The organism is Scytonema sp. PCC 10023 (assembly GCF_963920835.1).
GTDB lineage: Bacteria > Cyanobacteriota > Cyanobacteriia > Cyanobacteriales > Nostocaceae > Kalymmatonema.
Genome location: NZ_CAWUDP010000078.1, coordinates 1 through 46,856 on the forward strand (window position 1 = coordinate 1; position 46,856 = coordinate 46,856).

Below are 46,856 nucleotides of genomic sequence, written 5' to 3' on the forward strand. Positions count from 1 at the left end.
GCTGTCAGTAGATGACTAAGCTTGTCTAGGTTATCGGCTACTTAGGACAAGCTCTCATCTTTGCCCAAACAATTATAAAGAATTCCTGCTCACTGTTTCACCTGATTCCGGTGTGGGAGTCAGCCATTGGGCAAATTCTGTGGCAAATCGATCTTCTAATATTGCCTCTCGTATCCTTTGAGTAAAGCGAATGAGTTCGGTGATGTTGTGAATGCTTAACAAAGTGTAAGCCAAAATTTCTTGCGATCGCACCAAATGAGACAAATATGCACGGCTAAAATTTTGACAAGTATAGCAAGGACAAGTTTCATCTAAAGGCGTAAAATCTTCACGAAACTGTGCATTCTTTAAGTTCCACCGTTCGCCTTGTACCATCGCCGTACCATGTCTCGCCCAGCGGGTGGGTATCACGCAGTCAAATAAATCGACACCTGAAGCGATCGCGATCGCCATCTCTCGATAAGTCCCTACACCCATCAAGTAACGTGGCTTTTCTGGTGGTAGTAGCGGTGCTGTCGCTTCCACAATTTTTGCAATCAGTTCTGGCGGTTCGCCCACACTCACACCACCAATAGCATATCCGGGCAGATCCAACTGTGCTAAAGCAACAGCCGCAGAGGAGCGCAAATCGAGATGCACACCTCCCTGTACAATACCAAACAATGCCTGGTCACTGCGGTTATGTGCCGCGATACAACGTTCTAACCAACGGTAAGTCCTCAGCGTTGCTGCTTCCACATCTTCTCGACTCGCTGGGTATGGCGGACACTCATCAAACGCCATGATGACATCCGCCCCTAAAATATTCTGAATCTCAATCGAGCGTTCTGGTGTTAAATTAATAATTTGACCATCATGGGGTGAGCGAAACGTGACACCCTCTTCACTGATTTTTCGCATTTCGCTTAAGCTGAAGACCTGAAACCCACCAGAGTCAGTAAGAATCGGACCATTCCAGCCCATAAATTTGTGCAGTCCTCCACCTCCAGCCACAATTCCTTCACCTGGTTGGAGGTGCAAATGATAAGTATTGCACAATATCATTTGTGCTTGTGTATCGCGCAGTTGCGCAGGAGTGAGAGTTTTGACATTTGCTAGCGTCCCCACCGGCATAAATCGTGGGGTTTCCACCGGACCATGAGGGGTAAAAAAAATCCCGGCTCTAGCTTTCGTTTGGCTACAGCTGGTCAGACGTTGAAAAGAAAATTTTGCTTTCAAGAGACAATTAACCTTTATCAAACATTCAGCAACGCTCCTCGCCTCAAAGGCGAACCCGCCCAGGCGAAAAGCTCCTCAACGTCAGCTTTTTAGCTAACTGGTTATCCTAATTTAGCTGTATAAAGAGGTTTTTTACTAAAGAATGCTCAAAAAGCTGATAAATGAAATGCTGATAGCTGATGGAGCTTTAGAGTAAATCGGAATTATCGTCGTCAAATTCTGCATCCCATTTTGCTGATAGTACCTGCTCCATCATCACTTCTATATCGTTGACATTCAAGCAACGTTGTTGTCGCTCTTGCAAGGGAGTTGACAGAGGAATCAGTCGCAGACACACGCCTTCTTGCACTAGGTCAAAGTAAGTTTGTTTTTCTGAAGACTGTTTCAGTTCCAAGTAATCAAAACTGTGAACATTCAGGTAAAGAGCATGATTTGCGACTAGGGTAGAACGTTGTGGATTGGCAAATACTTCCATAACATCCCCTTCACCCTCGCTCTGCAACTTACCTGCGTAAGTGTAGATGTAGCGTACACGACCTAAATCCGTCAGCAATCGCCGCATATCAAGCTTATTTACAACCACACCTGTACTGATAATGCACGGGGCTGGTATCTTTGCGTGAGGTAGATGATGGCTCATAATTAAACAACTTCAAGAGGGTAGGTGAGATATAACACAGTAAAGCAGTCAAAACAACAGCTTTTTTGTCCCCTACATTTTAATCAAATATCAACTCTGTAGAGCGAATAACTCAAAAGCTGTCATAACTGGTTTTTAAGAAACAGCACTGCTAAACTGCCAGTGAACTAAATTTTGACTGCCTAACCCCAGCATAAAAGTGTTAATCCTATACAAACTTTTTAACTTTTTATACTGAGATAAGAATAACAAAATTTTTCAGATAAGTTTCTCATAAATGGAAATCTTATTTAAAGCTTTAAAAATTAATGCCTCTGTATATCGCTCAATTGTCAGTGTTATTCCTTAATTGGCAAAGACAGGGAATTGTTAATTTATTTAAAGAAGAACTCAGAACGCAGAACGCAGAACTCAGAATGCAATCAGTGGGGGATTGGGATCGGCTACTCATTGTTGACCACCAAATTCAAGATTTGGTGGGGCTTGTACCGTCCTACTTCGCACTTCATATCCACAGAACTCATGTTGAATCCTGATATCTAAACTTTTTTATCCTTCTGAGTTCTGGCAACTGAGTTGTGCGTCGTCTCTTGGTCAAAAATATGACTTATCGCTTTCACTGGTGGAAACAACTGCTGTTAGATATAGCAGCATCTCTTATATTCTATACTAGCATTCCCCTACCTTATGTAAACGGGTTAGACTTCAGGAAAGTGGCGCGGTTTGCCCCGCAAATAGGGTTAATCATTGGAGGAATTTTAGGGTTTTTTGATATCAGTATGAATTATTTTGGTGTGCCAACGCTAACCCGTAGCGTTTTGGTGGTGTGTCTTTGGATTGCCATTACTGGTGGGCTACACTTAGATGGAGCAATGGATACTGCGGATGGTTTGGCAGTGGGTGATCCAAAGCGACGACTAGAGGTGATGGCAGATAGTGCTACAGGTGCGTTTGGAGCAATGGCAGCAATTGCCTTAGTATTAATGAAAACAGCGGCTTTGACGGATTTAGAGAAATACCGTTGGTTGGTTTTGATGGTTGCTTGTGGGTGGGGACGTTGGGGTCAACAAGTGGCGATCGCCCAATACCAATACCTAAAACCAACAGGCAAAGGCGCACTTCACAAACAAGCGATTCGTTCCTACAAAGATTTGCTACCAGGGCTGTTATTGATGATGAGTTTGAGTGGTTTACAAATACTGCTAGACAAAAGTTTGTTTTTCGCCTTGGGAATGATACTCGCTGGAAGTGCGATCGCCACTCTAACTGGTGCTTGGTTTAACCATAAATTAGGTGGACATACAGGAGATACCTATGGCGCAGTCGTTGAGTGGACTGAAGCTTTATTGCTTTGTGTACTAACTGCTTTGGAAAATCTGTAAATCATAAAAAAATTTCTTAAGAAGAACGCAGAACACAGTTGGGTATCCCCATAAATAAATGCGCTTTTTACTATTCTGACGACTGAGTTCTGAATCCTGAGTTCTTTTTTAGAATTCATAATTTTATTTAACTGCCTGTAGCCGTGTCACCTTAAGTTTAAAAGCTCCAACGCCAGTTTCTCCAAAAGACCGGACGCGAATGACGTAATTACCTGTTTCCGTGATTCGGGTAAAAAGTAGGGAATTGCTGGTACCATCAGGACCATCGTCATTTTCCGCCAATGTTGTTCCATTGGGTCCCAGCAGTGTGATGATACAGTCAAAACTGTCAGATACCAGATCAACCGCCAGATTATCGCCCTTATTCAACTTCACCATGTAATCACGGGCAAATCCGCCTTGACCTGTGGGAATGTCTTTGTCAGAGAGTGTATCAGTAATTTCATTACCGACAGGTATAGAAAGTGGATTATAAAATTTATTGGCTTGAGCGAATGCTGCTGTTGTACCTATACCAATTGCTAGTAACGTGGCAGGAATGATTGTGACTTGTTTCAATCCCACCGCCAAACCCTTATTTATCATTCCAAAGCCTATTCCCACAAAAACAGAGTCATCTGGTTAATTATAGTTTTCTTAAGCAGAATTTGCCTATGCAGGGACACCGTAGGGGGTAATAATTCACGCGGCATTCAAAAAAATAATACCTACATAGTAACTTACTTATCACGATAGGGCTTTGCGCTCCTACACCTTTAAGGACTCGCGCAAAAATAACTTACCTGATAAATTGACAAAGTAAGGTAAGTGTGCAGTGAGATGTCAAGTATGCAACGGGGAAAAAAGTAAGTGATTCTGAGCTAGAAAATATCAACCTGGAAAAGCTTGATTTTCATGGCGAATGGAATTATAGGATTATACCCCAAAATGCTTGAAATGCTCCTTTAGTAGCTGGAAATAGGTAACTTATTTCTGCGCTACTCCTAAGGTAATAGCAGATGCTGCTAACCCTACAACTTTCATTCCAGCTTGATTGAGTGTTTGCATAGCAGACATAGCAGTCGCACCCGTTGTGTAAATGTCATCGACCAAAAGCACCGGAACTTCTGGAGGGCGACGAAAATCTTTGCCTATTCCAAAAGCTTCAGTTAAATTTTTGGCTCGCTCTCTTGCTGATAAAGAATATTGCGCTTCAGTCGCTCGCACTCTTGTCAAACCATTTTGTTTCAATTTTAATCCAGTTGTTTCGCAAAAACTTTGCGCTATCAATCCAGCTTGGTTATATCCCCGGTCTTTTTGCTTATTAGGGTGGAGTGGGATAGGAACAACCACAATCTTCTGCTCGTCAACGGGCGAATGCAATAGCCATGCTTCTCCTAAGCATTGACCCAAAGGACGAGCAAGTTGGGGCTGGTTTTCGTATTTCATTGCAGCGATCGCCCGTTTAAGGATACCGCCATATCTCCCCCAAGCAAATACTGGTAGGGGGTCTTTCCACAGAGATCTTGGGTCTTTTAGGTGACATTTTTGCAACTGTCTGGCACAGTTTTGACACAAGTCCTGGGACGTCGGACGTTGGCAAAGGGGGCAGTTGGATTGTAGAAAAAGGTTGAGTAAGCCTTTAAAATTTTGAGTCCAGTTTTTCATTTAAAGTCAATGACTACCTTCTACTTTACCGATACTTTGTATAAAAGTGGACAATTGTAAAAATTGTATAAAATAATTTATATTTTGCGTAAAATCGCTGAAGAAACCTGAAAAATAACTGAAGCCATATTTTATTTCGTATGGCTTCAATTAGATTCTAGAAACCCTGTTTAAAGCAGCACAGATTGTTGCAACAGACTTCTAGCATAAATTGACTCAAATTTTGGCAAAAAACCAGAAAAACAGAAAAACAAATGAGCCATGCTAGAAAAAGTAGCTATAGCGGCTTGCCTGAGTTAGAGGAGTCGAAAGACACCGAAAAGGCAACTAGGAAAAGCGATCATTCTGCTTTCCCGTTTATGTATGTGCTATCAAGGCTTTTACAAAGAATACAAATGATTGCCATTTGGGCAATGGGGATACTAAAAGGACTGACCCACTTAGTATCCAATTTGTTTAAAAGCAAACAAATAAAAAGGAGCACGACAATTGCTGCACTAGTGATGGCTGCAATCTTAGCCGGACATAGTGTATCAGCGCAGGTTAATGGACCACCTGCGCTCTCGAACATAGAGGTTCCAAAACCAAAGAATTTAGGAGATTTCGTAAAGGACGAAAAGGCTGCGATCGCCTTAGGAAAGTCTCTTTTCTGGGATATGCAGCTTGGCAGCGATGGCATCCAGTCTTGTGCCAGTTGTCACTTTCATGCTGGAGCAGACAGCAGATCCAAGAACCAAATCAGCCCAGGTTTCATTGATAAGACTTTCACCCCGGGAAAAGGTCCGAACTACCAGCTGACGGCAGCAGATTACCCATTTCATCAGCTGACAAACTCAGATGACAGATCCTCGCTTGTTGTCTCTGACAATAATGATGTTGCTGGTTCGCAGGGGGTCTTCAGGGCAAAATTTGTTGACGTCAATCCTGGCAGTGACAAGGACAAAGTGACGCCTTTGAAGGATGAAGTCTTCAATGTGAATGGCACGAACGTACGTCAGGTGACGGCTCGCAATTCACCGACGGTGATCAACGCAGTGTTCAACTTTCGCAACTTCTGGGACGGACTGGCTCAAAATACCTTCAACGGGGTAAATCCCTTGGGGTTGAGAGACCCTAATGCTTATGTTTTGAAAGCAACTAACCGGAAGCGGCTGGAAGATGTGCCAGTCAGGCTCAATAATTCCTCACTGGCTTCACAGGCGGTGGGACCACCGGAGAGTTCCTTGGAGACGGCAGCTGAAGTGACCAATGTCACCACGCCGTTGAGAATTGAGTTATCTGGAACAAACGATACTACTGTTAAGGTGTTCAACACCCAAGGTCAGACTGTTAACAATACCGTTGATGCGGAGGTCTTGGAAAACACTACCAACAGCGATGAGGACGCAAAGCGACTATCTCCTGGGTCAAATAATAAGCGTTTCAGAAGGGTGGGTAGGAAGCTCGGTAAGAAGTTTCTTGCCTTGACGCCTCTTGCCAAGCAGATTGTAGCTTATGATGACAGTGTTTTAGGTTCTTTAAGCAACTCCAGCGCCTATTCGTCTAAACCAGGTCTGAAAAAGTCCTACGAGGCGTTGATCCAAGATGCCTTCAAGCCGGAGTGGTGGGATTCAGATATCATTATCAAAATCAACCCACAAACCGGTAGGCGAACCTTCTCGCGCAAGAGAGGCAAGTTGAACACCAACGAATTCACGCTAGCGGAGTACAACTTCTCGCTGTTCTTTGGGCTGGCAGTTCAGGCCTACGAGTCAACATTGGTTTCTGCTGATACACCATTTGACCAGTTCTTAGCCGACAAGCCAAGCGCCCTGACTGATCAGCAAAAGAAGGGGTGGAACATTTTCCAAAACAAGGGTCTGTGCATTGGCTGCCACGCAGGATCGGAATTGACCGCCGCTTCAGTAAGTACCGTAACTCAAAGGGGACGAATCTCACGTGCGCCTGTGCGGGCTGGTGGGCGTCCTGAAGACACTGGCTTCTTCAGCATCGGCGTCAGACCTGCCAGCGAAGACCCCGGTTTGGGTGGTAATGACGGTTTGGATGGTAATGGTCAAGGCAATCCCCTGTCGGAAGTCCGGCTAGCCCAGCAGGGGAAATTTAAGCAGCTCCTCGGCGAAGACCCCCCTACGCTCAATCCCCCGCTTGATCCCAATGAAACGGTGGTTGCAGACGGAGCGTTTAAAACACCCGGACTCCGCAATGTCGAACTCACTGCCCCCTACTTCCATAACGGTGGTCAGGCGACGCTGGAACAAGTGGTTGATTTTTACAATCGGGGCGGGGACTTTGGAGGTTTGCCAGTGTTGAAGCTGACAGCCGACGAAAAACAGGATCTAGTTGCCTTTTTGAAAGCGCTGACTGATGAGCGAGTCCGCAATCAAAAAGCGCCCTTCGACCACCCGCAACTGTTCGTTCCTAACGGACATCCAGGAAACCAAAACTCCGTCACCAACGACCCTAGTGTCCAAACACAAGACGGTGTCACGCAAGCGACGGATGCTCTGTTGGAAATTCCTGCTGTCGGTCGTAACGGTGGCAATCCTCTGCCGAACTTCCTAGCAACTTCTTAAATGACAGGGATCAATCCCACCCCTTATATTGACCTTGTATTGTGCTAACTCATGAAAAGCCTGGTTTCCCAGGCTTTTTTAATAGATTTCTTGCAAAAGTATGTTCAATGGATATTTAGAACCACAGATGGACACGAGATTTACACTAGTTAATTATCTGTGTCCATCTGTGTTAATCTGTGGTTTGATTTTCTCCTTTCTTTGACTTGTGCAAGTCTAGTAGAGAACTTTGACATACACTCTATCGCAACGAGCGGTTTCTACACCTGTTGCCCTTTGATACCCGTTGCTTTCATACAGCTTGACTGCTTCGGTCAAAACACTGGCGGTTTCAATCCAAATTTGCTGAAAACCACGAGCTACAATCGCTGCTTCTAACTGTTGTAGCAAATATTTCCCTAGCCCTAAACCCCTAACGCTGGGTAAAAGATACATTTTGCGTATTTCTACGGCTTTTTGCCCTCCTGTGATCGGGTAATATGCCCCAGTACCCACAAGTTGGTTTTGGTATTCGATTACCCAAAACTCTCCCCCAGTTGCTAAGTAGTATTCTTCCACTTGCAGGACATCTCGGTCTGCTCCTTCTGGCTCCCAACTCAGACCGTATTCTGATAGTACAGACCGGATAATTTCAGCCACTGGAGCGCGATCGCCGTAAGGCGTGGCACCTGTGCAATCGCTCTGTTCCCAGTCACGAATCAATTGTAGAAAAAGGTTGAGTAAGCCTTTAAAATTTTGAGTCCAGTTTTTCATCTAGGGTGAACAACTCCCTTCTACTGTAAGTGATACTTGAATCAAAATTTATAAGTGTAAATTTTTGTAATAAATAATTTATACTTTGCGTAAATTTTCTACCTGAACCAGAAAAATAAGTAGAGCCATAGTTTGTTTCCTATGGCTTGATAATGGTTCTAGAAACCCTGTTTAAAGCAGCACAGATTGTTGCAACAGACTTCTAGCATAAATTGACTCAAATTTTGGCAAAAAACCAGAAAAACAGAAAAACAAATGAGCCATGCTAGAAAAAATAGCCATAGCGGCTTGCCTGAGTTAGAGGAGTCGAAAGACACCCAAAAGGCAACTAGGAGAAGGGATCATTCTGCTTTCCCTTTTATCCATCTGCTATCAAGGCTGTTAGAAGTAATACAAATGATCGCTATCTGGACAGCAGGGATGTTAAGAGGACTGACCCACCTGGCATCCAAATTGTCTAAGAGCACACAAATCAAAAAGGGCACGACAATTGCTGCACTAGTGATGGCTGCAATTTTAGCCGGACATAGTGTATCGGCGCAGGTCAGTAGTCCACCACCTCCGCTCTCGCAGATAGAGGTTCCAAAACCAAAGAATTTAGGAGATTTCGTAAAGGACGAAAAGGCTGCGATCGCCCTAGGAAAATCTCTTTTCTGGGATATGCAGCTTGGCAGCGATGGCATCCAGTCCTGTGCCAGCTGTCACTTTCATGCCGGAGCTGACAACAGATCCAAGAACCAGATCAGCCCAGGTCTTTTGGAAACAACTTTCACTACAGGAGGCGGTCCGAACTACCAGCTAACGGCAGCAGATTACCCATTCCATAAGCTGGCAGACCCGAATAACAGATTATCAACTGTTGTGTCCGACAGTAATGACGTCACCGGCTCGCAGGGAGTGTTTAGGTCAGAATTCGTTGACGTTGTTCCTGGAAGTGACAAGGACAAAGTGACGCCTTTGAAGGATGAAGTCTTCAATGTCAATGGCACAAACGTACGTCGCGTGACGCCCCGAAATTCCCCGACGGTGATCAACGCAGTGTTTAACTTTCGTAACTTCTGGGACGGACTGGCTCAGAACACCTTCAACGGGGTGAATCCCTTAGGGTTGAGAGACCCCAATGCTTTTGTTTTGAAAGCAACCAGCCCGAGGCGGCTGGAAGATGTGCAAGTTAGTCTCAATAATTCCTCTCTAGCTTCACAGGCGGTAGGACCGCCGCTTAATGCCTTCGAGACGGCATTTGAAAACACCACTATCATCTCACCGTTTCGGGTTGAGGAGTCCGAAGCAAACGATACGGTTAGCGTGACCAACGCCCAAGGTCAGACGGTTGAGAATAACCCTGATTCGCAGGCGTCCCAAAACAGTCAAAGCACTACCGACAGCGCTAGCTCCTCAACGCAACAACCTTCGCCATCAAGTCCCACGCCTTTGAAAAGGTTTGGTAGAAAACTCGGTAAGAAGCTACTTGCCCTGCAGCCGCTTGCTAAGCAGATTGTGGCTTATGATGATAGCGTTTTAGGTCCTTTAAGCAGATCGTCGCGTAATTCGCCAAGACTTGGTCTGAGAAAGTCCTACGAGGCGTTGATCCAAGACGCCTTCCAACCGGAGTGGTGGCGATCAAATGTGGTCATCCGAGTTGATCCACAAACCGGCGAGCGAACCTTCCTCCGTAAGCCGAAGCGCCGCTTGAGCACTATCGAATACACGCAGATGGAGTACAACTTCTCGCTGTTCTTTGGGTTGGCAATTCAGGCATACGAATCAACATTGGTGTCTGCTGATACACCATTTGACCAGTTCTTAGCCGGCAACACTAGCGCCTTGACTGATCAGCAAAAGAAGGGATGGGACATTTTCCAGGATCGGAACAAGGGTGGGTGTATTGGCTGCCACGCAGGATCGGAATTGACCGCCGCTTCAGTAAGTACCCTAACTCAAAGGGGACGAATCTCACGTGCGCCTGTGCAAGCTGGTGGGCTCGCCGAAGACACTGGCTTCTTCAGCATTGGTGTCAGACCCTCCAGCGAAGACCCCGGTTTGGGTAATCTTGATAGGAATGATAAAGATGAGTCAGGAAATCCGTTGGGCAATCCGCTCTCCGAGGTGCGGCTAGCTCAGCAGGGGAAATTTAAGCAGCTCCTAGGCGAAGACCCCCCTACGCTCAATCCGCCGCTGACTTCTAGTGAAACGGTGGTTGCAGACGGAGCGTTCAAGACACCGGGACTCCGCAATGTGGAACTCACTGCCCCCTACTTCCACAATGGAGGTCAGGCGACTCTGGAGCAAGTGGTTGATTTTTACAGCAGGGGCGGGGACTTTGGCGGTTTGCGAGTGTTGAACCTGTCATCACAGGATAAACAGGATCTCGTTGCCTTTTTGAAAGCGCTGACTGATGAGCGAGTCCGCAATCAAAGAGCGCCCTTCGACCACCCGCAACTGTTCGTTCCTAACGGACATCCAGGAAACCAGAACTCCGTCACCATCGACCCCAGTGTTCAAACACAGAACGGTGTCACGCAAGCCACGGATGTTCTGTTGGAAATTCCCGCTGTTGGTCGTAACGGTGGCAATCCTCTACCGAACTTCCTGGCAAGTTCTTAAATAACAGGGATCAATCCCACGCCTTAGATTGACCTTGAATCGTGTTGACTGATGAAAAGCCTGGGAAACCAGGCTTTTTTAATAGATTTCTTGCAAAAGCTTGCAAAAGTGTGATCAATCGATATTTAGAACCACAGATACACACGAGATTTACACTAGTTAATTATCTGTGTGCATCTGTGTAGCCTACGGCACGGCTTACGCCTACATCTGTGGTTTCATTTTCTCCTTTCTTTGACTAGTGCAAGTCTAATAGAGAACTTTGACATACACTCTATCGCAACGAGCGGTTTCTACACCTGTTGCTTTTTGATACCCGTTGCTTTCATACAGCTTGACTGCTTCGGTCAAAACACTGGCGGTTTCAATCCAAATTTGCTGAAAACCACGGGATGCGTTCGCCTCTGGCGCTGCGCTATTAAATAAGCTATAAAAGGCAATCGCTGCTTCTAACTCTTGTAGCAAATATTTCCCCAATCCTAAACCCCTAACGCTGGGTAAAAGATACATTTTGCGTATTTCTACGGCTTTTTGCCCTCCTGTGATCGGGTAATATGCCCCAGTACCCACAAGTTGGTTTTGGTATTCGATTACCCAAAACTCTCCCCGAGTTGCTAAGTAGTATTCTTCCACTTGCAGCACATCTCGGTCTGCTCCTTCTGGCTCCCAACCCAGACCGTATTCTGATAGTACAGACCGGATAATTTCAGCCGCTGGAGTGCGATCGCTCTGTTCCCAGTCACGAATCAAAAAATCTCGATAGTAACTTTTCATTCCCAATAACAGTATCGGAACCTCTAGACAAAGAACTCCATCCCCTCATAAGGATTTTCCTTTGCTGTCTTAATTCGTGTTGCCAAATCGGAAGCGTGAATCTCTAGTTTATGATGATTCGGGTCAGTAAAGTAAACAGATGCACCTTCACTGGTATTTTCCTGCCAAATTTTGGCTTGTGACTTTCTAATCCGGTCACTGATTTTTGCAAAATCTTGTTCAGAAACCGTGAAAGCAATATGGGTATACTCTTTGAGGGGAGCATCTCTGGTGTTTTCATCCTCAAAGATGCAAAACCACAAATCCCCCGCAAGAAAGTAAGCGCCTTTTTTCCATTTTGCTATCGCTTGAAAGCCTAAAACTTCTTGGTAAAACTGGAAAGATTCTTCCAAGTTTTTGACAGATAGATTGATATGATTAATACCAGTAATCATCAAGCTGTCTCTCCCCTGGTACTTTTAGCTATGGATACGGGGTTCTGGGTGCAAACTTGCTAACAACTCACTTTCGGCAACTGCCAACTCATCCAGTCGTTGCATAACAATTTCACGGTCAAAGTAAGTATCAGCAAGAACCCAGTATGTACCATAGTGCCGCGCCTCAGATGCCATCAAGCTGTGATAAAATTTCGCTAATTCTGCCTCAGGGCAGTGAATTGCTAACAATCGCAAGCGTTCGTGACTGCGAGCTTCAATTAAACCCGTGACGAGCAAAGAATCTAAAAACCGCTCTGGTTCTTTGGGGCGAACTTGTGCTTTTAAACCAGCACCGTAAGGAGGCGGCTGTAGGTTAGCAAGGGGGATATTCCGGCGTTCCAGCCATTGATTGACGAGTTCAAAGTGTTCTAGTTCTTCGCGGGCGATTTTGGTGAGTTCCCGCACCATTTTGGTATTAGAAGGGTAGCGAAACATAAAGTTTAACGCCGCACTAGCTGCTTTGCGTTCGCAGTGGGAGTGGTCGAGCAGAATAATATCTAAGTTAGATATTGCTTGTTCCACCCAAGCGGAACTGGTGGGTTGTTTCAGGGCGTTAATCGTCGGTAACTGAGATGAAAGCACGGATTTTGGGTTACAAAGCTCTACATTTTAAATTTAATCTGGAAATGTCTGATTGAAGTTGTATGTAAAACGTAGACGCAAGAACAGTGAGGTAGCTTTCTTGGTAAATCCCCACCCAGGCGACTGCATTGTTTGAATTTTTCATGCAAGCACTGCTTAATCCTCTAAAACCAGGCGATAAACAGTGGACTGCTGCTCAAGGTTACAAGCAAAATAGACAGTTAGGTGTTGCCACACTTTCATTGACAAACTCAATATGTCGCAATATTTCAAAGCCGCAATTTTTGACATGGATGGTCTGCTTTTTGACACAGAAAGGATTGCTCGCTGGGCTTGGAAGAAAGCTCTAGAAAATCATGGCTATGAGATGAGCGATGATTTATTCAACGACTTATACAAAGAGTTCGTCGGTCGAGACTTGTCATGGCGGGAAAAGATTCTTAAAAGAAGATATGGCGAAAGCTTTCCTTTTGAGTCTGTTACAGCCCAACGCATTGAAATCGGTGATTCTCGAGAAATGCAACAAGGTCTTCCTGTAAAACCAGGTGCATTAGAATTGTTAAATCAGCTAAGTACGCTTGGAGTCATTCTTGGCTTGGCAACTGGGACATCTTTAGTCAGAACAATTCGACGTTTGACCAGCGCTGGTATTTATCAATACTTTGCAACAATTGTTACAAGCGAAGATGTCGCCCAAGGTAAGCCTGCTCCTGATATTTTTCTAGAAGTCAGTCGCAGAATTGGTGTTGCTCCTCAAGAGTGTGTGGTTTTTGAGGACTCATATGTCGGTGTCCAGGGAGCCTCGTCAGCTGGAATGTGTACTATTATGGTTCCTGATCTAGAACAGCCATCTGCTCAAATAAAAAGTTTGGTTTACAGAGTATTGAACTCTCTAGAACAAGCAAGTGAATTATTGGAAGAACTATTTGGGGTTGGAAGCACTTAATTAACTAGTCTAAGTCGTCGCATATGGCTTGTAATTTTGACACTCCCCGCCCTATAAGGGCGAGGATTCTTGGTTCATCGACTTGCCATTAGACAGCAGGCGCAAGTTTTCTAATGAGGAAATTATCGAGCCTCACTTAATTTATAATCGTTGGCTTAAGCGTGATGGGCAAAACACGCTTAAGCCGATGACGTTGGTCGACACATCCAAATTGACAGTTGACGAAAGCGTGGATGAAGTTGAGCGGTGGGTAAAGAGACGTTTAACCTGAGAAGCGCCGTCGAACAACCTGGCTGGAGCGGACTGTTAGAAGATCTTGGTAATATTGCAAAAATTACTTGCCGCCGCTCAGCCAGAACGTTATGCTGCTGGTTGGTCGGTGAAGACGCAAGCGGAAGGCTACTGGTGGGTGTCCAGCATCAAGTTAGATGAAGATAGCTTTGCACCTGGAAAATGGTGTTGTGTCGCGGCAATCTGTGCAATCATTTCTGTACGAGACGAAACCTTCAATTTACGGAACATGCGCTTCAACGCCTGCTTGACAGAATTTTCAGTAATCCAAAGTTCATTTCCGATTTCTGCATTAGTTTGCCCCAACGCAACTAAGTCAGCAATTTGCCGTTCACGAGGCGTTAAGCGATCGGTGCGAAACGGGTAGTGCTGTTCTGTTGAAGTTGCGCTCTGCGTCAATCGCAGGGTGGTCGTCCAAACCGATAAGTGTAAACAGACGGCACTCAAATCCGCGAGATTTTGGCTGTCAAAGGCAGGCATCGACTTGTCACGAGTGCAGCCTACCGCACCCACTAATTTACCGCGATCGAGAATTGGTCCTGCCATCACATGCCAATGGTCGGGACGAGGACAAATGATTGCCCAAGCTTTCGGGGAGGTGACTAATCCTTCGTGAACCGGAGTATGACGCTCGGCGATGTAACGGGCTACAGGATTACGTTCGATCGACAATGCAACATTCAGGATATTTTGCAGCTTGCGATTCTCCAAAGGAGAGGCTGCGCCAACGCCGAAAAGCTGGTCGAAAAAGAAGATTCCCGATCGCTTGGCGGCAAAATACTCGCTCTTGCTTTGGTGCGAAGTGCGATCGCAAAGCGTCGGCTTCGCCGAATCGCAGATCTGGTTCATCTTTCACCTGATTGATGGCTTCAAATAAATGCTGCAAGGATATTGTCATAGGGGTGAAAAGAGTACTCGATCGAGGACTGGGGGCGATGGATTTTTACTGCTAGTTTGACACTCCCCTGGCTTTACATCAAAACGAGCGACAGCAAAGTTTTGATAGCCAGGGGATTCTACATTCATCGTCAGTACTTGCTCTACCAGGGTTTCCCCAAGCAGAGTAGAGGTTCCGACTCCTGTAGCGTTACTTCGGGATTGCCCAACACTCACGCTTGTTTTCCAAGATTTAGAATATTTATCGCTGCGTTCACGTCTCTTTGCAACTCACATCCACAGCTACACTTATGGGTACGGGTCGAAAGAGATTTTTTCACAATTGCACCACAACCCGAACACTTTTGAGAAGTCATTCTAGGATTGACGGCAACAACTTGAGTATTGAACTTGGTAGCAAAATACTCCAACCAACGACGAAATAGACTCCAAGCCACATCATTAATGGACTTGGCAAGACAATGATTTTTTACCATGCCTTTGACATTCAAGTTTAGCCTGCGGCACGCCGCTTCGCGTCTACATAGGCGAAAGACAGCGTTAGCTTTGCATACGTTACGCGCTATTCTCAAGCGCGTGTTCATTCCGTTGCCTATTTACTCTTAAATGCTTTTTTGCATATCTTCGTTTTGCTTTCCGTCGTTGATTCTTTCCTTTTTCTTTTTTATATATCTGACGTTGAGCGTGTTTAATTGCTTTCTCGGCTTTTCTCAAGAATCTAGGATTCTCTTCATGATGCCCGTTGGAATCAGAGTAGAAAAACTCTAACCCAACGTCTAGACCTAATTCACCATTACCCGTTCTGAATTCAGGTTTTACATCAATGTCAACTGCAAATTGACAGTAATATCCGTCAGCTTTTTTAACTAATCGAACTCGTTTAATGGACTTGACAGGATAGGTGTGAATATCCCACTTTCCTAACACTTTAACTTCACCTATATCTTTTTTATCAGTAAAAGTGATGCGTCGTTTTGTAGGATGCAATGACCACCCACTAGTCTTATACTCAACAGAACGGTTGTCTTTTTGAAAGCGAGGAAAGCCTTTTTTACCAGGTTTGTTAGACTTGCAATTATCATAGAATCGGGCAATAGCTAACCATGCTCTTTCTGTTGCAGCCGTGCCTTGCCATTGAATTTAAGTCTTTAACAAATCCAAATTCTTTACGCAGCGCTGTTGAATAGTTGTTCAAAGCAATCTTGTCTACTTTCACTTCCTTGGGTGCGTCCATCCAATAGCGAATCGCTTTATTTCTAATGAACTGTGTAGTTCTAATAGCCTCGTTAATAGCCTGATATTGTTGACGCTTACCTTTAACTTTGTACTCTAATACAAGCACTGCGTTATCACCTTCTTCATTTAACTAACTAATTTTATACTATTATTAATGTAACGCCAATAAACTCCGTTATGAAAACTAAAAGATTAAACGTAAGGCTAACTGACCGCAGATATCATAAGCTAGTCTTATTATCAGCCGAGTTAGACCGAACTATCAGCAGTATGATTGATGAATGGATTGATTCTCTGCCAGAACCTAAAAAAGAAAACATTACGGCAGGGTAAATCCTGCATCGTGGCTTTCATCCCTGGGCTAAAGCCACAGGGTTTTCAGCCTACCCCTTATAAAATCAGATTCAAATCTCCAAACTCATGCCACAAGTAACCTCGCTGCACCGCATCCTCATAAGCTTGCTTAATTTGCTGTCCCGGAAGAAACGCAGTCAGCAAGTCGAGGTGGCTGGCTTCTGGTTCATGCAAGCCAGTTAGCAAACCATCCACTGTTTTAAGTTTATGCTCAGCAGTAATACGTAATCGCGTGTAGCCATGCTGGGATTGTACTCTGCCATTCGCATCTGCAACAGATTCCAAAGCCCGAACTACAGTAGTCCCAACTGCAATGACTCGTCCTCCTTTTTCATGGGTATGGTTAATCTTCTGTGCTGCTGCTTCACTGATAGAATATTCTTCTTCTGAAGCGAGATGCTGTGCGTCGAGTTCATCATCCATATAAGAAGATAAACCCGTATGTAGTACGATGTGTGCTGTTTCCACCCCACGGCGCTTTAAATCAAAAAGTAGCTTCCATGTAAAAGCTCGTCCTGCTGATGGCATCTCTGCGGAACCTGGTTCTTTGGCGTAGACAGTTTGATAGTAGTCTAAATCCCAAGGTTCTGAAACATATTCATAACGAATCGGACGCCCTAAGCGATAGAGTGTGTCCATCAACTCAGTTCCTGATTTTGAGAAGCGTATTTTCCACAGTTGCGGAATATGGGTGTCGCGATTCTTTATATTGGCAGTTAACCCTTGACCAAAGTGAATCTGCGTTCCTGTTTGCAAGCTACAGGTGGGTTGTTGCTGGCATAAAGGTAAAGCAAGCCAAGAATCATCCGGTAGATGCTGCGCTAAGCGGATTTCCATACATTGTCCTTTCGGTATCTCACAGCCATCAAGAGAAGCCGGAAGGGTACGACTGGTATTAAAGACTAATAAATCACCAGGGCGGAGGAACTCACCAATGCTATTGAAATAGGTATGTTCGACTCTATAGTCATTACGGTTTATGACCATCAATCGCACTTGATCACGGGCAATTCCCCTACGCTCTGGTGGTTCTTTTGCGGAAAGCTCCGCCGGAAGTGTAAAAGTAAAGGGTTTTGTTAACATATAACATTTACCAACAGTATTGTTGTATGAATCATTACTTTTTTAAAATAGTACTTTTGATTATAAAAAACACTACTTTAGATAGATGACTGATGAGTATTACTAATTTTGTTGTAGTAAGCGCTTAAGCGCTCACTACTTACTTGTTACCGATTTAAACGAGCGCTGGTTCTTCTGTTTGCTGACCCCAATTTTCTTCCTGAGCTTGAAATCTTTGCCCGTTGACGTGGCGTGATTCATCCGAAGCTAAGAAGATGAATACTTCCGTCACATCTGCTGGATTTGCCCATTGGGTAGGATCTTCCTCTGGTTCCGCTGCACGATGCATGGCGGTATTCATATCACCTGGATCTACCCAATTGACACGCACACCGCTGTTTTCAAGTTCCGCCGCCCATGTCTGGGACATCCCTTCAATACCGAATTTCGAGATGCCATAAGCGCCCCAACCAGGGTAACCATTGACCCCTGCATCACTCGTGACGTTGATAATGGAACCGCCATTTTCAATCATCGCTGGTAATGCCTTTTTAATAAGTAAAAATGGGGCGATTAAATTGGTGTTGATAACGTTACGAAAATCCTCAAGTGGGTAGTCGAGCAAGTAAGGCATCGGAGAAGGACCAATGCTCGATGCATTATTCACTAAAATGTCGAGATGACCGTTGAATTCGCATAAAGTTGTCGCAACAACACGCTCGATATCTTCGTGCTTAGTTAAATCAGCGCCAATGATGAGAACTTGTGTTTTGGGCGCGATTTCCTGAATATCTTTACGCACTTGATTCAGCCACTCAACATTACGCGCCACAATCGATATTCCTGCTGCTCCTTCTTGAGCAAAATCAATCGCGAGTTGCCTTCCTAATCCTTGTGATGCCCCTGTGATTAAGGCATACTTTCCTTGTAATCTGCTCATGTTCTGCTCCTTTATTACCAATCAATTGGTTGGCGATCGCGGAAGAATCCACCCGTTGCACTTCCATCAGGAAGAGTTGCCAGCCACACAATCGTATCGACTCCTTGTTCTGGTGTACGGGGTGCATTTGGACCACCCATATCAGTTTTCACCCAACCAGGACAAACGGAATTCACTAATATATTTTTGCCTTGTAATTCGTTCGCAAGAATCCGCGTTAAGGCATTCAAAGCGGTTTTGGAAATGCGATACGTAGGAATACCGCTTCCCATATCAGTCAATTGTCCCGAACCAGAAGAAACATTCACTATCCGTCCATAATTTTGTTTTTGCATCAACCCAATCAACGCTTGAGTCACTCGCAAAACACCGTAAACATTTGTTTCCATCGTTTGCCGCAGAGTGTCAATTTTGGCATCAAACACACTGTTTCCACCTGTTTGAGAATCGATGTATATGGCTGCATTATTCACTAAGACATCGAGTTTGCCAAACTGCTCACGAATAAATTCAGCTAATTTCTGACTGCTTTCATCATTAGTGACATCAAGGGGATGAAAAATGACATTCAAACCTTCAGCTTGTAACTTTTCGGCAGCAGCTTTGCCTTTTGCTTCATCTCGACTGGTGAGAACCACCTGATATCCCTTTTTAGCCAACTGACGACAAGCTTCAAATCCCATACCGCGATTTGCACCGGTTACTACAGCTACTTTTTGTGTTGTAGTCATTGTTTATTCTCCTATTGGGTAATAGTAGTAGGCGCTTCAGCGCCCACTACAAGCCATTATTTCAGTGCGTACTCAGGGTTATATTCAACCAACTCCATCTCATTACCATCTGGGTCATTGACATAAATTCTGTGCTTTGTTTCAGCCGCTGTCATTGTGTAATATTCAATGCTCTCGGCATCAAGCAATTTTTTCATGGCTTCGCCGTCTTTAATCACAAAGCCAACATGATTTATGCCAATACTTTCGTAGGGCGTATGCACGCGCTCTTGGTTACTTTCATCGTTGAGAGCTAGATAAAATTGGTTATTTCCCAAATGCATCCAGCGTCTACCCTCGAATACTCCTTCGGCGCGTACATACCAATCAGGAAATAGGGTTTGGTAAAATTTCTTAGTTGCTTCAATATTTTTGCAAGAAATGTTGATGTGTTCAAAGCGAATCAAGTTCATATTTTGCTCCTTTTGGTTTCAAAATATAGAGTGATTTCTCGTTCCCTGGCTCTGTTTCTCGTTCCCTGGCTCTGCCAGGGAATGATTATTGTTTGAGGCTCTGCCTTTCCTCAAAAGACAGTCAAAAAACTTATGGACAAAAAACTTATGGAGAATGTGAGGCGGAGCCTCAGGGAATGCGTTACCAGGCTGAGCCTGGTAACGATAAGTACCAGGCTCAGCCTGGTAACGATAAGTACCAGGAATTATCCTAAAGCAATATCCAAAAACATCATGACTACAAAGCCAAACATGACACCTATAGTTCCTTCTTTTTCTAAGCCTTTGCGATGAGATTCTGGGATAATTTCATCACTGATGACAAACAACATTGCTCCTGCTGCAAATGCCATCGCCCAAGGCAATATGAAATTAGCAATACTCACCACACCAGCACCAATCACACCGCCAATTGGTTCAACTAAACCCGTCAGCAGCGAAATCCACAAAGCATAACCTCGTGAATATTTCTCACCTACCAAAGCTAATGCTACGACTAAACCTTCAGGAATATTTTGCAAACCAATACCTAAAGCAACGGGAATTCCATCGCTAATATTATTATTGCCAAAATTCACTCCTACAGCTAATCCTTCGGGGAAGTTGTGAATGGTAATTGCGGCAATAAATAGCCAAATTCGTTTTAGATTACTGCCACGAACGCTTTCTTCCTCCTTGAAGAAGTGTTCGTGCGGTAATAACTTATGTGCCAGTTGCAGAAATACTCCCCCAAGCAAAATCCCGATGACAATAATTAAGGCTGCAATTGCTTTGGAGTAACCTTGGGCGATCGCTGCTTCTGTACCAGGCACAACTAACGAAAACGATGTCGCCGCTAACATCACTCCCCCACCAAACCCCAGCATGATTCCCTGCACACGTTGCGTGAGATTTATTGGCAGTAAAATCGGCAAGGCACCGAGAACTGTAGCAAGTCCTGCACCTAAACTAGCAACTGCACCGATAACAAGGCTCTCCATACTTTGGGTTGTCCACTGAATCTACCTTATCTAAATCATAGTCGGTATGAATATGACTTGCAACTAATTCGCAAAAAAATCGCTGACATTTTGTCTGCCTGCGATTATCCGATAAGTGTTAGGGTAGTGCAAAATTTTCAGAAAGTATTGACAAATATAGCTTTGTGCGTTTTACAAGGGATACGAAGAAGAAGCTACTTCCTCGTTCAAGCTGCAGACCATGTTGTTGTTGTCAGTTGAGTTGTAAGCCATCAACTCAGCGACTTGTCCTTTGTTAAGTCTACTAACGTAGACGCGTCTTGTCGTTTGGTCAACCTGAGCTTCACTATATGGCAGTAGTACCTGCTTACCAGTCATTTCGTCATTGAGTGAGACAACCAGGTACTGGGAATGCCCGGCTTCATCGACTAAGATTTCCACCACTTCTCCCGCCTTTTCGTCTTGAACGGTGTAGACCTCAAACTGCATGAGCTTATGCTCTCTAAAAGAGCGACGGGAACTTGCTTCAAAGTCTTCGATTCTTGAAAGCGTCATAGTTTTCTCCTGTTTTGTATCTAGTTTTTTGTTGTGTGATGTCTTGTCACCGACTCCTAAAACTTTGCCCACCTTAATCGAGTTACTGACTATGGCTCAACTTTTGGGGTCGTTGCTAGGTAATTAAACTCTCCTCACATTTGAAAACTCTCTGCCAATTCATCCTTTGGGCAAATAGTGAGTTCCTTTGGCTTGCACCATTGAATCTGAACAGTAATTCCTTGTGCTCCTTCGTTTACGAGATCCTCAATGTAGCCATCTTGGTCAAGAATAGCTTGCTGAGCACTCTCGAAAGGCCCAAAGTAGTAGGTACAGCAGGGCTGAGAGGAGACAATTTCTAGCCACCAGCCCTTTTCCATTGGCTCCTTTTTAATGATTTGTGCTAAATTCATGGCAGTTCTCCGCAATTATCTTGATGGGGCTACCTACATTCCCCTAAGGGATGAAATCAAGGCTTTAAGCTGAGAATTGAGATGTCAACCAAACAGTAAGAAGAGGCATTGGTAAGCTCAACCTCTTCAAGAATGTGGTGGTTAAACTCTGGGGAGTTTTTTTTAGAGAATATGCCCAATATTCTGCCGAATCAAAGTTTTTCTATTCGGCAAAGATTAAAAACTTATTCTTTAGACTATAGAAAGTGGCAGTCAAATTCAGTAGGTGATTTACCCAATATAAGTAGGTAGATACCCGCTTTTAGAGAAATGTAAACTTATGGCAAATCAAAAGGCATCTCCTCACTATACCAATCCGCGCAGGATTTATGAAAAATCTTAAGTATTGTAGGGTGGGCAGTGCTTACCGTATTTTGCCGACTACATCCGGGTTTTGCGTTCGCACTGCCCTCCGCAAGCGTGTCGTTCAAAAATCTGCACAGGAGTCCTATATATGGATAGTAGGTTAGAAGATACTTTACAGGCGCAGCTCAACCAATCCCTTCACTTCACAGGCTGCATGGGTGTGAATGTGGCTATCAATGATGAGAAACATGGAGTCTGGTTAGGAAGCAGTGGTTTCTCAGATCTTGATGCAAAGCAAGCTCTTGGCGTTAATCGCTCATTTTACATTTACAGCATTACCAAAACTTTTGTTTCCGTTTGCTTATTGCGTTTAGCTCAGGATAACTTGTTAGATTTAGATGATCCACTTACGAAATGGTTACCCCAGATGCCATTTCAAGATAGTGTTACCTTGCGTCGGTTGCTAAATCATACAAGTGGAATACCGAGTTACACGAATCTTGAAGATTATTTGCCTGCTGTTTGTGAGAATCCTTCTGTTCCTTGGACACATGAGAAAGTTGCTGAATTAACCTGTACAGGAAAACTCGACTTTGAACCAACAGAAGGCTGGAGTTATTCAAATACAGGTTATATGTAGCCGAAATATAAAACTGTACCGATTGATAAGGCAAGGTTTCGAGGTGATGTCAAGGGATTGCTTTAACGGGTGCTACTCAGGTGCTACTCAAAAAATAGTCAAAAGTGTTGATTTTGCGTACTTAAGAATTGAATATGATTTTTAACAAGCACTTTTAAGGTTGCCATGCTCCTATTGGCTCTTAGAAACCCTTGCTCGCAAGCATTAGCCTGTCGGTTGCGGTATTTTTTGACGCTCATGCCCCTTGGAAGCTAAAACAGATTGATAATTCATCTGATTTACTTGCATGGCGGAGCCTCAGCTAACAGACGTTTTTGGACCGGGTGCCACCCAAACGGCGACCACTCTCACAATTAGTAAAGCGGATTTGGCAACAGTAGGTTTAAGCGCATCCGCGACAAACAGCGCTGAAAGCTTAGTCGTTGCTTTACTCTTATTGGCGCAAAAGTATTTAAGTGACGAGAATCAAGCCCTAAACCCCGATATTCAAATTACTATCACTCAATCCTTCGATAGCTTGGTGACCCGAAACAATACCACTTATCGCCAGCGGTCCTACTCCATAGAAATGCAAAGACCTGACGCTTCCGCTGCAATCAATCCCAATGATTATTAATTATGGCAGTAGCAGCAAGAATGGATAGCTTTGTAGCTCCAACAATTACTCAGCAAAATCTTTATGATGGCATCAAGCAAGCATTTACAAATGCTGGCTATCCTGCTCCTTTTGATGAATTTACAAGTGGTACAGATAAAATAGCTGTTTACGCCGTAATAATCGATTCTACTAAGTTAGCGGGAACAGCTTATTTAAGAATAAGGGTAACTACTGCGCTAGTCGTTGCTCAACAAATTTATTCTGGTTGGACTGTATCGACTCATGTTGGAACCAATGGCAGTACAGAAATAACTTACACTGCTCTTGCTAGTAACCTTCAAGTTAATTTTGTAGCGCTAAACGCTAACCCAGAATATAAACTTATTTTAGTTTATCAAAACACTGTTTATTACCCTTTAGGATATTGTTCGCCAAACAACAAGCCTTCTTGGTGGGACTTAAACAGCTTTCCTTATGTGTTCATTCCTACAGGAAATACTTTTTCTTTGTTCCGCACTTCAGCTTTAAATCCTTATAATACTACTGAACACGATATCGCCCTAGCTGGCACTAGTAGGTTAGGAAGTGTAAACACAATATCTAATCGAAGAGATATCTTGCAAGGATTAATACTTTTATCTCAAAGTAATACAGGTTTGTCTGGTAGAACTTCTGATGATTTAGTACTGTTTGCTGGCAGTAGTACAAGTCGGTTTGACGTTTTACAAATTCCTAATAGTTCCAATCAGTACTTGATTTTGAATCCCAGCAGTGGTGGGTTAGCTGTAAGAGTAGCTTAGAAATTTAAGTTATGGCGGTTATTAATTCTCAGCTAGGATTTAGTAATAGTCTACCCAGTCATGGGAAAATTAGTAGTTTTATAAATGTTTATTCTTTTGGTATGAATCTTAAAGTTGTTATTTCTTCTTTGGGGTTGATAACAACAGTTAGCTATTTTCATCATTGTATTCTTTATTTGATTTCTTGGTTTTATTTTACCAAAAGCATTAATTATCAAGACTATTTATCAAGCCATGCTAGATTTTTTGGAAATAATTTCAGGCAAGATGCTAATTTTATCTATATCACCAAATCTGATTTACCACTTTTTGATTCAAAGCCAAATAATACTGCTGAATCTTTATTTGTGGCCTTGTTACTTAGAGCATTGATTTATGAAGCAAATGATTTACTGTCGCTGATTTATATTTATCGCTGGAGAACTTATTTTGTTGTTGCCAAGAAACCAGTATGTGTCAATATTTTGGTTATAGAAGTAAATGTTCCTGCTAAGTATAAATATGTTAATGTAGAGATAATTAATGCTAACAGTACTTTGACTCCCAGCGAATTATGAATTACTGCAAAGCTGGAGAAAAAGCAATAATTAAGTACAAGTTTCCTGAGAAGCAAGAAACTATATACAGTAGTAAAAATTCTCCCATAAAAATTGTTGTTCAACCTATCACTGCCAAGAACTATGTTTTTACTGGATATTACTGTGAATACTGGATTGACCAATGTCATCAACAGACTGGGCGAGTACTTCAAAGCATAAGGTATGGCGATTCTGGTTCGCAGTCTCAAGGAACTTTAATATCTCCAAATACAAAAATTATTTATCCACCTTTTGAATATCCTATTACCGAGTGGCTGGAACTATCAGGATTCAGCTTGTATTGCGATTATCAGTACTACAGGCAAGGAATAAAATTTTCTAACTCTACTGGAGAAAGAAGAATCGCTTATTTCAATTTTCTTGGGACTGCTGAAAGAACCTCTCGTCAAGCAAGCGAATGCTACCCTCCTTATGTTCCCCGTGACATAACTTTTAGACGTGTTGATGGCAAGGAAGAACCATTAAAATGGGAAATTAATATAGTAGATAATCAAGGAAATAATTTTACTGATTATGGATTAGGACAACCTATATACACTTGTCAATGTGGTGATTGTCCCCAAAATTCCATGAAGTGTGATTTTTATAAATATCCTGGATATCAATGTATTCCTTGCTCTGAATTTAAATCTAAAATAGCCGCTATGCGCTCAATGATTAGGAGGATAAATGACTGATTGCTGTGCTGAACTGCGAGCGGAACTTGCTGCACTCCGGGCGGAAATAGCAGCACTGAAAAAAATTGATGAAGAAAAAATTATCGCTCAAGCTGTGAAGCGCAGTGAAGCTGCTATTGTTCCTCAAATCTCTCCTTTAGCCAACGGTGTTATTCTTACAGAAATTGGACCTTTAAAAGAAGGTATTAATTCTGCTTTAAAAAAAGCCACAGTAGCGCAAGATGTAGCCAGCGCCGCTAAAGGTACAGTAGAAAATGTGCAAGAAGTCGCTAAATCTGCTAGGGTCGCAGCAAATAAAGCTTATGGTGTAGGGACACAGGCACACAATTTAGCAAGAGCGGCGGAATCCAAAGCAACCAGTGCATTAGGTAGAGCCGGAGAAGCGTTAAAAAAAGGCGTCTCAGCGCTGGCCAAGGCAGATGATGCCTTTGGGTCCGCGAGGATTGCTACAGATACTGCAAGAAGCGCTTCTACAAAAGCAGGATCTGCTTTAACTAAATCGCTGCAAGCAGCCAGCACAGTTGCCTCGCTTGCAGCTTCGCTAGCTAGTTTAGGGGTAAGTATTGCAACTTTACAAACACTGGGAACGCGAATTGATGGCGTAGATAACGGGCTTGACAGGCTTGCTGCCGATGTATCAAGAATTCTTGGTCTTTTAGGGCTATTTGTCAGACGTAGCGAAATTGGACAACTGCGCGGTCCTCAGGGATTACGGGGTCCTCAAGGATTGCGGGGACCTCAAGGACTGCGCGGTGCCCAAGGATTGCGGGGACCTCAAGGACTGCGTGGTGCCCAAGGATTGCGGGGACTTCAAGGACTGCGTGGTGCCCAAGGATTGCGGGGACTTCAAGGACTGCGTGGTGCCCAAGGTGAACGCGGATTGCAAGGAATGCCCGGTAAGCAGGGTTCCCCAGGTCCGGCGGGTGCTCCTGGTAAGCAAGGTTCCCCAGGTCCGGCGGGTGCTCCTGGTAAACAAGGAGTACCAGGTCCGGCGGGTGCTCCTGGTAAGCAAGGAGTACCAGGTCCGGCGGGTGCTCCTGGTAAGCAAGGAGTACCAGGTCCGGCGGGTGCTCCTGGTAAGCAAGGACCACAAGGACCAGCAGGAAGACAAGGGGAAAAAGGAGCGCAGGGACTCCAAGGACCTCAAGGAATTCCAGGACCTCAAGGACCTCAAGGACCTCAAGGACCTCAAGGACCCCAAGGATCCTCAATAGTGCCAGGGCAGTCAGGAGGAGAAGTGGAAATAGTTGATGTTTCAGTGCCAATTTTTCTAAGCTGTGAAATCAGGGATGCATCAGAAGATCAGCAAAACCCTGTAATTCGCCCAACGTTTGGTTCAATCACTGTCGGTGCAGTTAAAGGTACAGAGTCACAGGTTAGTTTGTATTTTGGAAGAATTGCCCAGTTGGAAGCTGAAAAATGCCGATTAAATTACGTGATTGGCATAGATGATTTCCCTATCAAAGTCCCCAAAACACTCACTAATCCGTCGAGTGGGGAAATTAGAATACACAACCAACCAAGATTTTTATCGTACCTAGTAAAGCAGCTAGATGCTTTATGTGGTAAGTACCCAATTGAAATTGAAATTGAAGACGCTGACCTCACCAAATCCGGTAATCAAGCAGAGCGAATTAAACTGCCCAACATCGCGGAATCACTAGCTGAGATTGTGGGTTTGTTGATGGTACTTCGCACTGAAAGCGATGCCAATTTATCAGCTACGATTCGCGGGATGATTGAAGCAGGAAGTACCAAACAAACAGCAACCTTAGCTTACGAATACGCCAAAGCAAACGCCGAATATCTAGGATACAAGGGTGCGCAAGTTGAGCGAGAATTGGCGATGTCTTTCACCCCAGGAGAGGAACAACTTGATAAAGTCCTCAAGGAGACTAACATCAAGTACCGAGGGTGGGAAAACGACGGCAAGGAAGACCTCAACGACCATTTAGCACCACTTCTAGAACTGGCAGCTATGTGGAAAGCCGCCAACTTCCGCCATATTCCGCCAAATGCTCCAGGTGCTCTGCTGGAACTGCTTAAACGCGGTGCAGGGGAACTTGCCAAGGAGATGGACAATTCTAACCCTGACGCTAATGGATCTAACTCCTGGGATGCGTTTTTAGATCAGGCAGAACAAGGCTTCATCTCTCAACCAGGGATTACAGATACTACACATCCTTACGGAAAGGACTTCAACCGTCGTCCGCGCATCCGCAAAATCGGCTCTGATAACCCTAATGGTTCAAATCAAAGCGGCTAATAAGCTATACATCCTGTGGACCAATTTCTGTTCCATAGTATTGGCGCAATAAATAAAGCCTTTCTTGTGCAATCTGTTGTCTTACGGATTGGGGTGACATTTCCAATTCTTGTGCAAGGCGATTGATTAACCTTGTTTGCGGGCGGTAGTGATATGTCTGTCCACTTCGTTTACCCAAAGGATGCTTACGGCGCATTATTAAGCGTTTGCACGGAGTTCCTAACAATGGAAAGACTTTTAATTTCATCTTGGTTGTTTAAGTTCATTAATTCTTAAAAAAAATTAGGTAAAAATCAGGATTTTTTAAGCTGTTTTTAGGTCAAATCATAAACCTACAAAAGAGTGCGTAATATTTTTAGACCCTTAAGGGCTTTTTGTCATCTGAATATATATTAACAGCTTGGTAAGTTATTCTTAAACCTGCCACGAACCCCTGTCAGCTGGGGCTTTACAAGCTGTTTTCTATTAGGTAAAAAGATTAATATCTAGTCTTTCAAAAAAGAATGTTTAAGCATGGCAGGGTATACACGCAATGTCAAACGAGATAATTTAGTGTTTGTCCCAGTAAACACTAAAATCCTTTATGGATTCAAAACAAAAGATTTAACTTCTATCAGTGGCGTCTCTGCTGCGGATATTGCTCCACTAGGACATTTAACTGTAGCTGCTGCCAGTGCTCAAGTCGGCAAGATTATGGTTGTGGGAGCAAACGCGCCGAAACCACCACGCGTCACCAAAAGAATCAGCACGGCGGCAGCGGGTACTCAAAGGAGCGTGAGTACTTTTTGTGCTACACCTTCGCTAGCAAGGGCACTTAGCGCTGGATGGAACTTATCCAAGCAAGGAGGAGCTGTGCTGGTCCGCCCAGCTTCCGCTTCCCGTGGTAGCTTGACAGCGATTGTTACTTTATCAAATGGAGCACGCTACTGCTTCTCAATGAACAGAACCGATTTTGATGCTTATGGAGCAGCGCTTGGGTTAGAATCAGCCGTCACAATTAATACTCAAGCCGAAAGAGATTCTTTAGTCCGGGGAAGTCGTATACCCCGACCAGGAAGAGCAAGTTTTGAAACAACTGGCGGTGGGACTTTTAGTTCCTTCTTTTCTACTAACAAAACTGGCAGTTTAGGTGAAAGTGGATTCAATCAAACAACCGAGGAAGTGGTTTTAAATGGTGCAGCCGGTGGCACTGGAGCAACAGCTTAATAATAAGCTCTTGCTTCCGGGTGATCCAAAATTTGATTTGTGGTTATATAGCAGCTTGCCGCCAGGTGAAAGTGCCTTAACTTATATTGTCCGTGCTGATGGCTCTGGCTTGTTAGAAGCTGTAGACGAAGCTAATTTTACCGAATACATTGAAGGGGGTGAATACCATGCACGGCTAGAAGAAATCGGGGAAGACGATGCCGCAGACAATTACGGATGATATCGGAGTTTGGAATAATTTAGGCACGACAACCCCAACATCTGCTGACTGGATTAAATTCCCAAATACGGCGACAGGTGCTAACGCCACGTTAAGAGTTACTTACTTTTGCGACGATTTCTCCAAAGTCAAAAGCTGGTGTTATCTACGCGCTCGTTATCAAACTGCTAATTCTAATCAAGTCAGTCAATCAATTCGTCTTTATCCCAAGGCAGATAAGCAATTAATTCAATTTCCAATTCCTCAAGACTTGCAAGATAGGTCAGTTTACTTCCGGAATTTTGAAGTCAAGAAATTCCTCAAATTGCGCCGAAGTGTCGGAATGACCAAAGATATAATTTGGCAGATTAAATTAGAGGAGCTTTGGGGTTAATGGGTGCTGCCGATATTGTCCGAAGTTCTTTGTCTTCTGAACTTGCTAGAAGCCAAATTGGTAAGGGGGGAGTGCGTGTTTTCCGAGCAGCATTACAAGTGCGGCAGGAAAGCGAAGGTGGAAATATTATTGGTTGGATCTGGAACGCTGGCAAACAATTTCTAGGGTTGATTGGGGAAGCTTTTAAACTTATTGGCATCAGCTTCACCGCACTTTGGGGCTTGATTGTTGCCACAGTTCAGTACATTTGGAATTTCAACTGGAATGTTACTGACAAGGAATTAGACCAGCAGTTGCAAAACAGTTTTAATGTACTAGCATCTATGCTTGGTGGCACTCTAGGCAATGCTTTTGGATACCTCGCTTGCGGCGTTTTACCTGGAGCTTTCATTTTTAGTTTTAATGAGCCTTTAGGAGCTTATGTACTTGCCAATGTCAGCGAAGAATTCGCTGAAGAGTTGATAGCTAATCTCAACAACTTGATTCGCTACAGCTTTATTAGTGGCGTGCAAGCGCTTTTCATGTGGGCTTTTAAAAATGTCAGAAAGCTCATTAGAAGCAACATTGGTTTTGTACAAGCAGTTTTTGGTGATAAAGCAGCAAGAGCGGTTCAAGCTTGGGGGCAGCCTAATTCTAAGCCTTGGAGTTTTGCTAAAGCTCTTGATAATGCAGTGGAATCCATCCCCAATACAGCAGTCAAAAATTTTGTTGAAGAATTTTTAGAAGAAGCTTGGGAGGGATGCGTGGAAGCTGGTTACGTCGTCGCCAATAGTTTAGATAGCTACATTGCCCAACAAAAGCTAGCTAGTCAGCAGGAGTTAATTCTAGGACAGCAGCGCTATGTCGAAATCCAGCCCGACCGCACCAACCAACGTGAACGGATTATTTTGGCAGGTCCAGAGCAGCAACTTAGAGGAACAATTGTTCAGACTTTAAGTAACTACCGATTAATTGAGAACCGCGACGTGGGGCAGCTGGTAGGAATGCCTGCTGATGATTACCTCAGGGCAAAGCCTCAAAGTATCCGGCTAGTTATCACTTTCTTTTCAGTTGACCAACCACCCTGGAAAGCGCCAGAGGGACAACGATTAGTGACAGCAACTTACGCTGTCCCCGATGTGAAGCGCTCTAAGTGTGACTGGGAAAGCATCAAACTTGCTTGCGGCGGTAAAAACGGGTATTTGTGGGGACGCTACCGAGCCACCGGAATATTGAGCAACGGGCGACAAATGCAAGTGATGGGCGCAACTGGCGATGAAGCCGAGGACAGACTGCGAGCCTTAGTTGCCCTTAGCGAAGCACATTTGGTAAAGAAACCCACAATCAGTGAAGACCGTACCGAGGATATTTCCGGAACCTATACCAAGCAGCCAACACGAGTTTATCCGGCTTACTGCACCATCATGAATCAATATCAAGTTCCTGGTGGTCGCGGTAGCAGTATTCGCTTCAATGATGGCGAGTATATGCGACGGCAAGACAAAATCTTGCTTTGGACTGAAGAAAAGCCTTTTGGTACAGATGAACTTATTCAAGAACTCCTAAAGAAACCAGGAGCAGAACAAGAAACATAAGGAGACATATGGAAGTTTATTTAAACACTGAACTGGATTTAGACTCTGCTATTAATCAAGCTTGGCGCAATTCGACAGAGCGCAATGAGCAGATCAAGGCTCGGCAAGAGGCGGCGTTGGCAGAAGCTCTTCAGGTTTTAGCTAATCAATTTCAGCAGGACTTGAACGAGGTTCTCTCAAGTGAATTGCAAAACGCTTTAAATATCAAAATCAATCAATCATTTAATCTTGATGAGATTAGTGCTGATTTTGAATTTATGGAGTATCCCTTTTCTATTTTTAGAGTTTGGACGGGGGATGAGATGTCTTGGCGGATTATCCGCTCTGGGTCTGAGGTGACAGATTGTCAGTTTGATAATTTGAAAAATCAATTGTTAACTGAACTAGCAAAGATAAAAAATGCGTCCAATACAAATGCAAATGCAAATGCTTGAATTTATGGTTTCATTCCGACTCGTGCCAGGGGAAGATGCTAGTCCGAATCCTTCTTCTGAAGCAAGCGATAAAGATCCATGGAAATTAAAAACATCGAATTATACTGCGCTTCCAAGCGATAAATTGCTAATTGATACTACGGGCGGAAGTTGGACACTGACTTTACCTGCTTCGCCAATACTAGGACAAGAGGTGGATTTATTAGGTGCAGTCGGATTAGATAAAAACCCGCTTTACATAAATCCTGGGCAAATAGCGTTTGAAGGCAAGTCATCAGCATCAGTCAAGTTTGCAAAAAATGATTACTTAAAATTAGCTTTTGCTGGCTCTGAAATTGGATGGGTCACAGATACAGACAAAATTATTGTTGAGTCGATGCAGACGCAGCCGCAGCCAACACCCAAACCAGAACCAATACCAGCACCAGAGCCAGGACCAACGCCCAACCCTGAGCCAACACCCAAACCAGAACCAACACCAGCACCAGAGCCAGGACCAACGCCCAACCCTGAGCCAACACCAGCACCAGCGACAAAAGCTTTGCTACTTGATAAATATCCAGGTGCTGGTTTGGCGCTTAGTTTGAGGCAATTATCAATTTATAGCAATCAACTTTATGAAACTTCTGAAAAGGAAGTACTGAGTTGGCGCGACCAGAGCCAAAACAAGTTTATTGCTACGCGTTCCGATTCTATTCCGCCTCCATTACTAGAGGATGAAGCAATTGATGTTAGCAGTGGTCCTTTATTTATTCCAGATTTAAATTCTTCTCAGTTGGTTGCTTCTGATTCATCAACTTCTCTTTTTATTGTTTTTCGCGCTAAAACTGAAAACGCTAACGTTTTGCTCTCTAACAATCAAGCCTCTCCCTCTAGTATTACTATTTTCCCAAGCTATCATGATGGGATTCTCTATTGGGATATAGGAAATTATCTTGATGGGCGTGTTACGGCTACTGTTGAATTTCGAGAATTTTCAATTCTTTCTCTTTTGAGAAGTAATTCTCGTATCCTCATAAGGAAGAATTCACAGACGATTCTCGACACCGCTAACAAAAACCCCACCTACACCCCAATAGCAAGTGAATTGATTATTGGTGGTTTACGAAGAACTTCGCTACTGTGTGAAATGCAAGGCGCGATAAAGGAGCTGATTATTTATAATAAGTTTCTCCCTAATTACGAAGAAATTGAAAAAGACATAAATAACTATTACAAATGTTATTAACGACGGCTCAGACTCAGCAGCAGCCTACGGGGATTACCTTAAACTTAGAGTCAACAAGCGTTCTTTTAGGAATTCTCGTTAGCGCTTGTGCGCTAGGAGCTATAGCAATTAAAATTATTACTCAATTCAATAATGTTACCAATTCTCTTAAAGAAATTGAAGAAGATTTAACCAAACACATTGTCAGTGAAGGGCACGAAAAGATAGAGCCAAGGCTCAAAAAAATTGAAGAGGTAGATAAAAAACTAGACTTGCACATTCAAGACATGCTTAACCGTAAGGAAGCAGTAAATCTGATTGCTAATCAATTAGACCAAAAAATTAATCATAAATACACTGTTCTTTATCATTCACTGAAAGATATAGAGAATTATTTAAACAAGCAAGGGAATTTCAGGATTCGCCAATATCACGAAGATGAGAAGGAGTAGATATGGTTTCTCAAGAATTGGGAAATAAATTAATCCGTTATATGAAATCAAAGGGGTGGAGAATTCGCCCTTTAAATATTGTTTACTTAGAGGATGCCAATGCCGACACTTGGCAACCAGTGAAAGGACGGCTAGACGAGTGGGACGATGTGCGAATCCTCGTCAGCCATACAGGGGTCGTATTAATGTCCGCTGAAGCCACTTGTGAGCCGGGCGCTCATTACACCTACAACCCTATGAACCCGCGCGGTGCGTTTCGTACCCAATGCGATACCCAGTTTCTTGATGCGTGGGAATTCGGAATGCACCACCGACAGCAAGCACTCATTCAATGTGCGTCCATAACCGGTTTCCGGGATGCTAACAAAGACGGGCTACGCACGGGAGATCTAAAGGTAGTTGGACCCGATTTCGGTGTGAATCAACATACCACCGGGAACAACGATGACGACCCACCACCAAATAAGATTGGGCTTTGGTCAGCTGGCTGTTTCGTTGGTCGTTGGACAAAGACCCATTACAACAAGTTTTTACCCCTAGTAAGGTCAATGGGATTGAAAACTTACGACACTGCGATCATACCAGCCGACAAGTTCGCTCAATTTCAATAAAAAGTTTTCCTCCTCTTATCACGGTTGATACTTTGAGCGGTCTATCAAAATCCGCTCTTTTTTTGACAAGTTTTTAATTTTTAGATTATGTTGATTTTCCTGACGTTCCTAACAATGTTTGTTGTTGCGGTTTTCTTTATAGCTCTGCTTATACCATTTTTCATGGCAAACCTCTGGGTAGAAATAGAGCCATAAAGATGCCGTTTCTTGTAAAAATTATGTTTTTATAACAACTATTAACCAAAATTAGACGGTGGTCAGTTGCTACAGTCCTCCCAGTCCGGGCAATTCTCTTTCAATCCCGGGTGTACCGCACAAGGTAGCGACTCCAACCCACTGTAGTACTTGCAGCTGCTGCAAGACGGTTTCTCTGCTCGGCTACCACAATCAGCTTTCGATTCTTGGTACAGAGCGCAGCGCCCACCGCCTTGGTAGTACTCGCATCCTCTGCAAAATTTTTTGATTTCCTCGTATTCGTGCCACTCCTGCCAAGTTCGTTGTCTGTGTTCTGGTAGAACTTGAGCGGGTAACTCACTGCCCTTTTGTTCTGATTGTTTCTCTTCAATGGCCGCCCCTTCTGCATCAAGGAGATGGAAATCTTCCTCTGAGATGCGATCGCCAACAAACTCGGCTATACCTACGCCAGCACCAACAAGAAACAAGCCAGCCCCAGCAGCAATGCCCCCATAGAACATCATTCTTTGGTACGTTGGGCGATTAAGCGAAAGAAATTCACCTGCTTTGATGACCCCGGTTGCAGAAGCGCCACCAAGGCAAGCGCCACCGCCGATGATAATAGCAAGCGTTCCACTTGCCCCCAGTGTTACGGTGATGGCTTCAATGATTGCTAATTTTGTTATCCTCATGCATTCTCCTAATATTAACTAGAAGTGATTAACTAATAAAAACTTGTCGGTAATGAGTCGGTAATGGTCACCGGCGCGTTAACGGAGCGGTAAGAGCGTCGGTAACGTTACCGCCCTGAAACAGCAAGCATTACCGAGTTTTCGGTAACAGTGTCGGTAATCCGTTAACAGAGCCGGTAATAGCAAATTTTCACTACTTTTCTCCATTACTGACACATTACCGGACTACTCCCAGTCGGGCTTAAGGTATCTACCTTCTGTGTCAAAAGTTAAATGCTCTGCCACAATTAACTCTCTTAATGCCTTTAGTAATTCGCTGCTATCTAACTGCCTTAACTTATTGGCATCCTTGAGGTCGGCTATTGACTTTGGGCTTTTCTGTTTGACATTATCAAAGTAACTTAAGAGCAGTTCTGCGCTAGGAGAGAGTCCAGGGTTAGGCTTAGAATGCTCGTTTTGTAAATTGCTGTTCAACGATTCTTCCAACCGATTGATAGCCTCAATATCTTTGGTAATTGGCTCGTTGCCTTGAGAGGTAAAACCAGGAAGATATTGGCGCTTGTCTCGGTCATAACCAGAGTAATTTCTTAGCTGAGGCATCATGTACCATTGCCCAGTTTTACCGTAGTAAATGGCGCGTCCTGTAGAGGAGTTGTTAACCAGTTCTGACACTTCATCAAGTGACAGATTTTTAAAAATCTTGGCTGACTTCCATTGTGCGATCGCTCCAATGTTTTCCTCAAAAGCAATGACCACGCTGGTCATCTGGCTGGTGGTGCTGAGGTTCAGAGATGCGCCGCTAACGTAGGGTGACTGCATCATAAACCAAACGTTTCTGCCTGCTGAATCTCCCCCGCTGGCGTAAGAGGTCAGCTTATCTATAAGCAGGGTTGACTTAGCCTGCTGCAATTTGTTGCCTAGCATCGTCCCCTCATCCACAATCAGTAAGGTGCGTTGGTGCTTCTGGGCGTAGACGGCATACTCATCAAAAACAGCTTCTGCCCACGCGGCCACCGTCCCAGGTTTGGCATCCATGCAAGCAAAGCGCTTTACTACGTCACAGCAATCAAAGTATCCGGTTTCCTTGGGGTCGTTTTTGGGGTCGATACCGAATATTTTTAAATTTTGGTGCTTGGTTTTGGCAACTCTTGTTGTGTTTGCAACCAACATCCCTTTTCCACTGCCTGGGATGCCGATAATCAACATATTGCTGATACGTTCCGTCATCTCCCCTACAATGTCAACAGTCGCGCTTGCGGTAGGGTCGTAGTAGTCTATAACCTGGGTTTCAACTGTAGTAGTAGTTGTTGATGGCTCGTCTCTTGATTGCGGCAATTGACGGATAAAAGGTGGCTGAGTTTCTAGAAAGTCAAGTGCGTCGTTGCTCAGGACATAGCCGTTGTCAGATGCCCAACTCATTTGTTTTAGCACTTCCTCATCCCCAACCTGCTCCCGATAGTCGCGCAAATTATCGCCTGTGAGGACATGGGCAACACATCCATACTTGGCGATCGCCTCATCATTCCGGTTCTGTGCTCGTGTTTTGCGCCATGCCTCATATAATGCCCAGCTTGCCACAAGTAACCCAGTAGGGGGGAATGCAGTAGCACTAGCGGCAATGAATCCACCGACAATACCACCAATCACCAAATATTGAGCGTTTGATTCAGAGATGGTTTCTGATGCTATAATCTGCCATTGCTCAGCAGTGAACTTATTCGACTTAGGATTAAAGTTCGTCATAATGGCTTTGGGTAATCTCACAGGCGCCCTTGTAGGACTTGCACCTACCAGGTAGCTTGAACTGAAGGGCGCTATTTTTTAGGAGCGTGAGTGGGCGGATTTCATGAAGTAAGCAATCTGCCCCAGGTAAAACAGAAAGCGAACAATCAACTCAATCACGAACAAGGTGCAAAGCAATAGCACTATGTTGGTCCAATCCAATCTTGAAAATTGCCCTGTGAACAAGATGTAAACCAGTTGCCCGAAGCCACCAGGGCAAGGTGGGTAAACTGTGATACAAATTATAAAGTCAATTGCGTAGACGAACAAGGCGGCAGTGCGAGCGCGGCTAATGGTTAAACTGGGGAATTGGTTGTACCACTTCTTAAGAGCTGCCAGCGCTGGGTCATCGGTTTCCTTGACCTCAAATTTTTGATGGGCATTCGCTTCGTTGATGATTGTTTTCATGAAAGCGCGATCGCGCTGTAAAACGATGGGGAAGACTTCCACCGTTTGAATAACTGCCCACAAAATGAAACCAATAACCCAGTGAATAGCTGTGCCGATTGTGGCGGCTATACCGTTGATGACTGGGATGTACGAAATTAGCTTCACCAGGTCGATATCCGTAGTTGAAAGTATGATGGTCTTGGCAATTCGTGCATATGGGGCAATATTCATGTAAGCGAACACTAGACCCGCTAGTACCGTTAACCAGTACAAAACTTTGATAATCTTGCGGGTATCTACACCGCTTTCTTTTTGGGTAGTGCTTCCACCGCTAAAAGCTGATGAGGAACCTTTGGGAGGTATTGGCATTATTGCTCCTATTGATTGGGTAGTGCATAACGTGTAGATTTGTTACGATTTCTGGCAGCTTCTACAAGTGCGCGATCTCCTGTGAAAGCTATCGCGCTAACAACTGGTGTACCGTCAGCAGCGGGTTCAAGAATTCCTGTGGAGCCATTGGAGTCACACACCACCGTCCCCGCTGGCAGAGGTATTCGCCGAACGCGGTCTATGACCGGCTGTCCTTCTGAGAGTGCTGTGTAGTAGTTAGGATTTTTCATGGCGACGACCATGACACAGCCGGACTTGTATCTGTTAGCAGCAATTTCAGCCTGCTGCTTCATAAAATCCTCAGTGGCGCGTAACTTCATTTCTTTGGCTGAATTCTGCTGTGCCAGTTCGCGCACCTGGGAGAGTGATTGCATCTGCTGTTTGACGTTGCCACTACTGAGTGCTAAACAAGCAAGTATCCCAACGCCAAACAGTACTGAAACCGGATTGCGCTTGGCTATTTTAAGTATGTCCATTGCTTTTTTTTGCAGGGGTAGCGTCTACTACCCCTACGAATCGTTGATGAATTAAATTCAAATTCCTCTGATTTGATTGACCAGGGCCAGAATTAACCCAACTTTGCTACTAGTGCTAAGTTCGTCTAATCGGGTCATTGCTTGCTCAACGCTTTCATCCACATCATCGTCATCCGCCTCAGTAATCTCGGCACACGCCTCCTCAGCAAGCTTGGTGATCATCCACAAGCGCTCTACGTTAGTCAGTTGTTGGAACTGTGCCCCCCAGGCTTCCTGCATTTCTTCGAGCAGTCCACCGTCACCGGGGGTGTATGCGACATAGTACCCGACTGGTTTCATAGGTTAAAATTTCCTCAGTTGTTTACGTAAGTTATGGCGTAGACATCACAGAGTAGATTGGGCAGCAGCAGGTAGTTGGATTACCTTACTGCTGCTCTGCTTTAGGTGGCTGGTGAATCTTCTCCCCGGGTGAACAAGTTGACTAACTCCTGCTCAAGCCCTGGCGTCAAAGTCGGTCCTTCCAGTGATTGACCGACCCGCAACCGCAATTCGGTGATGTAGTGCTGCGCGTCGCCCATGATTTGTTCTATTTGGGGGTGAGCTTGGGGAGATTCGGTTAAGCACTGCCAAGCATCTGATTCATGGATGCGGGTTAAGTCAGCGGTTGCTTTGTGTAGTAGAGATATAATTTCGGACACTGTCATGACATTGAACCTTTGAAAGTATTAGATAAAAGCTGAGGCAAACGGCAGCTATGCCAATGGCGATCGCCACCCAATCTGCCACTCTTGCCCGTGGTTTGGAACAAATGGTCAGCAGTATCAGCCATCTGATTCGCTGCTCGGCGGCAATGCGTATTTTGGGTCATGCCACTCCTGGAGCGCTTCGAGTTCTGTTTGGAAGTTGCTGTTCAGTCCTGAGCCGAAAGCTTTCAGCATTTTGGGTGCGATTTTGCCCATGTCGCCGTTCGATAATCTGGTGAATGCTTTTTGTAAGGCATCAGCCCAAACGAAGTCTACGATGTTATCTGAGAGTTGATCCGCTATGGCTGATAGTTCATTTGTTCCTATCTGTCCTGCCTGCTCTCCGGTTTCCTCAGTCCTGGTGCTCTGCTGGTTAGTCTTGCGCTGCTGGCGCTTAGCTCGCGCTACTGCTTCTCTGTCTTTCTCGTTCATAATATTCCTCCAAGTAATCGCTGATTTGGTGAATCGCTTCTTTTCTTCCCCGCTGGCGGACGAGCTGCCTAAAAACCCAGAGCGCTAAGAACGCATCTCTATGGAATCCATTACTACGATTGGCGTAGGTGATTAATTCGAGTTGTTCAAGAACTGCTCTGTCCCGTCGCACTTGGCTTGGGTGTATGTCAAGTAATGCCGCTGCTAAGTTTATTGGCACCCAGTCAATGCGTGGGTCGAGTTTTAGCGGTTTGAAGTCATATTGAAGTTGTTCGATAGTCACGACTCATGAATGACTCGCTAATGACTCTCTTGTGACTAAAAAAATAACCCGCTTGGTTTTTTGGGGCATGGTTCTAGAATCTTTTTAACTGGGGTCTTGATCAACCAAACGGTTTTTGGAGTATGCCTCGTAATACAAGCGCCCATTGGACTTGTCATAACCAGCTTGTTCAACTGCGATTTCCCACTCTTCTAGGCTCAGTTCCTCAAGAAGAGAGGTGGCAGCATAAGTCCACCTAAAAAATCCCCATTGTTTTGGAGAGCCATTAGCACGGGCTATGGCGAACCAATCGGCAAGTGTTAGGTCACAGATGTTGATTGTGGGTTGTAGCCAACTGGGTACTTCTGCACTAGTTTCGGCGTTGATATTTTCGTTCTTCATAGGCGCTCCACCGAAAAATACTGTTTTCTGAAAGCAAGTCTTTCCTCCTCGGTCATAGATTCTTGTTGGTTACAGGCACATTGCACTAGGTGGTTTATCCACCTTTGTTGGCTATTTAACCCGTCTTCTGATGGTTGAGGGTAAACACGGGCTAGTTCTTGGGCTGCTAGCACAATAGCAGTAGCCAAAACGTCGCACACGTCGGGAGGAGTGCAAGTTTTGTTTTGATTCATTTTGTTCATAGGCGATAATTGAATTAATTAAACGCTGGTTTGCGGCGGTGTCTGCAATAAAGGTCATCGCCGTTTTAGATTTTTTGAGCTATCGTTGCGTTGAAATGCTGATAGTTCAAAACTGACAACACACCAGAGGAGGTAACAGCGATAGGTTACCTTTTTTTTCACTCGTTGTTGCAACATTCGGATGTCGTCGTTTTACTTTTTTTGAGTTATGGTTGCGTTGCATGATAAACGAAAATCTAATCACCTCACAGTTTGACAAACAGAAAAAACTCCCTAATTGGCAACAGCAAGACTGTTGCTTTTTTGTCCTCCTAACGAATGAACTGGGCGAGGGTGATTCTCTGCAAGGGCGAGGCAGAGGTGGAGCGCTCCGGTTTATTGGGATGACCCACAGGCGGCTATGGCATGAGGTGGGTGGGAGCTTGTTTTGTCTTTGCTAAACCAATGCTAGCATAAAGCAAAGACAAAACAAGCTAAGAGTTTTGTCTATACAAAAAAGATGTTTTGTAAAGATAAAATGGGGTTATTGCTACGGTGACTCAAGATAATGGCAAGACCAAAGAAATTAGCGGAAGACGCGAAAACAGTCAATGTGAGAATGAGTCCAGAGGACTGGTCAAGTATGGAAACAATGGCTCAGTCAATGGGATTGACCAGGTCAGAGTTGTTACGCCAAATTGCCCAGGGCAAGATTCCATTAGGTCAAGCGTCCAATTCAGAGAAGGTACTGCTGGGAAAATCCTAGAGCGTCTCAAGCTTATTGAAAGCGAGTATCTGTCATACGTTAAAGGACACCAGCAGCGATTAGAAGCTCGACTTGACGAAAGTAGGCAAAAGGAAGAAGGTTTTAAAAACGCTGTTCAAGAGCTTGAGCAAGAAATTTACAACTTAATCTCCATGCAAGAGCAGGGATTAACTAGAGAAAAGCCAAAAGAAGATAATTGCCTGTAGCCGTCCTGTTTGTACTAGGACGGCATTTTTATGAAAGACGACTATTCCTGTCGAGTTCTATGTAAATCAGCTAGATGATTTACCGAAGAGTGAACCGAATGCCACGTGTTGGCTCAGGGCTAGACGGCGATTCAGGCGCTTCGGGTTGATCAGGAATAAACTCCAAGCGAAACCTTAACCTTCCTTTTTGCCAACCCCCGCCATAAATTTGCAAAACCTGACACTCAACACCTTCGTCAGTAAACCATTTAACAAAAGAAGTTGAGTTGCCCATGTACTTTCTTATGGCTTGCATTAGCTGGCTAACTTTAAACGTTGAACCCGCATCAAAAGTTACAGAACTATTCGCGTGAATGACATCGTCATCGCGCAAATCAAATTTATCGCTCATTTTCATCCTCTACTGACAACACCGCCAGTTCATCCTGGCTGCTAAAAGTGTTCCCAGAGAGAACAAAGCAGCAAGCGTCTAATTGCCAAGACTTGGTAAAACTTTTATGAGTGAAACACCAGGAAAGTACATAGTTACCCCAAAACAAAAATACGAAAACTCCCCGATGCTTTTGACTGGAGAGTTCCCGCAACGTGGAATTGAGTTTACCAAGTTCAATCCATGATTCACATCATAATTCTTTCCGTTTGGCTAGTTCTAATGGCGATCGCCTGGTACCTCGCATTCTTAACCCTAAGAATCCATTACCGTGCTACTAGGAGTATGCAGCCGCGCCAGCACACAACGCACCAGCACAAGCACAAGAAAATATCCAAACCTGACCTCAATAAATCTGATTCCGCTGGACCGTGGCTCCAACTTCTGACAGTGGTTCAATTTGACATTCCCACCGCCGAACGTCTGGTTGCCAACTGTCAGCACAGATACCCGGATAAACCAGTCTTGTGGTGCATTGAGAAAACGCTTTGGGACTTGGAACGTGATAGATACTAACGTACTATGCAATCTACATGATAGACACTAATCCCTACATTTTGGCAAGCGCCAGGTTCTCAATCACCCGTGATAAATATCACGGGCATCAGAGAATAATGATCACACCCTGTGAAAAGGGGGCAACAAACAGAGCGAAAACCCAGGGCGACAGTAGGGAGCTTGACACACAAGATGCGACTACAAGTAGCAGGCGATCACCTTGGGTGAGTACCTCTTAATCTACCGAGGAGAACATCATGAACCAAGATACTGATTCAATTAATACACAAGTTGTAACGCTTCATACCACTAGTGGAGTGAATCAAATCAGGAAAGCACTCCTCACTCTGCGACGGGCAAGTACAAATGTATGGTGGACGACTACCCGGCTCGTGAATCAACTTAGGAAAGCACTCCTCACTCTGCGACTGTGGATATGGGCAGCAGTTCATCGGCAGGACTTTAGACGTTTTGAACTGACTATAACACCGATTGTCAGATTTCGACTTAATTACAATCGGTGGTCTGACGAATTTTGCTTTCTGCGCTTGGAGATACTGAAACCGCGACTATTGTACTTTGTCCCATGGACAGCAGTAGAAGAATTCGCCAAAGCCGAAGGGATAGATTTGACCTGTTTTGAAGACGACGAAATACCTTTCTAAACTATGTCCAACAGTGACAAGTCGACTGAACGTATTGAGCAATTGGAATCAAGAATTGACATCTTGAGATGGTTTTTACTCCACACTCAGCAGCAAACCTATGCCTTAGCAGTGGAATTAGCTGAGTTAAAGGGACAGGAACTATCAGAAAACGAAATTTGTAAAGAGATTTTGGAACAGTACAACAATCTCAATACACTCCGCTCAATCAAACGCGACCTTAATTATGACTTAACTGATTCATAACCGTACACGAAAGAGGAGTAAAAATGACTACCAAAAAAATAAGCTGGACACCTCTCAACCAGGTATTCAGCCAACCAGTTATAAAGTTTGCTTTGCAATATTTTATAACTAGAATTATAGCAAAAATTGGGGGTGAAAACTGATGTACGCACCCTCAGAACAACCAGAATTTCGTCCCGCTCTCGGCTTACCTCCAAGTAACCCCGAAATAGAAGAGGTAACGCTTGGGGGATGTATGTTAGACCCCGAGGCTATTGTTAGAATAAAGGACATTATTACTGCTGACGCTTTTTATATCCCTGCGCATAAAGATATTTACCAGGCTATCTTGGCGCTGCACAAGCAAAACAAACCAACCGATTTACTAAGCGTTATCAACTGGCTTGCTGACCATGATTTATTAACAAGAGTTGGTGGAAGAAATAAGCTAGGTAGCCTTATTGACCGAACCGTTTCAGCAGTAAACATCAATTATCATGCTGACGCCTTAGTAGAAAAATATCTTCGCCGTGAGCTAATATCCCGCGTCAACAAAATAGAAGCGTATGCTCACGAAACTGATAAACCCTTGACTTGGATAATGGAGAATACCGAAAACTTAATTCTCCCTATCACCCAGATGAGAAAGCAAGACAGCAAGGGTTACTGGCAGCAGTGGGACAAAAACGTATTTGAGCGTTTGTGCAAGGACTTAAGCGAAGTTGAAGAAATTGAAAATACTGCCCAACGAGATTGGGCATTCCGCAAAATGGCTAAGAAGTGGAAGTTTGGTAACAAGAAGGAACTGCTCGACTTCCATGCTAAGTGGCTAGATTCCCAAGAATCTAGCAAAGTTCATTCTGCTAAAGAGTACTTCCAGCAGTACGGGCAATCAGAACAAAGTTGGCTTATTCCTGGATTTATTCCTGCTGATTCTGTAGTGGTTCTCTACGCTGATGGTGGCGTCGGGAAAACTCGCTTGGCGTTCTCTCTTGCTAAAGCTGCGGTGAGCGGGGGAACCTTTGCCTACGAGGGAACAGAATTTGAGCCGATGAATACACTGCTCATTGAAACCGACCAAGGACCGATTAACACCGCAAAACTTCTAGAAATGCACGACTTTTTAGAGGACGGCATATCTAATCGCCTCGCCATCTGCGACGAGTGGACCGTTGGCGAGTTTGGGCGACTAAAAACGATGCTCAAGCAACATCAGCCCAAATTAGTGATTGTTGACTCCCTCACCTCAGTGAGCGTGGATAGCCTGTACTCAGAAAACGACACTGAGTACGCTCGTCCCTTGGTGCGCTTACGCCACCTTGCCAAAGAGTTTGGCTGCACGTTCCTAGTGATTCACCACTCAAATGCTCAAGGTGGGATTCGCGGCACCAGGGCAATCAAGAACACAGTAGATGAGGTGTTCAAGTTCACCAAGCAGCAGAACGAGTTAGGAGAATTCAATGTTCTTACCATCGAAAAAACTCGTTCGCGTGGACCAGGTAACTACAAGTTTACCTATGACGATGATACCTGGGGTTGGAAGTTCGGCGGACTGATTGAAGAAGAATTTCTTGGTGGCAGCAATGGTACTACCAATATGATGCGCTGCATAAAGTTCCTCTCCCAGAACAAAGGGACTCCTTATCAAGCACTAGAGGTAGCAGAAGCGCTGGGACTACCCAAGGATTCAGTCCGGCGCGACCTGCGACGAGCTGCAACCGAGGGGTTGGTTAACTCTGGAAGAAGTACGCACAATAAACGTGCTTTAGTTTACTACGTTGGCGCGAGGAAGCAAACTTTACCCAACGCGAGATGTGATCAACGTGAGCAAGTTGATCAGATTGATCACATTTCGCTGATCACATCTTTCTCCGCTCAGGAACAGGATTTTGGTAGATGTGATCAAGTGGGCAGCAAAAGTTTACCCTTTTCATGCCCAGAGGAAAATCAAAAAGCTTGTCCACTTGATCACATGATCACATCGAATGCCACTCATTTGCCAGAATCTATAGATAGCAAGGTAAACGAGCAAAATAAAGATGTGATCAGCGATATGATCAATGATGCGATCGCACCAGAAAAAAGCGATCAGACCCCCCCATCTGAGCGATCGCATGTAACATCTCTTAATGAAGAAGTGTTAACAGAAGTTGGCGAGGAAGTTGGTAAAAATGATGACAGCGAAAAATTATCAGCGCTTCCAACTTCCTCACGAGAGACTGCCATCGATGGAGAGTTAGCGGTTGGCGAGGAGGTCAAAGTTTTGGCTGGCGACACCAAACATTTGCAGAAGCTTGTCGGTAAAGTACTGCCAATTGGGACAATAAATAATGATGGTTTGTGGCTTAAAGAGGGGAAAGGTTTTAGCCACAAACTCGTTGGTCCATACCAAGCCCATCAGATTAAGAGGAGTAGCCAGTGACGGAACAAGAGCAATGTAGTGGGTGCGGCTCAGTTCGTGTCCGCTACGACCAAACCTATGGTTTTTACAACTGCCAAAACTGTGGCAATGTCTGGGCTTATCCAGAAGATGACCCTGATTACGACGAGGTGGACGAGGAGGGGTTAGAAGTGTCTAGACGCAAATTGATGCTTGCTTGGCTTGGTGCTGACGTGACTTTTGGTGTGACCGATAAGGAGGACGGTATCGCGTAGCCATGAATCAAGACAAATGGATTTACACCGATAAGCGATCGGGCAAGCTTGTCTTGCGGTTTCGCGTGAAGGGCTACGACAAGCAATTTTTCATCGGCACTGGTTTAACCGATACCCCCAAAAACCGAAAAATCGCAAGAGCGAGGCGTGATTTGATATCAAGTGATATCACGCTGGAGCGCTTTGATAGCACTTTGGAGAGCTATCGGTCTATAGCTGATAGAACCAATAAAAGCCCGGCTCATCTCATTCAAACAGAAGTTTCTAAAAACTCTAATTCCAAATACGCTTACAATCTGGCACAACTTTGGCAGAAGTTTACCGAATTTAAGCAGGTTTTTTTAGAGCAGACGACTATTAGCATTCATTACCACGGCACAGCTCGCTACATCAGGCGGCTACCTACCCAATCCTTGGAGAAGGCACCAGAAATTAGGAACTGGTTGCTTAGCAATACAACTCATCAAATGGCATGGCAAAACCTGCTTATGTTCAGCCATTGCTGCGAATGGGCTGTTGACTCAGGACTTATCCCCAACAACCCTTTTGCCAAACTTAAGATTAAAAAGCCCAAAAAGGCGTCGAACGATGAAAATTCCCCTCAAGCGTTTACCCTAGAGCAGCGCGATATCATTATCCAAGCTTTCGAGCAACACCCAATCCAAAAGCATTATGCTTCACTGATGAAATTTTTATTTTGGACTGGCTGCCGGCATGGGGAAGCTTTTGCGCTGACCTGGGGGGACATCAGAGAAAACTGTACCCGAGTTGTTATTGATAAATCTCTGTCTCTTGGTGTCGCCAAGGGTACGAAAAACAATAAAAAGCGTATCTTTCCCGCTGCGTCCGGGTCCAAGTTGCAACAGATGTTACTGCAATTGCGCCCAGAGCCGAAGGACTACCACCCCGCAAACCTGGTTTTTAAATCTAAGACAGGTAAGCCACTTAGCAATGACCTTGTGTACTCTTGCTGGAGTGTTTCGCGCTGTAGCAAGAACGGTAAAAACTACCAATACCCAGGTGTTGTCCGAGAATTGGCAGCCAAAGGAATTATTCCGTATCTAAAACCGTACTCGACGCGCCACACTTTCGCCACCTGGGCGATCAGCAGCGGTGTCAGTCCCGATAAAGTAGCAGTGTGGATCGGGGATGAAGTGCAAACAGTTTTACAGTTTTACTGTCATCCGGACGTGGTAGAGTCCGAGTGTCCAGATTTTTAAGGATACTCAGTGGCTACTCAACGACCACATTTTATTGCAATTAGAAAACCTAGTTTTGGGGAGTTTAGCAGTTCTCTCAAATACAGGTTATATGTTGCTGTATGAGGTGATTGAAGCTGTTAGCGGTAAGAAATTTGCTCAAGCATTAGAAGACAACGTATTTTCAGTGTTGGATTTACAAAATACTTATGTTGCCCATCATGTTGACACAAAAGGCGTTCTGACACCTGGTTATTGCCGATACCTGAATTCGGAACGAATTATGGAGAATGTGATTCCTCGTTATCATCCAGACTGGTGTGCGACAGGACTAATTGCTTCTACGCCTGAAGAAGTGGTGAAATTTTTTGACGCTATCTTTTCAGGTAAATTGCTAGATTCTAAGCAGCTAGAGCAAATGCTAACTCTTGTACGCACTGGTACTCACGAGCCTTGGTATAAAAAACCTTGTTATGGTTTAGGAATTATGGCAGATCCTGAATCCAAGTATGGTCATAAGTATGGACATGGTGGAGGTGGTCCCGGCTATAATCTTTGGGCTATGCATTTACCCGATTTTCACGGGCGCAAACTGACGTTAGCTGTTTTTTGTAATACCTCTCTGGCAGATCATCCTTATGGAATGGTCAATGATTTATTGCGTGTTCTTGAAGCCGCATAGTAAAAGATTGACATCCTCCCCACGCCTAAAGGCGGGGGATTCCAGGAATCACTTCTTGGGT

General features: G+C 44.4%; 56 protein-coding genes and 3 pseudogenes. 29 read left to right on the forward strand and 30 right to left on the reverse strand.

Annotated elements, in window-relative coordinates; translation table 11 throughout:
- Positions 1–72 precede the first annotated feature (72 nt).
- Together tgt and ACM0OZ_RS34720 are read right to left on the reverse strand one after the other, a co-directional pair.
- The gene (gene tgt, locus ACM0OZ_RS34715) at positions 73–1,218 is read right to left on the reverse strand and encodes a tRNA guanosine(34) transglycosylase Tgt (RefSeq protein ID WP_414587383.1); all 1,146 of its coding nucleotides are present in this window, start codon (positions 1,216–1,218) and stop codon (positions 73–75) included.
- 187 nt (positions 1,219–1,405) lie between these two features.
- Positions 1,406–1,858 (reverse strand): hypothetical protein, encoded by a 453-nt coding sequence (locus tag ACM0OZ_RS34720; protein ID WP_414587384.1) that lies wholly within the window; start codon positions 1,856–1,858, stop codon positions 1,406–1,408.
- A 308-nt stretch (positions 1,859–2,166) separates the two neighbouring features.
- On the opposite strand from ACM0OZ_RS34720, the gene ACM0OZ_RS34725 reads away from it, so the two are divergent.
- Together ACM0OZ_RS34725 and cobS are read left to right on the forward strand one after the other, a co-directional pair.
- Positions 2,167–2,394, forward strand: coding sequence for a hypothetical protein (locus tag ACM0OZ_RS34725; protein WP_414587385.1), 228 nt, complete (start codon positions 2,167–2,169; stop codon positions 2,392–2,394).
- A 66-nt stretch (positions 2,395–2,460) separates the two neighbouring features.
- Complete coding sequence (cobS, locus tag ACM0OZ_RS34730; RefSeq protein WP_414587386.1) at positions 2,461–3,240, forward strand: adenosylcobinamide-GDP ribazoletransferase; 780 nt, start codon at positions 2,461–2,463, stop codon at positions 3,238–3,240.
- 123 nt (positions 3,241–3,363) lie between these two features.
- Here the strand turns inward: cobS and ACM0OZ_RS34735 are convergent, their stop codons facing one another.
- Positions 3,364–3,825: a PPC domain-containing protein gene (locus tag ACM0OZ_RS34735; RefSeq protein ID WP_041033895.1), complete on the reverse strand. Its 462-nt coding sequence runs from the start codon at positions 3,823–3,825 to the stop codon at positions 3,364–3,366.
- Between the two features lie 242 nt (positions 3,826–4,067).
- Between ACM0OZ_RS34735 and ACM0OZ_RS34740 the strand changes: the two are divergent.
- Positions 4,068–4,175: pseudogene (locus ACM0OZ_RS34740) on the forward strand (ISAzo13-like element transposase-related protein); the annotation flags it as partial.
- Positions 4,176–4,206: 31 nt separating this feature from the next.
- Here the strand turns inward: ACM0OZ_RS34740 and ACM0OZ_RS34745 are convergent.
- Positions 4,207–4,887 (reverse strand): ComF family protein, encoded by a 681-nt coding sequence (locus ACM0OZ_RS34745; protein ID WP_414587387.1) that lies wholly within the window; start codon positions 4,885–4,887, stop codon positions 4,207–4,209.
- A 254-nt stretch (positions 4,888–5,141) separates the two neighbouring features.
- Here ACM0OZ_RS34745 and ACM0OZ_RS34750 point away from each other — a divergent pair, with 254 nt between their 5' ends.
- Positions 5,142–7,460: a cytochrome-c peroxidase gene (locus ACM0OZ_RS34750; protein ID WP_414587388.1), complete on the forward strand. Its 2,319-nt coding sequence runs from the start codon at positions 5,142–5,144 to the stop codon at positions 7,458–7,460.
- A gap of 216 nt (positions 7,461–7,676) precedes the next feature.
- Here ACM0OZ_RS34750 and ACM0OZ_RS34755 read toward each other — a convergent pair whose 3' ends face one another.
- Positions 7,677–8,213 carry a GNAT family N-acetyltransferase gene (locus ACM0OZ_RS34755; RefSeq protein ID WP_414587389.1) on the reverse strand — a complete coding sequence of 179 codons (537 nt, stop codon included), beginning with the start codon at positions 8,211–8,213 and terminating at the stop codon, positions 7,677–7,679.
- Between the two features lie 255 nt (positions 8,214–8,468).
- On the opposite strand from ACM0OZ_RS34755, the gene ACM0OZ_RS34760 reads away from it, so the two are divergent.
- The gene (locus ACM0OZ_RS34760; RefSeq protein ID WP_414587390.1) at positions 8,469–10,817 is read left to right on the forward strand and encodes a cytochrome-c peroxidase; all 2,349 of its coding nucleotides are present in this window, start codon (positions 8,469–8,471) and stop codon (positions 10,815–10,817) included.
- Positions 10,818–11,066: 249 nt separating this feature from the next.
- On the opposite strand, the gene ACM0OZ_RS34765 is transcribed toward ACM0OZ_RS34760, so the two are convergent.
- The 3 genes from ACM0OZ_RS34765 to ACM0OZ_RS34775 are packed head-to-tail and all read right to left on the reverse strand — an operon-like array spanning position 11,067 to position 12,649.
- Positions 11,067–11,591: a GNAT family N-acetyltransferase gene (locus tag ACM0OZ_RS34765; protein ID WP_414587391.1), complete on the reverse strand. Its 525-nt coding sequence runs from the start codon at positions 11,589–11,591 to the stop codon at positions 11,067–11,069.
- Between the two features lie 23 nt (positions 11,592–11,614).
- The gene (locus ACM0OZ_RS34770; RefSeq protein WP_414587392.1) at positions 11,615–12,025 is read right to left on the reverse strand and encodes a VOC family protein; all 411 of its coding nucleotides are present in this window, start codon (positions 12,023–12,025) and stop codon (positions 11,615–11,617) included.
- Positions 12,026–12,049: 24 nt separating this feature from the next.
- On the reverse strand, positions 12,050–12,649 hold the full coding sequence (locus tag ACM0OZ_RS34775; protein WP_414587393.1) for a tRNA-(ms[2]io[6]A)-hydroxylase: 600 nt from the start codon (positions 12,647–12,649) through the stop codon (positions 12,050–12,052).
- A gap of 256 nt (positions 12,650–12,905) precedes the next feature.
- Here ACM0OZ_RS34775 and ACM0OZ_RS34780 point away from each other — a divergent pair, with 256 nt between their 5' ends.
- The gene (locus ACM0OZ_RS34780) at positions 12,906–13,595 is read left to right on the forward strand and encodes an HAD family hydrolase (RefSeq protein WP_414587394.1); all 690 of its coding nucleotides are present in this window, start codon (positions 12,906–12,908) and stop codon (positions 13,593–13,595) included.
- A gap of 399 nt (positions 13,596–13,994) precedes the next feature.
- On the opposite strand, the pseudogene ACM0OZ_RS34785 reads toward ACM0OZ_RS34780, so the two are convergent.
- A pseudogene (locus ACM0OZ_RS34785) lies at positions 13,995–14,784 on the reverse strand (LuxR C-terminal-related transcriptional regulator).
- 128 nt (positions 14,785–14,912) lie between these two features.
- Positions 14,913–16,125 (reverse strand): annotated as a pseudogene (locus tag ACM0OZ_RS34790) (RNA-guided endonuclease InsQ/TnpB family protein); the annotation flags it as partial.
- Between the two features lie 71 nt (positions 16,126–16,196).
- Here ACM0OZ_RS34790 and ACM0OZ_RS34795 point away from each other — a divergent pair.
- Positions 16,197–16,352 carry a hypothetical protein gene (locus tag ACM0OZ_RS34795; protein WP_198940828.1) on the forward strand — a complete coding sequence of 52 codons (156 nt, stop codon included), beginning with the start codon at positions 16,197–16,199 and terminating at the stop codon, positions 16,350–16,352.
- Positions 16,353–16,409: 57 nt separating this feature from the next.
- Here ACM0OZ_RS34795 and ACM0OZ_RS34800 read toward each other — a convergent pair whose 3' ends face one another.
- The 7 genes from ACM0OZ_RS34800 to ACM0OZ_RS34830 form a co-directional block, all read right to left on the reverse strand.
- The gene (locus ACM0OZ_RS34800; RefSeq protein ID WP_414587395.1) at positions 16,410–17,456 is read right to left on the reverse strand and encodes an S-adenosylmethionine:tRNA ribosyltransferase-isomerase; all 1,047 of its coding nucleotides are present in this window, start codon (positions 17,454–17,456) and stop codon (positions 16,410–16,412) included.
- Positions 17,457–17,610: 154 nt separating this feature from the next.
- A complete protein-coding gene (locus ACM0OZ_RS34805) occupies positions 17,611–18,375 on the reverse strand; it encodes an SDR family NAD(P)-dependent oxidoreductase (protein ID WP_414587396.1) in 765 nt (254 codons plus the stop codon).
- Between the two features lie 14 nt (positions 18,376–18,389).
- Positions 18,390–19,106: an SDR family oxidoreductase gene (locus tag ACM0OZ_RS34810; protein ID WP_414587397.1), complete on the reverse strand. Its 717-nt coding sequence runs from the start codon at positions 19,104–19,106 to the stop codon at positions 18,390–18,392.
- A 56-nt stretch (positions 19,107–19,162) separates the two neighbouring features.
- A complete protein-coding gene (locus tag ACM0OZ_RS34815; RefSeq protein ID WP_414587398.1) occupies positions 19,163–19,558 on the reverse strand; it encodes a VOC family protein in 396 nt (131 codons plus the stop codon).
- 245 nt (positions 19,559–19,803) lie between these two features.
- On the reverse strand, positions 19,804–20,577 hold the full coding sequence (locus ACM0OZ_RS34820; protein WP_414587399.1) for a ZIP family metal transporter: 774 nt from the start codon (positions 20,575–20,577) through the stop codon (positions 19,804–19,806).
- 171 nt (positions 20,578–20,748) lie between these two features.
- Positions 20,749–21,111, reverse strand: a complete 363-nt coding sequence (locus ACM0OZ_RS34825; RefSeq protein ID WP_414587400.1) for a PRC-barrel domain-containing protein — start codon at positions 21,109–21,111, stop codon at positions 20,749–20,751.
- Between the two features lie 134 nt (positions 21,112–21,245).
- Entirely contained in the window at positions 21,246–21,503 is a 258-nt protein-coding gene (locus ACM0OZ_RS34830) for a DUF1816 domain-containing protein (protein ID WP_414587401.1), read from the reverse strand.
- A gap of 493 nt (positions 21,504–21,996) precedes the next feature.
- Between ACM0OZ_RS34830 and ACM0OZ_RS34835 the strand changes: the two genes are divergently transcribed.
- The 6 genes from ACM0OZ_RS34835 (at position 21,997) to ACM0OZ_RS34860 (ending at position 27,428) form a co-directional block, all read left to right on the forward strand.
- On the forward strand, positions 21,997–22,488 hold the full coding sequence (locus tag ACM0OZ_RS34835; protein ID WP_414587402.1) for a serine hydrolase domain-containing protein: 492 nt from the start codon (positions 21,997–21,999) through the stop codon (positions 22,486–22,488).
- Positions 22,489–22,774: 286 nt separating this feature from the next.
- Entirely contained in the window at positions 22,775–23,104 is a 330-nt protein-coding gene (locus tag ACM0OZ_RS34840; protein WP_414587403.1) for a hypothetical protein, read from the forward strand.
- 2 nt (positions 23,105–23,106) lie between these two features.
- Positions 23,107–23,886, forward strand: coding sequence for a hypothetical protein (locus tag ACM0OZ_RS34845; protein WP_414587404.1), 780 nt, complete (start codon positions 23,107–23,109; stop codon positions 23,884–23,886).
- An 11-nt stretch (positions 23,887–23,897) separates the two neighbouring features.
- Complete coding sequence (locus ACM0OZ_RS34850) at positions 23,898–24,443, forward strand: hypothetical protein (RefSeq protein ID WP_414587405.1); 546 nt, start codon at positions 23,898–23,900, stop codon at positions 24,441–24,443.
- A complete protein-coding gene (locus tag ACM0OZ_RS34855; protein WP_414587406.1) occupies positions 24,440–25,162 on the forward strand; it encodes a hypothetical protein in 723 nt (240 codons plus the stop codon). The genes ACM0OZ_RS34850 and ACM0OZ_RS34855 overlap by 4 nt, the downstream gene beginning before the upstream one ends.
- The gene (locus tag ACM0OZ_RS34860) at positions 25,155–27,428 is read left to right on the forward strand and encodes a hypothetical protein (protein WP_414587408.1); all 2,274 of its coding nucleotides are present in this window, start codon (positions 25,155–25,157) and stop codon (positions 27,426–27,428) included. The genes ACM0OZ_RS34855 and ACM0OZ_RS34860 overlap by 8 nt, the downstream gene beginning before the upstream one ends.
- A 4-nt stretch (positions 27,429–27,432) precedes the next feature.
- On the opposite strand, the gene ACM0OZ_RS34865 is transcribed toward ACM0OZ_RS34860, so the two are convergent.
- On the reverse strand, positions 27,433–27,675 hold the full coding sequence (locus tag ACM0OZ_RS34865) for a hypothetical protein (RefSeq protein ID WP_414587409.1): 243 nt from the start codon (positions 27,673–27,675) through the stop codon (positions 27,433–27,435).
- 266 nt (positions 27,676–27,941) lie between these two features.
- Here ACM0OZ_RS34865 and ACM0OZ_RS34870 point away from each other — a divergent pair, with 266 nt between their 5' ends.
- The 8 genes from ACM0OZ_RS34870 to ACM0OZ_RS34905 are packed head-to-tail and all read left to right on the forward strand — an operon-like array spanning position 27,942 to position 33,505.
- Complete coding sequence (locus ACM0OZ_RS34870; RefSeq protein WP_414587410.1) at positions 27,942–28,634, forward strand: hypothetical protein; 693 nt, start codon at positions 27,942–27,944, stop codon at positions 28,632–28,634.
- Positions 28,600–28,854, forward strand: coding sequence for a hypothetical protein (locus tag ACM0OZ_RS34875; protein ID WP_414587411.1), 255 nt, complete (start codon positions 28,600–28,602; stop codon positions 28,852–28,854). The genes ACM0OZ_RS34870 and ACM0OZ_RS34875 overlap by 35 nt, the downstream gene beginning before the upstream one ends.
- Entirely contained in the window at positions 28,832–29,227 is a 396-nt protein-coding gene (locus ACM0OZ_RS34880; RefSeq protein ID WP_414587412.1) for a hypothetical protein, read from the forward strand. The genes ACM0OZ_RS34875 and ACM0OZ_RS34880 overlap by 23 nt, the downstream gene beginning before the upstream one ends.
- Positions 29,227–30,801 carry a hypothetical protein gene (locus ACM0OZ_RS34885; RefSeq protein WP_414587413.1) on the forward strand — a complete coding sequence of 525 codons (1,575 nt, stop codon included), beginning with the start codon at positions 29,227–29,229 and terminating at the stop codon, positions 30,799–30,801. The genes ACM0OZ_RS34880 and ACM0OZ_RS34885 overlap by 1 nt, the downstream gene beginning before the upstream one ends.
- 8 nt (positions 30,802–30,809) lie before the next feature.
- The gene (locus ACM0OZ_RS34890) at positions 30,810–31,235 is read left to right on the forward strand and encodes a hypothetical protein (protein ID WP_414587414.1); all 426 of its coding nucleotides are present in this window, start codon (positions 30,810–30,812) and stop codon (positions 31,233–31,235) included.
- Positions 31,201–32,463 (forward strand): hypothetical protein, encoded by a 1,263-nt coding sequence (locus ACM0OZ_RS34895; RefSeq protein ID WP_414587415.1) that lies wholly within the window; start codon positions 31,201–31,203, stop codon positions 32,461–32,463. Before ACM0OZ_RS34890 ends, ACM0OZ_RS34895 begins: the two co-directional genes overlap by 35 nt.
- A complete protein-coding gene (locus ACM0OZ_RS34900; RefSeq protein ID WP_414587416.1) occupies positions 32,454–32,894 on the forward strand; it encodes a hypothetical protein in 441 nt (146 codons plus the stop codon). The genes ACM0OZ_RS34895 and ACM0OZ_RS34900 overlap by 10 nt, the downstream gene beginning before the upstream one ends.
- A gap of 2 nt (positions 32,895–32,896) precedes the next feature.
- Positions 32,897–33,505, forward strand: coding sequence for a hypothetical protein (locus tag ACM0OZ_RS34905; RefSeq protein ID WP_414587417.1), 609 nt, complete (start codon positions 32,897–32,899; stop codon positions 33,503–33,505).
- Positions 33,506–33,762: 257 nt separating this feature from the next.
- Here the strand turns inward: ACM0OZ_RS34905 and ACM0OZ_RS34910 are convergent, their stop codons facing one another.
- From ACM0OZ_RS34910 to ACM0OZ_RS34960, 11 genes are all read right to left on the reverse strand, one after another.
- Complete coding sequence (locus ACM0OZ_RS34910) at positions 33,763–34,371, reverse strand: hypothetical protein (RefSeq protein ID WP_414587418.1); 609 nt, start codon at positions 34,369–34,371, stop codon at positions 33,763–33,765.
- Positions 34,372–34,596: 225 nt separating this feature from the next.
- On the reverse strand, positions 34,597–36,114 hold the full coding sequence (locus ACM0OZ_RS34915) for a hypothetical protein (RefSeq protein WP_414587420.1): 1,518 nt from the start codon (positions 36,112–36,114) through the stop codon (positions 34,597–34,599).
- A gap of 78 nt (positions 36,115–36,192) precedes the next feature.
- A complete protein-coding gene (locus ACM0OZ_RS34920) occupies positions 36,193–36,912 on the reverse strand; it encodes a hypothetical protein (protein ID WP_414587421.1) in 720 nt (239 codons plus the stop codon).
- Between the two features lie 8 nt (positions 36,913–36,920).
- On the reverse strand, positions 36,921–37,409 hold the full coding sequence (locus tag ACM0OZ_RS34925) for a hypothetical protein (RefSeq protein WP_414587422.1): 489 nt from the start codon (positions 37,407–37,409) through the stop codon (positions 36,921–36,923).
- Between the two features lie 57 nt (positions 37,410–37,466).
- Positions 37,467–37,748 (reverse strand): hypothetical protein, encoded by a 282-nt coding sequence (locus tag ACM0OZ_RS34930; protein WP_414587423.1) that lies wholly within the window; start codon positions 37,746–37,748, stop codon positions 37,467–37,469.
- A gap of 101 nt (positions 37,749–37,849) precedes the next feature.
- On the reverse strand, positions 37,850–38,113 hold the full coding sequence (locus ACM0OZ_RS34935) for a hypothetical protein (RefSeq protein ID WP_414587424.1): 264 nt from the start codon (positions 38,111–38,113) through the stop codon (positions 37,850–37,852).
- Entirely contained in the window at positions 38,110–38,238 is a 129-nt protein-coding gene (locus ACM0OZ_RS34940) for a hypothetical protein (protein WP_414587425.1), read from the reverse strand. Before ACM0OZ_RS34940 ends, ACM0OZ_RS34935 begins: the two co-directional genes overlap by 4 nt.
- Positions 38,231–38,584, reverse strand: coding sequence for a hypothetical protein (locus ACM0OZ_RS34945; RefSeq protein WP_414587426.1), 354 nt, complete (start codon positions 38,582–38,584; stop codon positions 38,231–38,233). The genes ACM0OZ_RS34940 and ACM0OZ_RS34945 overlap by 8 nt, the downstream gene beginning before the upstream one ends.
- The gene (locus ACM0OZ_RS34950) at positions 38,547–38,867 is read right to left on the reverse strand and encodes a hypothetical protein (RefSeq protein ID WP_414587427.1); all 321 of its coding nucleotides are present in this window, start codon (positions 38,865–38,867) and stop codon (positions 38,547–38,549) included. Before ACM0OZ_RS34950 ends, ACM0OZ_RS34945 begins: the two co-directional genes overlap by 38 nt.
- Before the next feature lie 84 nt (positions 38,868–38,951).
- A complete protein-coding gene (locus ACM0OZ_RS34955; RefSeq protein ID WP_414587428.1) occupies positions 38,952–39,248 on the reverse strand; it encodes a hypothetical protein in 297 nt (98 codons plus the stop codon).
- A complete protein-coding gene (locus ACM0OZ_RS34960; RefSeq protein WP_414587429.1) occupies positions 39,245–39,481 on the reverse strand; it encodes a hypothetical protein in 237 nt (78 codons plus the stop codon). Before ACM0OZ_RS34960 ends, ACM0OZ_RS34955 begins: the two co-directional genes overlap by 4 nt.
- Positions 39,482–40,121: 640 nt before the next feature.
- Between ACM0OZ_RS34960 and ACM0OZ_RS34965 the strand changes: the two genes are divergently transcribed.
- A complete protein-coding gene (locus tag ACM0OZ_RS34965; RefSeq protein ID WP_414587439.1) occupies positions 40,122–40,235 on the forward strand; it encodes a hypothetical protein in 114 nt (37 codons plus the stop codon).
- Between the two features lie 285 nt (positions 40,236–40,520).
- On the opposite strand, the gene ACM0OZ_RS34970 is transcribed toward ACM0OZ_RS34965, so the two are convergent.
- Positions 40,521–40,832 carry a KGK domain-containing protein gene (locus tag ACM0OZ_RS34970; protein ID WP_414587430.1) on the reverse strand — a complete coding sequence of 104 codons (312 nt, stop codon included), beginning with the start codon at positions 40,830–40,832 and terminating at the stop codon, positions 40,521–40,523.
- Positions 40,833–41,054: 222 nt separating this feature from the next.
- Here ACM0OZ_RS34970 and ACM0OZ_RS34975 point away from each other — a divergent pair, with 222 nt between their 5' ends.
- The 7 genes from ACM0OZ_RS34975 (at position 41,055) to ACM0OZ_RS35005 (ending at position 46,795) form a co-directional block, all read left to right on the forward strand.
- Complete coding sequence (locus tag ACM0OZ_RS34975; protein ID WP_414587431.1) at positions 41,055–41,387, forward strand: hypothetical protein; 333 nt, start codon at positions 41,055–41,057, stop codon at positions 41,385–41,387.
- Positions 41,388–41,626: 239 nt separating this feature from the next.
- A complete protein-coding gene (locus ACM0OZ_RS34980; RefSeq protein ID WP_414587432.1) occupies positions 41,627–42,034 on the forward strand; it encodes a hypothetical protein in 408 nt (135 codons plus the stop codon).
- Positions 42,035–42,037: 3 nt separating this feature from the next.
- On the forward strand, positions 42,038–42,280 hold the full coding sequence (locus tag ACM0OZ_RS34985; RefSeq protein ID WP_414587433.1) for a hypothetical protein: 243 nt from the start codon (positions 42,038–42,040) through the stop codon (positions 42,278–42,280).
- Positions 42,281–42,422: 142 nt separating this feature from the next.
- Positions 42,423–44,681 carry a DnaB-like helicase N-terminal domain-containing protein gene (locus tag ACM0OZ_RS34990; RefSeq protein ID WP_414587435.1) on the forward strand — a complete coding sequence of 753 codons (2,259 nt, stop codon included), beginning with the start codon at positions 42,423–42,425 and terminating at the stop codon, positions 44,679–44,681.
- The gene (locus tag ACM0OZ_RS34995; protein WP_414587436.1) at positions 44,678–44,914 is read left to right on the forward strand and encodes a hypothetical protein; all 237 of its coding nucleotides are present in this window, start codon (positions 44,678–44,680) and stop codon (positions 44,912–44,914) included. The genes ACM0OZ_RS34990 and ACM0OZ_RS34995 overlap by 4 nt, the downstream gene beginning before the upstream one ends.
- 2 nt (positions 44,915–44,916) lie before the next feature.
- Positions 44,917–46,134 (forward strand): tyrosine-type recombinase/integrase, encoded by a 1,218-nt coding sequence (locus ACM0OZ_RS35000; protein ID WP_414587437.1) that lies wholly within the window; start codon positions 44,917–44,919, stop codon positions 46,132–46,134.
- Between the two features lie 34 nt (positions 46,135–46,168).
- Positions 46,169–46,795, forward strand: coding sequence for a serine hydrolase (locus ACM0OZ_RS35005; protein WP_414587438.1), 627 nt, complete (start codon positions 46,169–46,171; stop codon positions 46,793–46,795).
- Positions 46,796–46,856: the final 61 nt, after the last annotated feature.

What these genes read in the sequence shown, in the direction of transcription:
- ACM0OZ_RS34955 (WP_414587428.1), bottom strand. Translation starts at nt 39,248, where the DNA reads ATGAAGAACGAAAATATCAACGCCGAAACTAGTGCAGAAGTACCCAGT.
- ACM0OZ_RS34840 (WP_414587403.1), top strand. Translation starts at nt 22,775, where the DNA reads ATGGCGGAGCCTCAGCTAACAGACGTTTTTGGACCGGGTGCCACCCAA.
- ACM0OZ_RS34895 (WP_414587415.1), top strand. Translation starts at nt 31,201, where the DNA reads ATGCGTCCAATACAAATGCAAATGCAAATGCTTGAATTTATGGTTTCA.
- ACM0OZ_RS34725 (WP_414587385.1), top strand. Translation starts at nt 2,167, where the DNA reads ATGCCTCTGTATATCGCTCAATTGTCAGTGTTATTCCTTAATTGGCAA.
- ACM0OZ_RS34940 (WP_414587425.1), bottom strand. Translation starts at nt 38,238, where the DNA reads ATGGCTGATACTGCTGACCATTTGTTCCAAACCACGGGCAAGAGTGGC.
- ACM0OZ_RS34965 (WP_414587439.1), top strand. Translation starts at nt 40,122, where the DNA reads ATGGCTCAGTCAATGGGATTGACCAGGTCAGAGTTGTTACGCCAAATT.
- ACM0OZ_RS34805 (WP_414587396.1), bottom strand. Translation starts at nt 18,375, where the DNA reads ATGAGCAGATTACAAGGAAAGTATGCCTTAATCACAGGGGCATCACAA.
- ACM0OZ_RS34990 (WP_414587435.1), top strand. Translation starts at nt 42,423, where the DNA reads ATGTACGCACCCTCAGAACAACCAGAATTTCGTCCCGCTCTCGGCTTA.
- ACM0OZ_RS34945 (WP_414587426.1), bottom strand. Translation starts at nt 38,584, where the DNA reads ATGAACGAGAAAGACAGAGAAGCAGTAGCGCGAGCTAAGCGCCAGCAG.
- cobS (WP_414587386.1), top strand. Translation starts at nt 2,461, where the DNA reads ATGACTTATCGCTTTCACTGGTGGAAACAACTGCTGTTAGATATAGCA.
- ACM0OZ_RS34975 (WP_414587431.1), top strand. Translation starts at nt 41,055, where the DNA reads ATGATTCACATCATAATTCTTTCCGTTTGGCTAGTTCTAATGGCGATC.
- ACM0OZ_RS34830 (WP_414587401.1), bottom strand. Translation starts at nt 21,503, where the DNA reads ATGAATTTAGCACAAATCATTAAAAAGGAGCCAATGGAAAAGGGCTGG.
- ACM0OZ_RS34870 (WP_414587410.1), top strand. Translation starts at nt 27,942, where the DNA reads ATGGCAGGGTATACACGCAATGTCAAACGAGATAATTTAGTGTTTGTC.
- ACM0OZ_RS34980 (WP_414587432.1), top strand. Translation starts at nt 41,627, where the DNA reads ATGAACCAAGATACTGATTCAATTAATACACAAGTTGTAACGCTTCAT.
- ACM0OZ_RS34755 (WP_414587389.1), bottom strand. Translation starts at nt 8,213, where the DNA reads ATGAAAAACTGGACTCAAAATTTTAAAGGCTTACTCAACCTTTTTCTA.
- ACM0OZ_RS34850 (WP_414587405.1), top strand. Translation starts at nt 23,898, where the DNA reads ATGGCGGTTATTAATTCTCAGCTAGGATTTAGTAATAGTCTACCCAGT.
- ACM0OZ_RS35000 (WP_414587437.1), top strand. Translation starts at nt 44,917, where the DNA reads ATGAATCAAGACAAATGGATTTACACCGATAAGCGATCGGGCAAGCTT.
- ACM0OZ_RS34905 (WP_414587417.1), top strand. Translation starts at nt 32,897, where the DNA reads ATGGTTTCTCAAGAATTGGGAAATAAATTAATCCGTTATATGAAATCA.
- ACM0OZ_RS34910 (WP_414587418.1), bottom strand. Translation starts at nt 34,371, where the DNA reads ATGAGGATAACAAAATTAGCAATCATTGAAGCCATCACCGTAACACTG.
- ACM0OZ_RS34760 (WP_414587390.1), top strand. Translation starts at nt 8,469, where the DNA reads ATGAGCCATGCTAGAAAAAATAGCCATAGCGGCTTGCCTGAGTTAGAG.
- ACM0OZ_RS34800 (WP_414587395.1), bottom strand. Translation starts at nt 17,456, where the DNA reads ATGTTAACAAAACCCTTTACTTTTACACTTCCGGCGGAGCTTTCCGCA.
- ACM0OZ_RS34750 (WP_414587388.1), top strand. Translation starts at nt 5,142, where the DNA reads ATGAGCCATGCTAGAAAAAGTAGCTATAGCGGCTTGCCTGAGTTAGAG.
- ACM0OZ_RS34915 (WP_414587420.1), bottom strand. Translation starts at nt 36,114, where the DNA reads ATGACGAACTTTAATCCTAAGTCGAATAAGTTCACTGCTGAGCAATGG.
- ACM0OZ_RS34835 (WP_414587402.1), top strand. Translation starts at nt 21,997, where the DNA reads ATGGATAGTAGGTTAGAAGATACTTTACAGGCGCAGCTCAACCAATCC.
- ACM0OZ_RS34985 (WP_414587433.1), top strand. Translation starts at nt 42,038, where the DNA reads ATGTCCAACAGTGACAAGTCGACTGAACGTATTGAGCAATTGGAATCA.
- ACM0OZ_RS34745 (WP_414587387.1), bottom strand. Translation starts at nt 4,887, where the DNA reads ATGAAAAACTGGACTCAAAATTTTAAAGGCTTACTCAACCTTTTTCTA.
- ACM0OZ_RS34930 (WP_414587423.1), bottom strand. Translation starts at nt 37,748, where the DNA reads ATGAAACCAGTCGGGTACTATGTCGCATACACCCCCGGTGACGGTGGA.
- ACM0OZ_RS34960 (WP_414587429.1), bottom strand. Translation starts at nt 39,481, where the DNA reads ATGAATCAAAACAAAACTTGCACTCCTCCCGACGTGTGCGACGTTTTG.
- ACM0OZ_RS34765 (WP_414587391.1), bottom strand. Translation starts at nt 11,591, where the DNA reads ATGAAAAGTTACTATCGAGATTTTTTGATTCGTGACTGGGAACAGAGC.
- ACM0OZ_RS34795 (WP_198940828.1), top strand. Translation starts at nt 16,197, where the DNA reads ATGAAAACTAAAAGATTAAACGTAAGGCTAACTGACCGCAGATATCAT.
- ACM0OZ_RS34845 (WP_414587404.1), top strand. Translation starts at nt 23,107, where the DNA reads ATGGCAGTAGCAGCAAGAATGGATAGCTTTGTAGCTCCAACAATTACT.
- ACM0OZ_RS34825 (WP_414587400.1), bottom strand. Translation starts at nt 21,111, where the DNA reads ATGACGCTTTCAAGAATCGAAGACTTTGAAGCAAGTTCCCGTCGCTCT.
- ACM0OZ_RS34780 (WP_414587394.1), top strand. Translation starts at nt 12,906, where the DNA reads ATGTCGCAATATTTCAAAGCCGCAATTTTTGACATGGATGGTCTGCTT.
- ACM0OZ_RS34855 (WP_414587406.1), top strand. Translation starts at nt 24,440, where the DNA reads ATGAATTACTGCAAAGCTGGAGAAAAAGCAATAATTAAGTACAAGTTT.
- ACM0OZ_RS34925 (WP_414587422.1), bottom strand. Translation starts at nt 37,409, where the DNA reads ATGGACATACTTAAAATAGCCAAGCGCAATCCGGTTTCAGTACTGTTT.
- ACM0OZ_RS34820 (WP_414587399.1), bottom strand. Translation starts at nt 20,577, where the DNA reads ATGGAGAGCCTTGTTATCGGTGCAGTTGCTAGTTTAGGTGCAGGACTT.
- ACM0OZ_RS34865 (WP_414587409.1), bottom strand. Translation starts at nt 27,675, where the DNA reads ATGAAATTAAAAGTCTTTCCATTGTTAGGAACTCCGTGCAAACGCTTA.
- ACM0OZ_RS34900 (WP_414587416.1), top strand. Translation starts at nt 32,454, where the DNA reads ATGTTATTAACGACGGCTCAGACTCAGCAGCAGCCTACGGGGATTACC.
- ACM0OZ_RS34920 (WP_414587421.1), bottom strand. Translation starts at nt 36,912, where the DNA reads ATGCCAATACCTCCCAAAGGTTCCTCATCAGCTTTTAGCGGTGGAAGC.
- ACM0OZ_RS34810 (WP_414587397.1), bottom strand. Translation starts at nt 19,106, where the DNA reads ATGACTACAACACAAAAAGTAGCTGTAGTAACCGGTGCAAATCGCGGT.
- ACM0OZ_RS34880 (WP_414587412.1), top strand. Translation starts at nt 28,832, where the DNA reads ATGCCGCAGACAATTACGGATGATATCGGAGTTTGGAATAATTTAGGC.
- ACM0OZ_RS34890 (WP_414587414.1), top strand. Translation starts at nt 30,810, where the DNA reads ATGGAAGTTTATTTAAACACTGAACTGGATTTAGACTCTGCTATTAAT.
- ACM0OZ_RS34875 (WP_414587411.1), top strand. Translation starts at nt 28,600, where the DNA reads ATGGTGCAGCCGGTGGCACTGGAGCAACAGCTTAATAATAAGCTCTTG.
- ACM0OZ_RS34935 (WP_414587424.1), bottom strand. Translation starts at nt 38,113, where the DNA reads ATGACAGTGTCCGAAATTATATCTCTACTACACAAAGCAACCGCTGAC.
- ACM0OZ_RS34770 (WP_414587392.1), bottom strand. Translation starts at nt 12,025, where the DNA reads ATGATTACTGGTATTAATCATATCAATCTATCTGTCAAAAACTTGGAA.
- ACM0OZ_RS34970 (WP_414587430.1), bottom strand. Translation starts at nt 40,832, where the DNA reads ATGAGCGATAAATTTGATTTGCGCGATGACGATGTCATTCACGCGAAT.
- ACM0OZ_RS34815 (WP_414587398.1), bottom strand. Translation starts at nt 19,558, where the DNA reads ATGAACTTGATTCGCTTTGAACACATCAACATTTCTTGCAAAAATATT.
- ACM0OZ_RS34720 (WP_414587384.1), bottom strand. Translation starts at nt 1,858, where the DNA reads ATGAGCCATCATCTACCTCACGCAAAGATACCAGCCCCGTGCATTATC.
- ACM0OZ_RS34885 (WP_414587413.1), top strand. Translation starts at nt 29,227, where the DNA reads ATGGGTGCTGCCGATATTGTCCGAAGTTCTTTGTCTTCTGAACTTGCT.
- ACM0OZ_RS34860 (WP_414587408.1), top strand. Translation starts at nt 25,155, where the DNA reads ATGACTGATTGCTGTGCTGAACTGCGAGCGGAACTTGCTGCACTCCGG.
- ACM0OZ_RS34735 (WP_041033895.1), bottom strand. Translation starts at nt 3,825, where the DNA reads ATGATAAATAAGGGTTTGGCGGTGGGATTGAAACAAGTCACAATCATT.